Consider the following 57,671-nt stretch of genomic DNA (forward strand, 5'->3'; position numbering starts at 1 on the left):
TGGCCGGCGGCGTCGATCTCGATAACGAGCTTCCCGGTGGCGAGGTCGCCGCCGAAGGTCGCGACGCCGACGCTCATGCCGGGCCGGAGGGCGTCGTCGGCTTCGACGCGCCCGCCCCCCGCGACGCCCGATCCGGAGTAGTCACCGGCGAAGACGACCCGGGCGTTGCTCGGGACCGTGAAGTCGCCCCCCTCATCGACGAAGTGGCTGGCGAAGACAACGTGCGATTGGGGCGCCAGGTCGATCGAGCCCCCCGGCTTGAGCGTCGTGGCACCCGTGACCGAGCTCGGGGCGCTCGCGCCAATGACCACCGCGCCGCCATCGACCACCAAACCACCCTCGGTCTGCAGGGCGCCCTCATCGAGCGTGAGCGTCTGTCCGTCGCCGAGCACCAGCGCCGCGCCGATCAGGGCGACGTCCCCCCCGGCGGTGACGGAGATCGATTCAAGAAGACTAAAGTCCCGCGTCGCGCCGCCCCGTTCCGAAAACTCGCCGCCGACAACCGCGAGCGATTTTTTGACGCGGAGGCTGCTGTTGTTGTTGATCAACTTGCCCGTGCGGAGCACTTCGACCGCTTCGAGCGTCGCGTCGCCGCCGCTCGATAGCGCCAGCGTCGCCCGGCCTGTCGCGGCCTGCTCGGCGAAGCCAATCGTCGTCTTACCACCGGGGCTTTGGAGGAGCGTCGAGGCGACGACGTTCACCTCGGCCGTGAGCGCCGCCGCGCCGGCGCCGATGGCGAGATCGTCGACCGTCACCGACGATCCGCTGAAGAGCGTCAATTCGCTCCGGGCGGGGCCGGCGGCCTCGGCAATGGTGACGTCACCAAAAGCGGCGGTGGCGCCGTCGAAGAGAGTGACGCCCGTCGGGCTACTCGAGTCCGACGAGGTGGCGATCGACAGCGACCCGGTCGTGACATCGCCCGCTTCGATCAACCATTCCGAACTGGGGTCGACGCGCATCTGGCCATCGATCTGCAGGTCGAGGACCGTCCCGATGACGTCGGTGAGGCGGAGCGATGACGACGCCCCGATGAAGGCGTCGCCGGTGACACGCACCGCGGCGTTGGCGACGCCATCGGGCCGGAGGGTAATGTCGCCGAAGCCCGTTTCTAAACTGCCGATGGTCAGCAGCGGTTGGCCGCCGGGGATCGAGACCGCGAACGTGCCGAAACGCTTGAGCGTTGCCGACTCGGCTGCTGTGTCGGGGACGTTGGCCGATGACCATTTGGTCGCATCGGTCCACAGGCCGTTAACCGAATTCGTCCACTCCCGGAGTTGGGCCTCGGCGGCAGTCCCCGAGAGGGCGCCAATCCCCGAGAGGATGACGGCCAAGATCGCTACAAGTGGGTTTTTCTTGCTCATCACCATCGCTGCAATTGAAGGGAGAAGGCAGACGATGCCCCACCCTAATTACAGCGATAGCCGAATGACATATAGGTAAAATCACCTAGAGCGTGCTTCTTGTAAGCGTAGCGATTTGGTCGTCGGCGAGGCGAGCTGGGCGAGGCGACCGAAGCAGGCGAAGCGGTGCTTCGTCGATGCAGGTCAACGACGCCCAGCGAAGCCGCAGCCCGACCAAACGCGACCCTTACAAGAAGCACGCTCTAAATGGGACGGGGCCGTGGCCCTATCGCCCGTCGCATGAACGGCTCACGGCGCTTTGCCGAAGATCACCGTCGCGTTGTGCCCGCCGAAGCCGAAGCTGTTGCTCATCGCCACGCGGACGGGGCGTTCTTTCGGCGTATTCGGCGTGTAATCGAGGTCGCACGCCGGGTCGGGATTGTCGAGGTTGATCGTCGGCGGACAGAGGTCGTGCTTAATCGCCTTCAGCGAGATGACCGCCTCGACCCCGCCACTGGCGCCGAGCAGGTGGCCGAGTTGGCTCTTGGTGCTCGAGACGCTGAGCTTGTAGGCGTGGTCGCCGAAGACGCGTTTGATGGCGACCGTCTCAGCCTTGTCGCCCAAGGGGGTGCTGGTGCCGTGGGCGTTGATGTAGTCGATGGCGTCGGCGTTGAGGGCCGCGTCCTTGAGGGCTTCGGACATGGCCCGACCGGCGCCGATGCCGGCGGGATTGGGCTGGGTGATGTGGCCGCCGTCGCCCGAAGCGCCATAGCCGAGCACCTCGCCATAGATCGTCGCGCCGCGGGACTTGGCGTGCTCCAGCTCTTCGAAGACCAGTACGCCGGCGCCTTCTGACAGTACGAACCCATCGCGGTCGATGTCGAACGGCCGGCTCGCTTTGGTGGGGGCGTCGTTCCGCTCGCTGAGGGCGCGCATATTGGCGAAGCCCGCCAGTCCCATCCGCGAGCAAGCCGCCTCGGTGCCGCCGGTGACGACGATGTCGCTAGCGCCGCTCTGGATCAGCTTCAGGGCGCTCCCCATCGCGTTGGTCGCACTCGCACAGGCGGTAGCGACGGCGAAGTTCGGTCCCTTCAGCCCGTAATAGATCGAGACATGCCCGCTGGCCGCGTTGGGCATCAGCTTGGGGATCGTGAAGGCCGAGACCTTGTCGGGGCCCTTCTGCACAAGGCGCGTGACCTGGGCCTCGATCTCGTTGATGCCGCCAACGCCCGACCCGATCACCACGCCACAGCGGAACGGGTCCTCTTGCTCGAAGTCGAGCCCCGAGTCCTTCACCGCATCGACGGCGGCGACGACGGCGTACTGTGTGAACAGGTCGATGCGGCCGGCGTCTTTGCGGCTGATGTAGCCCTCGGTGCTCCAGTTTCCGATTTCCCCACCGAAGTGGACCTTCTGGTCGCTGGTGTCGATGTTGTTGAACGGCCCAATGCCGCTCCGGCCTTCGAGCAGCGCCGACCAGAGGGCGTCAACCTTCTGCTCAAGCGACGTAACGACGCCCAGACCCGTAACGACGACCCGACGACTCATTTTCGTGGTGCTCCTCTTTGAGGATCGCTGGGCCGTCGTCAGGACGGCGCGAGACCCTATTAGAGAAACCGCCCGCGTGCGGAGAGGCGCGCGGGCGGCGTGGTTTTAATAGCCCGATCGGCGCGATTACTCGCCGCCCTGGCCCTTCTCAATGAAATCAACGGCCTGTCCGACGGTCTGGATCTTCTCCGCCGCATCGTCCGGGATGTTGATGTCGAACTCTTCTTCGAGCTCCATGACTAGCTCGACCGTGTCGAGCGAGTCCGCGCCGAGGTCGGTCACGAAAGAGGTCTCGGGCGTGATCTTGTCTTTATCGACGCCGAGTTGCTCGGACACGATCTCCGTCACGCGTTCCAACACGCTTGCCACGGTCACTCTCCTTAAATACGCCTGGTTTATCGAACTTCCCCGAGCGAGGCGGCGGACGCCGCCGAACACGGTGGGGGAGGGGCTTCTTGGTAAGGGGCCTGCCCGGTGGGGGCAGGGTCCTCGGATTGCTGCTGTGCTGTCAAAGCCTTCGCACGCGTGCGAAGCGTCACAAAATAGAAGGTCTCCGCAAAGCGGGTCAAGGTGTCTGTGGGGGCTGACGCCCAGGGATAGGGGCTAGGGACGGGGGACGAGGGGAAGCAACTTGCTTCAATTTATTCCCTCGTCCCGCGTCCCTAATCCCTCGTCCCTGCCGCCGTCAGGCGACCTAGCAGGTCATTCCCCCGTCGATTACGAGGGTTTGGCCCGTGATGTAGGCGGCCGAGTCGCTGGCCAGGAAGAGCACCGCGTCGGCGATTTCCTCGGCCTCGCCTTGCCGCTGGAGGGGGACGGCGGCCTTGATCCGCTCCATCACAGCGTCCTCGCCGGCGGCCTCTTTCAGGGCGGCCGTCATGTCCGTGGCGATGAAACCGGGGCAAATCGCGTTGACGGTGATCTGACGCCGCTTGCTGGCCAGCTCACGGGCGACCGTCTGGGTGAAGCCGATCACGCCCGCCTTCGAAGCGGAGTAATTCGATTGGGCTTGGTTGCCGCGGAGGCCCGAGGTGCTCGAGATATTGATGATGCGGCCCTTCTTGGCCCGCATCATCGGGCCGGTGGCCGCCCGGGTGAACAGGAAGACGCTCCGCAGGTTGGTCGCAATGACCGAATCCCAGTCGTCGTCGCTCATCCGGGGGAGCAGCGTGTCGCGGGTGATGCCGGCGTTGTTGACCATCACGTCGACGCGGCCCCACTTCTCGGCGACCCCCTCGATCAGCTTCGTAGCCGCTTCCGAGTCCGCGACGTCGCAGGGGATGGCGTCGGCCGTCCCGCCGGCCGCTTCGATCTCGGCGACCGTCTCGGCCAGTTTGTCGGCGCTGCGGGCGACACAAGCGACCTTGGCCCCGGCGGCGGCGAGCCGCAGGGCGATCGCCTTACCGATGCCCCGCGAGGCGCCGGTGACGATGGCTACCTGGTCGGTGAGGTCGGCGTTGATGCGGCTGGAGGACATAGCGGGCTGTGTTGGAGACGGTTTTTTGAACGGAGTGTCGCGCAGTGTTGCTACTGGTCTAAGCCTCGACCCCTTCGCTGGGGAACTTCCTCTCGATCCGCTTGAGCAGGCCCCGCAAGACGCGGCCCGGGCCGATCTCATAGAAGCAATCGACGCCCCCCTGCATCAGCTGGCGGACGCTTTTCTCCCAGAGCACCGGGCTGACCACTTGCCGCACCAGCAGCGAGCGGATTTCGGCGGGGTCATTGTGGGCCCGCGCGTCGACGTTCGACACGACCGGCACGCGGGGCGTCACGAGTTCGATGTCTTCTAAGACCGCGGCGAGCCGCTCGACCGCCGGTTGCATCAGCGGCGTATGGAACGCGCCGGCGACCGCCAGGGGGATCACCCGCATCGCGCCGGCTTTCTCGGCCGCTTCGGCGATCCGCTCGCAGGCAGCGGTCGAACCAGAAACCACTGTATTTCCTGGGCAAAGCAGGTTGGCGACCTGCAGCGTCTCGCCGCCGCGGCATTGGTCACAGAGCTCTTCGACCTGGGGAACTTCGAGGCCGAGCACGCTGACCATGCCGCTCGAGACCGCCTCGGCGGCGTCCTGCATCGCGGCGCCCCGCTCGGCGACGACCCTCAGGCCATCCTCGAACGACAACGCCTCGGCAAAGCAGAGGGCCGTGTACTCGCCCAGGCTGAGGCCGGCCGTCGCGACACACGCCTCGACCACCGCCGGATCGTCTCGTTTGAGCTTCTCGAGCGCCGCCAGACTGGCGACGTAGAGGGCCGGCTGGCTGTTGACCGTGGCGTCGAGCTGCTCGGCGGGGCCCTCCATGCAGAGCTTCAGCAGGTCGAAACCCAGCTGTTGCCCAGCGCGGTCAAACAGTTCGCGGGCGGCGGGGACATCGTCACAGAGCGCGCCGGCCATGCCGACGCTTTGAGCGCCTTGGCCGGGGAATAAAAAGGCTGGCTGAGCCATCGGACCGCCTCGGAGGGGCCGTTCAGGGGGGCGGGACACGGCGCGCCGACGGCGGCCGTCATCGTCGGAGAGCGGCCGGGCTCGTGGCGGGGGGGTGCGCCGGCGTCCGCCAGCGGGGCCCGCCGCGTCGCCCTGGCGGAACGCTCGAAGAGCTAAAGCTGCGACCTCGGGATCACTCGGTCTCGACGACCGTCCGGCCCATGTAGTGGCCGCAGTTTTCGCACACGACGTGCGACGGCTTCATCGAGCCGCAACGCGGGCAGGCTTGCAGCTCGCGGGCCTTGAGCCCGTCGTGAGAGCGACGCTTGCCGGTGCGGGAGTTGGATTGCTTGCGCTTAGGTACGGCCATCGGATTCGCCCGGCGATTCGGGAGGGACCGCCACAGGGGGGGTCCCGAGCTACAGGAAAGGGGGGAGGTCGTCGGTCGCCGGAATCACCCCACGGTGGGGAGGCCGGCGGCCGCGAGCCCCATAAGGTACGGGGGAGGACGCCCCGGTGTCAACGACCCCTGTGGCGGCGCGTTGACGGTCGGTCCGGCGGTTCCCTACGATCGCGGTTGGCGGCCCGCCAGCGGGTCGCCTCTGCCAGTCCCCCCCCTGAGCCCCCACCGGAGCGGTGATCCGCCCATGCCTCTCTACGAAGTCGAGACCAAAGGCCACATCATGATCCTTTGGGCCGAGGACACCGACACGGCCCACTCGGTTGTCGCGGAGAGTTACCCCAACGAAGAGGTCCTGCGACTCATCAAGCGACCCCGCGACACGTGGGTCATTTCGAAGGCGGCGCTGGGCATCACCAGCGGCAGCCTCGATCCCTGCTCGACGGCCCGCGACTGCCTGGCTCGCGCCGAGGGGGACAAGCTCCACGCCATCCGGCTCTATATGAACGCGAAGGGCGTCGACCTCGATCAAGCCCGCAAGGTCATCGAGTCAAACATGGTCATGGGCTGGTGAGCCATTGAAGCGGGCTCTCCGTCCCACGCCGCTCCGCTACGGTCGCCGCGGTGGGCGGTGAATCAGTAGCGCGAGGCGGGTGTCGTCGCGGGCGGGGTCGAAGTCGATCCCTCGGGCCGGGTCGCGACGCTGACGGGCGACTGGTAGGTGCCTGTCCCGCCGGGGCGGTACTCGCCCGGCAGCGACGTCAGCCGAATCTCGGAGCCCGTGTTGCCGGTCGACGGCGCGGTCGTCGAAGCGGGCGTGACCGGGTTGATCGGCGTCGTGGCGGCGTAGGCCGAGCCGGCCGGCGGCAGCGTCCCGAGGGTCGACGGATAGCCGGTCGCGGCGGGCTGCGAACCGGTGGTCGGGTAGGGGCTCGCTGCGGGCGCCGCCGAGGCGACGCCGCTGGTGGACGGATAGGTCGGCGCGGAAGCGACCGCCGCCGTCGCCGCGGCAACCGCCTTAGCCGGCGCCGCGGAGGCCGTCGTCGTTGCGTTGTCGTACCAGTTCTGGGCAGAGGACGTCGCTTGCGCGCCGGTAGCGGCGTAGCGATCGGCCGCCTGTTGCGCCGTTTGCTGAACCGACTGCGTGGCCTGCGAGATGTTGCTCGATGCGGTCGAGGAGTAGCGGTCGGCCGTGCTAGCGGCGTCCTTGATCGCCGGCAAGCTGGGCAGCCCCGCCGCCGCGGTGGTGGCGGCGTAGCGGTCGCCGAGGCCGTAGCGGTCGGCCGACGGCGTGCTGGGCGTCGCCGCTACGACCTTCGGTTGGTAGCCATTGGGATCGTAGGGACCTGAGCCCGACGCGGCCGGAGCCGTCTTCGCAGCGGGGAGCGACGGGGTCGCTGTCGCGGCGATCTTGGACGGATCGGAGCTGGGCGAGGTCGGGTAGGCGCTCCAGTTCGGCCCCGAGGGGGCCGCTTTGTCGATGGTCGGGACCGCCGCGGCGACGGCGTCGAACTTCGGCGCGACGCCCATCATTGCCGGGGGCGTTTGCTGGGGCATGGCGACCGCTACAGCGGTCGAAGCGCCCGGCTTAGCGAGGGTCTCGACCTGTGGCGTAGCGCCGTCAGACGGCAGCTTCGGCGACGTTTCGGCGACGAGCTCGGCCTCGACGGCCGGCGACTTTTTCCACGGGTTCCACGCCCAGCGCGAACCGCCTCCCGACGACTGGCAGCCGGTGCTGACAACGGTGAGGGCGAGCAAGACGGCGCAGGCGGCGCCCGGCGTCGAGAGTTTGGTCTTAGTCATGGCTGGCGAGTGGTTACGGCCAGTTGGGTCGTGGCGGTCGCGCCAGATGCGCGGCTCGTTCCTGTTCTTCCTGTCGCACTCGGCAGTTGAAGCACTGCCGGTTGAGTCAAACCCGCCGTGGGGGCGAAATTGCGGGCAGACCCAGCGCGCGGCGGACCTTACGGAGAGCCCGCTGCTGGCGTCAATGGCAGAAGAGGGGCGGCCAGAGGCGTCGCTGGGCCGGGCACGAAAAAACCCGAACCTCGCGGCTCGCCGAGATCGCAAGAAAAAAAGAACGGGCGCCAGCCATGCCGGCGCCCGTTCCTCGTTATCGTCGGCTTTCAACCGTGGCTGACGAATCAGCCGGCGGGGTGAATCAGCCCTTCGCCGCCTTGTAGAGCTCGTCGACCTTCGCCCAATCGACCACGTTCCAGAACGCGGTGATGTAGTCGGGACGACGGTTTTGGTACTTCAGGTAGTAGGCGTGCTCCCAGACGTCGAGCCCCAGGATCGGCGTCATCCCTTCCATGTAGGGATTGTCTTGGTTGGGCGTGCTCGTGACGTGGAGCTTGCCTTTCTTGCAGACGCTCAGCCACGCCCAGCCGCTGCCGAAACGGTTGGCGCCGGCGTTGGCGAAGTCTTCCTTGAACTTCTCGAATCCGCCGAGCTCCCCGTCGATCGCCGCGGCCAAGTCGCCCGTCGGGGCGCCGCCGCCCGATCCGCTCATGGTGACCCAGAAGAGCGAGTGGTTGGCGTGACCACCGCCGTTGTTGCGGACCGCGCCGCGGATATTTTCGGGGACGCTGTCGAGGTTGCGGCAGAGGTCCTCAATCGACTGCTCGGCGACGCCCGCCCCTTCGAGGGCGGCGTTCAGCTTGGTGACGTAGGCGTTGTGGTGCTTGCCGTGATGGATCTCCATCGTCTGCGCGTCGATATGGGGCTCGAGCGCGTCGTTGGCGTAGGGCAGCGAGGGGAGTGCGTAAGCCATGATGGCGGGGCTCCTATGATCGGGATGGTTGCAAACCGACCACGCCGAGAGGGCGCCTGCCGGTTGGGGGCACGTTAGGAGGGTTCCCGAGCGGCGGGAGCCCTACGCCAACGAAATTACCGCAATCCCGATGCCAAGGACAGCCGCCGCCCTGTCCCGGAGGCTTGCCCCGATGAATTAGGCAAGGGACGCGGCGTGCCTTCCCGGCGATCGCCTTTAGGCCAAGTCGCTAAGAAGCTGCGCCAAGTGGCGTCGCTGGGCGTCGAGCGCCGTCAGCTGGTTGCGGAGCAACGCGGCGAGGTCCGGCGTCAGACCCTCCGATTCGGGCCCGCTCACGTGTCCCGTGTCGCGACGGAGGCCGTCCGAGGTGACCGCGGCAAACGCTTCATCAAGGGCGTCGGATGTCACGGCGGCCCGATCGACACGGCGCGGCAATCGAAGCTCGATGGGTTCGGTGGACAGGGCCATGTCGCGGCGCCGTGGTGAGAGGGTTAGACGGTGGTCGGTTCGGCGACGGCTTCCCGCGCCATCAAGTACGCCTGCAAACTGCTGAGCAACTTGCGGGCGCGGTCGACGATCTTGGCCTTCGACCGGTCACGATCGCGACGCGGCTGGATCTTCACGTCGACATACGTGTGGACGTACTTGCCCGCCGCGAGGCCGACGTTGTTGGTCCGTTCGATGTGGACCTGCGACAGATGGATATCGACGATGAAGCTGATCGGCTGGTCGGAGCCCCGCCGCGACCCGCTGCCGTCCGCCTCTTCGGTGATCAGGCGGATGTAGTTCTCGCTGGTCTTCACGATCTCGGCGTCGCGGTCGGCGATGAAGCCGCGGAGCTTCTCGACCGTCAGTTCGATCGGCACGTTGGTGACGAGTCGCGTCTGGACGATGGCGCCATTGCCGCCGCCGATCGAGCCGAGCAGCCATTTGCCGATGCCGCCCCAGCCGGCCTTGGGTTGATTCTCGGTCTGCATACCGCCACCCAATTGGACTACCTGATTGCGCCCCTGGTCCTTGGCCTGCAGCAAGGCCCTGTCGGAGCGGCGGAGAAGGGTTTCGGGCGTGTCGCCCGGCTGCAGTTCGGTGACGCCGAAGCTGGCGGTGATGGTCCTGCCGCCCAGGTTGGTGTGGGGCGTCTCGGAGAGTTTCTTGCGGATCGCGTCGGCCCGCTTCGCCGCGGTGGCGTTGTTGCAATCGGCGCAGAGGATCGCGAACTCTTCGCCGCCGTAGCGCGCCACGAGGTCGCCCGTCCGGCACATCGACTTCATGAGGCCGGCGAACGTCATGATCGCCTCGTCGCCCGCCTGGTGGCCGTAAGTGTCGTTGATGCTTTTGAAGCGGTCGATGTCGGCCATGATCAGGCTGCACCGCAATTCGGTGTCGAGGTGCGCCTCGACGAAGGCGGCCAGCATGCGGTCGAACTCGGCCCGGTTGGCGACCTGGGTCATCGGGTCTTTGATCATCTCGGCGTGCAGGGCTTGGCAGCGCTCTTCGAGCGTCGCCTCGCTCGACACGTCGTGCATCAGCACGGTCGCGCCGACGAAATGCCCCGGGCGGCCCGTGGCGCTCACCGGGATGACGTGCATGTCGACCGTGACGCTCTGGCCGTTGCGGCCCATGACGCTGACCCGCTCCAGGGCCTGCATCCCCTCGCCGAGCGATTTCTTGATGGGGCAAGCCGCTTCGTCGATGAGCTCGCCGGTGGCGGCGGCCATGTCAAGCAACGACGGCGTCATCTCTTTGCCGATCGCCGCGGTGGCGCCGACGCCGGTGAGCTTCTCGGCGCCCGAGTTCCACATGGTGATGATCCGCTGACTGTCGAGGAACATCACCGCGTCGTGCATGTTCTCAACAAGCCGCGTCGTGAACAGATCGGGCTCGCTGGGGGGCGTCGACCCTTCGGAGGCGGCTTCGGCCGGGCGGGGCGTCGCCTTCCAGGGGAGGCTGGTCGTGGTCGCCGAAGTGAGCCACCGGGCAGCGACGTCCGCTTCGAGCTGTCTCTGGTCGTGAGAGAACAACTCGCAATAGCTGCGAACCAGGTCGGGGTCGAACTGCGTGCCCGCCTGTTCGTAGAGCGTGGCGATCGCCTGATCCCGCGACCGGGCCGGTCGATAGACCTGGTCGGTCGTCATCGAGTCGAACGCGTCGACGATGGCGATCATCCGCGAAACAAACGGCGTTTGGTCGCCGGTCAGCGTGACGCTGCGGTGCGAACCGTCGAACCACGCCGAGGCCGAAACGACCCCGTCGATGATCTCGTCGGGAGCGCCGGAGGAATGCAGGATGTGCCGCGACGCCTCGCGGCTCGAGTCGATGATCTCGAGCTCGATGTCGCTGAGACGACCGGTCTTGTTGAGGATCGAGTCGGGGACGCCGATCTTGCCAACGTCGTGCAGCAGGGCGGCCGCTTCGAGCTGCGTCCGTAGCTTGTCGGGCATCTGCAGGGCGGCGGCCCAGGCGCTGCAGCCCAGCGCGACGCGGAGGCTGTGGTCGGCCGTCGGCGGGTGCTTGCAGCGCAGCGAAGTGAACAGGGCCGAGGCCATCCCGAGCCGCCCCGCCACCAACTGGTGCTGCTCGGCGGCGCCAGCGGCGCGCTGCTCGGGGCTGCTCTTCCCGCTGACGGCGGCCGCCGCGTCGACCGAACGCAGCAGGGCTCCGACATCCACTCCGGCCGTCGATGGCGCAGGGGGAGCGTCCCCCACGGTAGCGGGTGGGGAAGTCACGTCAGGAGAGGCGTTGACGGGCATATTCTTGGCGTGGCGCGCAGGGAGCGTGTCCCTCAAAGCTAGGTCACGCCGGCGCCCAACTCGGTAACTGGCTCGTAGACGCGCAAGTTGGTCGCGGTTCGCCGCAGGCAGGGTCCGCGTCACCCGCACAACCCGCCTAGCATGTCGCGTCTGGTGGGGGCGCCATCGGATCGCCTCACGATGACGCCGTCCACAGCCGAAAATCTTCCAAGGTCGGGCAGGGAGCCCGAACTTCCTATTCAGCCACGGCGACGCCCCGCGTCCGTCCCGTTGGCACGTTGCCGTCACGCGCGAGGGATCGCTCGAATGACCTCTTCGACCCGCACCGGTCGCCGCCGCCGCATGCTTCATGACGGCGCCGCGACGCCTTCCGCCCCCCTCGTCGATGACGAGAACTCCGGTGGCGCCAAGGTCCGTTACACCCCGCCGACCGACAGCGCCAGCTTTGCTGTCGGGTCGCGAGTCCTTCCCCGCTCGCCCCTCGCCTTGGGGGGCATGGTCGCCGGGCTGCTCGCGGTCACCGCTCTGCTCGGCTGGGCCGACGGGATCGGCGCTTCGGCCTCCGGCGTCGGGGCGTCCGCCGCTCAGCTCCTGCAGGTGAGCCGGCCCGGCTCCGTCGCCGCTTGGTGGGAGACCGGCCTGTGGCTCGCCGTGGGGGGCCAATGTGTGCTGCTGTTCGGCATGCGTCGGCATCGGACGAACGACCTGGGCGGCAGTTACCGCTGGTGGCTGTTCGCCGCGGCGACCGCCATCGGCATGAGCATCAGCTCCGCGACGCATGCGAATCAGGTCGTCGCGTCGGAACTCGCCGCTCTGACAGGCTTCTCACCGCTGGCGGGCGATCTCCTTTGGAGGATCGTCCCCGGCGGGCTGATCGTCGCCGCGGTCGCCGTGGTCGCCTTGCTTGAGGTCCGTGAGTGCTCCGCCGCGACGGCGTTCGCCGCCTCGGCTGGCGGCGCCACGGTGGTGTCGCTGGCCGCAACCGCCGGCGTCGTGCCGGCGGCCGCGCCGTGGCTGGCCCCGGGCGTGCTTGGACCGATCGCAACAACCGCCGCCGCGGTGCTCGCTTTGGCGTCGCTGATGGCTTATTCACGACGGATCGTCCGCGAGACGCTCGGCGAAGTAACCGCCCCGGTCGTCAAGAAGGCGGCCGCCCCGACAAGAAAGGTCGCCAACTCCCACGCCACCGAAGCCGACGACGCGGACGAGACAACCAAGAAGCAGAATCGAGCTGTTACCCTCTCGACGGAAACTGAGGACCCGGCGCCCGCCCCGAGTAGCGCCATGAAGAAAACCCAACGTGAAACGTCCCGCCCGAAATTGGCGGAGGAAACCACCGACTCGTCGCGCTGGGTTAGCGGCGCCGAGGGATACCACGAAGAGTACGACGACGAGGGGGGCCCCGAGGTCCGCAAGCGGACGAAGGCCGAGCGGAAGAAGCTCCGCCGCGAGAAAGAGCGCCGGGCCGCGTAGGGCCCTGGCGGGAGGTGGGTAGGACCGCAGGCGGGTAGCGGGGTACGTTGGGCGGTTTGCCGCTCTGCGACCCCCGTGCCCCTCTGCCTCGCGCCACGATGACCGTCCGCACCCGCTTCGCCCCCAGCCCGACCGGCTTCCTGCACATCGGCGGCGTCCGCACGGCGCTGTTCAATTGGCTGTACGCCCGTCAGCACGGCGGCCAGTTCTTGCTCCGGGTCGACGACACCGACCAGCAGCGGAACGTCGAAGAGGCGCTGGCGCCGATCCTGCACGGGTTCGAGTGGCTCGGCCTCGACTGGGACGAAGGCCCCGTCTCCTCGGTTGCTGAAGGTGCGGGCGACAAGCAATCGAAGGGGGACTTCGGTCCTTACTTCCAGTCGCAGCGCGGCGAGCACTATGCGGCAGCGGTTGACCAACTGCTCGCCAGCGGCGCCGCCTACCGCGACTACGCCCGCCCCGAAGAAGTGCAGGCCGAACGCGAGGCCGCCGAGAAGGCGAAGGAGTCGTTCGTCTACAGCCGCCAGTGGCGCGCCGAGACCGACGCCGACCGCGCCCGGTTCGAGGCCGAAGGCCGCGAGGCGGTCGTCCGGCTGCTGATGCCGCGCGAGGGGACGCTCGTCCTCAATGATCTGGTGCGCGGCGAGGTCCGCTTCGACTGGGCCCGCGAGCAGGACCACGTGATCCAGCGCGCCGACGGGTCGCCCATCTACCACCTCGCCACGGTGGTCGATGACGAGCTGATGAAGATCAGCCATGTGATCCGCGCCGAGGAACACCTCTCCAACACGCCGCGGCAGGTCTTTATCGCCGAGGCGTTGGGCTACACACCGCCGCAGTTCGCCCACCTGCCGTACGTCGCCGAACCGGGGAGCAAGAACAAGCTCAGCAAGCGGAAGCTCGACAAGTACCTGAAGAACCGCGACTTCGCCGCCCTCAACGAGAAGGGGCAACAGATCGCCGCCCGCCTCGGCCTCGAGACCTCGGCCGAGACGTTCAATCCGGTGATCGTCGATTTCTACGAGCAGGTTGGTTTCCTGCCCGAAGCGATCCTCAACTACTTGTTGCTGCTCGGCTGGTCGCTCGACGACTCGCGCGAGGAGTTCACGGTCCCCGAGATGATCGAGCACTTCTCGCTCGGACGGGTCAACAAGGCGCCCGCCAGCTTCGACCCGGCCAAGCTGCTCGCTTTCCAAGACCGCGCGATGCAACAGGTCCCGGCCAAGCAAAAGACGCCGCGCTGCCTCGAGATGCTCAAGGCGGCCGGCCTCGTGAGCGACCCGCCGGCGTGCGACACGGGCCCTGTCGTGGCGGGGATCGTCCAGGCCGCGAGCGACCGCCTCAAGGTCTACGGCGACATCCTCGATTACGACGACTTTTTTACCGCCGACGATCAACTCGCTTACGACGAGAAGACCTGGCAGAAGCGGATGGTCAAGCCCGACGACGCCGGGCCACTGCTCGCCAAGTACCGCGAAGTGCTGGCGAAGACCCCCGACGCCTCGGCCGAGGAACTCGAGGCGGGTCTCAAGGCCTTCTGCGAGAGCGAGGGGATTGGCATCGGCCAGATCATCCATGCCCTCCGTGTCGCGACCACCGGCAAGGGGGTCGGCTTCGGGATGTTTGAAACCCTCCAGCTGCTGGGCCACGAACGCCGTCTGGCGCGGATCGATCACGCCCTCGCACGTTTGTCCGGGTGACAGACATTTGTCACCCCGACTGGGGCCGCCAGTCCGTTTTTTCTGGAGAGCGTCGGATCGGCTGATTAGCGTGACTCGCGGAACAGGGCAGGGGAGACCGCGCCCCTTTTTCCCGCGAAGGCCGAGCGATGAACTCCGACCCCCCTCTCGACGACCCGTCCCTTCGCGGGGCGACGCCGGTGCGTCACGCGCTCAACGAAGCGCGTCGACGAGAGAAGCTCTCGCAAGCCGAGTGGCGGCGCCGCCGGGCCGAGGTCGCACGCCTCGTCGCCGCCGGCGAGGAAGCGGCCGCTCGGGCGCTGCTAGCCGAGATTGGCGTCGCATCGCCGGCCGACCTGTCGCCGGAGCCTGTCTTGAAATCGGCGCAGCCCGCGGCCGATCGGGCGCCCCATGCCGCCACGGCTCCGAAGCCGCAATCGGCGTCAGGAGACGCCCCCCAAAAAGAAGCTCGCCTTAAAAAGCAAACGCCCCACCCCGCGACCAAAGCGAAGCGCCCCCAAAGCAAAGCGAAGCGCCCCCAAAGCGAGCCCCCAGGCGTCAGCCGGGGGAGTGAACCACTCAAACGCCCGACCGCGCAACGCCGATCTCCCCCCCGTCGGGTTAAACGTCGGGCGCCGAGGACCTGGGCCGATTGGGCCCGCCAACGCCCGCCGTGGCTCACGAGCCTGGCGGCCCACGGCGTCTTGCTGACGCTCTTCGGGCTGCTCTCTTTCGCCACGTTCGGCGAGCCCGGCTTCTCGCTTACCGCGTCACTTAACGACAACGAGTCGTGGGACGACCTTCCCGCCGAGGTGACGCTGACCGACCTTGAAGTCGACTCCGAGGTTGATCTCGCCCACCCGATTGAATCGGTGGTCGACTTGGCGGCGGACCTCGAGTTGGCTTCGCTCGTCGAACCGGCCGACATGGCTGTGGTCGCCAACCTGGGGGACGTGCTTGCTGTCTCCGGCGGGAGCCTGATGGCGGCCGTCCCCGCGACGGGCGGCAGCAAGGGCGAGGGCGACGCCGCCGGCGGCAAGGCAGCGGGCGCCCCCGGCAAGGTGAGCTTCTTCGGCGCCGAAGCGAACGCCCATCGCGTCATCTTCGTCGTCGACAACTCCGGCAGCATGCAAGACGGCCGGATGGAAACGACGCTCGCCGAGCTGAACCAAGCCGTTCGCCGCCTCTCGGAGAGCCAGGAGTTCTACGTCGTCTTCTTCAGCGATCAGGCCTATCCACTGTTCTTTCCCGAGCCGGTCGCCGAGTCCTTGCCGGCGACGCAGGAGAACAAACGCCGGCTTACCGCTTGGCTGCGGCGGGTCGAAATGTGTGTCGGGGGCCGCATCCTCGACGCGATGGAGCTGGCCGCGAGCCTCGAGCCCGATGTGGTTTACCTGCTCACCGACGGCGATATCCGCAGCCCTTATGTGATCGAGCGGATGACGACGCCCGGCGCCTGGCCGTTCCTCGTTCACACCCTCGGCATGGGCGCCCGCACACCCGAGCACTTGGCGTTGCTGCAAGCGATCGCGGCCAACACCAACGGCGAGTACCGTCCGGTGGGGCCTAACCGCGTCGCCATCGCTCAAGCTCGCAACCGCCTCATCCCGTACCACCGCACGCCGGGCCCGGTCTGGGGCAGCGCGATCAAGCCGTGGAAATAGACCGCTCTAGAGCGCGCTACTTGTAAGCATCGCGGTTTGGTCGTCGGCGAGGCGAGCTGGGCGAGGCGACCGAAGCAGGCGAAGCGGTGCTTCGTCGATGCTGGTCAACGACGCCCAGCGAAGCCGCAGCCCGACCAAACGCGACGCTTACAAGAAGCACGCTCTAGCGTCGGCCCCGGCCCCGGTCGCCCCGGTCGCGGCGTCGATCGCCGCCGCCACGCTGGTCGCCACGATTCTCTGGCGGGGGCATGGTTCCCTGGGCCGTTAAGGCTCGGGCGAGGGCTTGGCGGACCTCATTGCTGGCGACGCCCCCCTCAAGCTGCATGACCTGGACGGTCGTCGTCGGCCGCGCTTGTTGGTCGATGTCTTCGATCGTTTCGAGCACGCTGTCGAAGACCTCGTTCCGCGCCGAAATCACGACAACATTCGCCGCGTCGTCCGAGCCGAGCGACAAGATGCCGCCGAAAGGGATCCCCGCCGGCTCGGTGGGGTCGCCGGCGCCGTGCTGGATACGTGTCAGGTAGCGCGTCGCGGCGCCCTTCGCCTTTTGCTCTTCGGTGTCGAACTCGCGGTCCCCCTTGCTGAGCAGATCGCGGTAGACGTCCTTCAGCGCCGACACAACGACCGACGCCTTCGCGTAGCGAAGCTTCACCGTCACGGTGCGGCGCGTGAGGATCCGATCGGCGACCGGTTGGCGGTCCCAGGCGTCGATCAGCCGTTGGATCTCGCGCAGCTGCGCTGACGTCGCGTTCGCGACCAGGATCGAGCTGCTCCAATCGTCCGCCAAGAACCGTAGCGGCATGCGCTTCGACAGCCGGACCGGTTCGTCGTCTTCCGACTTGACGCCGCGGATCCGGCCCCACCAATCGACGACTTGATCGTCGTCCTCGGCGAGGAAGTCTTTGAAGTAGATCTCAAGGTTGATGACGATGTCGTCGGGCGTGCGGTTCTTCACGTGGAAGACCTCGTACCGCGCCGGCGCTGGCGCCAATTCCGAGGCGAGTTCCTCGAGGCGATCGAGCGCCGCGGTGTCGTCCGAAGAGATAACGATCCGGCCACGGGGATCGACCTGCACCGTCACAGGGGCGCTGGTCGTGTCGTCCGCTCCGTCCATCGGGCCGGTCGTGTTCGCGAGCAAATGGAATGGCGAGCCGCCCCGGGTGACGGTCGCCACCTTGGCGGGCGCCGAGTCGGCGTCGGACTCTTCCTCCTCCTCGGGGGCCTTCTCCGCGGCGGGCGGGGGGACGATCAACTCGGTCTCGCCACCGACCGCTGGCCAGGCCTGTTTGAGTTGATCGATCAACCGCTCGGTCGCCTCCGGGTCGAGCGAGTCGAGCACCCGCACGCGGCGCCGGTCCTCGGCCTCACCGATGGGCTCGCCCAGTTTCACCAACAGGTCGCGCACCTCGTCGAGTTGCTGTGGCGTGCCGCGGACGATCAGCCGGTTGTTCTCGATGTCGGCGTCGACGCGGAGGATCGTCTCGGGCTCGTCGTCATCGTCGTTGTTATTGTTGCGGAAGCTGAAAAAGTACGGGTTGTCGTTGCTCTTCTTTTTCTTCTTCGGCTGATTGATGATGAGCGACTCGATCGAGCCGGCGACCGCCTCGGCGGGCAGACGGCGGAGCCAGAAGACCTCGACCAGGGTTTCCGCGCCGTCGAGCTGTTCGATGAGCGATGCGATCTTCTTGTGGTCGGCGTCGGTCGCGCGGGCGAAGATCGTCTTGCTCTCTTTGTCGCCACGGAGCTCGGCCAGTGGGCTGAGGTTGCCGATCTCCTCCAGCGCGCTGATGACCGCTTGCGGGTCGATTGTTTTCAGGCGGTACTGCTCTAGCGACCGGTCGACCGGACCGGCGGCCGCGTCGGCCGAGGCGGCGTTGGCTCCGCCGGCCGGGACGTCGAGCGACTCGATGGTCCGCTCGATGATCCGCATCTGCTCCGGCGGGGCGTTCGCCAGGACGCTGTTGCGCTGGCGGTTGTAGGCCAAGTAGACCGGCGGGCCGTCCTTCTGCAGCAGCCGCACGACGTCCTTGCCGCTCTGGGCGAGTTGCTGCATGAGCTGCATCTTCTGCTGCTGCATCTGCAGCTCCATCTGGCTCGGCCGGCTGTTGGGGTCGAGCCCCAACACGACGTAGAGCGTATCGATGACCGACGCCGCCTGGATGTAGCGCAGCACAAACTCACGCGGCACCTCGCGCCCTTCGGCGGCGAGCCGTTCGTTGTTGAGCAGCGCGCTGACCATCCGCAGGTTGGCGACGGTGTCGATCAGCAGCAGCCGCTTGGTCGCCGTCAGGGGCATGACCTTGGCGTGCGGGCTGAGCGCTTGCTTGACGTCCTCGGAGGCTTGTTTGACGTCGAGGTCGGGCGGCAGCTCGAGCGACAGCTTCACGAGGTCGTGCGGCTGGCGGTCGTAAAGCTCTTCCTCGGTGACGCGCGGCACGAGGCTCGGATCGACCGCGTCGAGCTTGATGACGCTCAGCACCTCACCGGACAGCAGCAGGGCGTAGCCGCGCGCCTGGAGGTGGCGGTTGATCAGGTCGCGGGCCTCGTCGATCGAGTAGGCGCGCTGCGTCGTCAGATTGAGATAGTCGCTGGGCAGCTCGCGCCAGTCGAGCGACAGGTTGCTGACGTTCGCCAGCCACTGCAACACGTCGGCCCACGCTTGGCCATTGAACGAAAACGTGATCCGCCCGCTCGCGTCGGGCTTGGCCTCGAGCTCGCGCGGATCGGGGGGCTTCGGCGGCTCGCTGGAGCGCTTCACCGGGCCGTCTTTTTTATCGTCGGCCTTGTCCTCCTTCTTTTCCTTGTCGTCTTCCTTCTTCTCCTCGGCTTTCTCGTCCTCTTTCTTTTCTTCCTGTGGGGCCGGGGAAGGGGCGCCGCGTTGGCGTCGCGCCGCTTCGATCTTGGCCCGGATCTCCGGCGGCACGCCTGCCGGGATGGCGTCGCCATACTGGCCGTACGCGGATTCGCTCGCCGTCACCCCGAAGAAAAGGGCGAACGTGAGGGCGACAGCAAGGTGGGCCTTAAGGGCTCGGGCGAACAAGACAACGCTCCGTCGGACGAGTGGCGGTCGCGGGCCTACGTCCGCGTCCCTCTACTGTACCCGCAACGGAGGCGCGACCCCAAACACGACGGGTCAAGAACGGGCGTCCCAAGGCGCCGTGAGGGCCGAGGCGCCGCCGGCCGTGACGCCGACGACAAAAACCCCGTCTTCGGGGGGGCCCTGGTCCAGCGCCGGCTTGAGATAGGGGAACGCATCGGCGAGATCGCTCTGCGCGTCGTCCCACCCGATCGCCCGGGCGAGGACGGTCGTTGGGTCGCTTTCACTAGGGGAATCGTCCCCCGCCGCCTGGGCCGCAATGGCGTCGTCGATGGCGTCCTCGCCCAGCCAGCCACGGGCGATCTCGCCGCCGAGTTCGTCCTCGCAGTCGAGCAGCACGATCATCGGGTGCGCGACCCCCGCCTCGACCGCCTCGTCGTACGCCTCGAAGACGAGCGGCAGGGCGCTCTCCACGAGCGACTGTTGGAGTTCGAGCGGATCGTCTTCGGGCGTCATGCAGCGAAAGAGAATCGACGCGCCGCTCGCTGGCAAGGGGACCGGCGCCGACGAGACGCTTTAGCGTGCGGTGAGAACGAGCCGTGACCGTCAGGGAGCGACCGAGCGACCGAGCGGCGTGGCGGCTTGTTGGGTCGCTCCCTGACGGTCGCGGCTCGTGTACCTTCCACCAAAAAAACGAAGCCCGACCTCGCCACGTTGGCGAGGCCGGGCTTTTTCTTTCATGCTTTGAGCACGCGCGGGGTGATCAGGTCCTTTGCGTGTCGAAGCAGGTGGTGGTCGCTGTCAGCGACCCGCCGGTCGCTTCAGGCCAGACCACCTGGCTGGCTAAGAAAACAGTCGGTCAAGGTACCACCTCCTTCATACTGAGTGCCGGCCGAGCGGGACGTGAATGCCAGAGACACTCCCGCGGGGCCCTTTCGTCCGTCACGCCGCGTCAGCGTGACCTCGACGCTCTTTAGTTTAATCGGCGCTCCTGACCAGAGCATCAGAGATTTCTTAGCAGGAAACGCCGATCCGCAATTTTTGACGCTTTCTCCACCCCGTTGGTTCGCGAAAAAGCCCAGGAAATCGGCGCCGGCTGCTTGCGTTTCTGGCGCCCGTGATTCTCAGTCCCGTCCCGAACCCCGTCCGCCGCCTCACAGTCCCTAGCCTTCCGACGACTCGCTATCATCCCGCTTGGTGATCCCATGAACCGCAAGCAACTCGAGAAACTTGGCGTCCCCCCGGCGTGCGTGCCGGCGGCGATCCGCTGTCTCTCGACCGCCGCCGAGAAGGGGACCGGCTTCGGCCTCAAGGGCAAGCGCTCCAAAGAGGCGATCACCGCTGCGCTCGCCGATCCCGCCGCGTTAGCGACCGATCCTGTCTGGGCCGATTTGGCGACGTCGCTCGTGGAGTACCGCGCCGAGCGATCCGCCGAGCCGGATAAAGTCCCCATCGACTACGCCGTCTGGGAGTGTTCGACGCCCGACGACACGATCGACCCCGCGGCTCACGCGCAGATGCGTCAAGCGTGCGCCGTGCCGTCGGCGATTGGCGCGGCGTTGATGCCCGACGCGCATGTCGGCTACGGCCTGCCGATCGGCGGCGTGCTCGCTTGCGAAAATGCGGTGATCCCGTACGCGGTCGGCGTCGACATCGCTTGCCGCATGAAGCTGTCGGTGCTCGACATGCCGATCGAGGCCATCAATTCACGTCGCAACGCGTTCCGCGAGGCGCTCGATAAGGGGACGCGCTTTGGCGTCGGCGTCGAGCACACGCCGCGTCAGCAGCACGACGTGATGGATCAAGACTGGTCGGTCACGCGCGTGACGCGCGAAAAGAAGGACAAGGCGTGGAAGCAGCTTGGCACGAGCGGCTCGGGCAACCACTTCGTGGAGTTTGGCGAACTGGTCGTCGACGAGCGGTCCGAAGACCTCGGTCTCGACGCGGGGCGCTACGTCGCGCTGCTCAGTCATAGCGGGAGCCGTGGCGCCGGGGCGGCGGTCTGCAGCACCTACAGCCAGATCGCGCAGCGGTTGCTGTCGAAACGGTATGCCGCGCTCGGTCGGCTGGCGTGGTTGTCGCTCGACTCCGAGGAGGGGCAGGCTTACTGGGCCGCGATGAACCTGATGGGCGACTACGCCGCCGCGAACCACGCCGTGATCCACCGCCTCGTAACCAAGCTGCTCGGCGCCCACGTCATTGCGGGCGTCGAGAACCACCACAACTTCGCCTGGAAAGAACGCCACGACCCCGACGGCCGCGGCGAGCGGGAGGTGATCGTCCACCGCAAAGGGGCGACCCCCGCCGCGGCGGGCGAGTTGGGGGTGATCCCCGGTTCGATGGGGACGCCGGCCTTCGTCGTCCGTGGTCGCGGCGTGGCGGCGAGCCTCGCCTCAGCGTCGCACGGCGCCGGGCGTCGGATGAGCCGTCGGCAAGCGAACGACACGTTCCGCTTCGGCGCCGAGCAGAAACGACTCGCCGAAGCGGGCGTCGAGGTCCTCGCCGCCGGCGCCGACGAGGTGCCGGGCGTCTACAAAGACATCCACGCCGTGATGGCGGCTCAGCAAGACCTAGTCGATACGCTGGCCCGCTTCGAGCCGCGTGTGGTCCGCATGTGCGGCGACGGCAGCCGAGCGGAGGATTAACGCCAAAGGCTCGCGACTAGTCCACCGGCTGCAGAAGCAACGAGTGCCAGCCGGTGCTGTAGGTCTCGAAGCCGGGCGCCTGGGCGTGGGAGACACAGGTCCGCCGGCCGGCGAGGTCGAGCATCTTGAAGGTCTTGGCCTCGGCGAACAGTTCTTGCTGGCCGGGCAGTTGGAGGCGGTCGTCCAGCTGCTTGCCCCACGAGTCGGCCAGCACGCGCCCGTCGTCGTCGCACAAGACGCAGCGGGTTGCTTGCCGTTCGCTCTCGGCGAGGGGGACGTTCTCAACGATCGTTTGGGCAAGTCCCTCCCAATTGAACAGGACGCCTAGTACGCCGAGCAACTTGCCGTCGCTCTGCCCGCCGGCGCGGACGCCGCACGAATAGACCAGCACGCTTTGATCGCCCACTAGCGAAGAGCGGTGGGCGGACTCGAAGCCATAGTCGTCGCCACTGTGGCTGTCGCGGGCTTGGCGATACCAATCGCTGTGCGCCGCCGACGAGCCGACCGACCTGTAGAGATCGGGTCGTCCGTTAGCGACAATCTGCCCGCGGTCGTCGCAGAGAACGAGATCGAAATAGACGGTGTACGCGCCCAGAATGACGCCCATCCGTTGTGAAGCGTGAGCAAGCGTCGGGGTCGTCGGATTGCTGAGGGCGTCGACGAGGCTGCTATCGGTCGCCCACCACCGGACGTCACAGGTCCGTTCGTAGAGGTTGCGGTCGACCAGATCGATGTTCACTAGCGCGAGGTCCGACAGCCGCGTGCCGCGGATGCTGGAGCCGATCAGTTCCATGAGCTGATCGATCGACCCGCGCGTCTTGTTGGCGAGCCCGTTCGCGACTTGCGAAGTCTTCGCGCCGAGCCCCTGCATCTCTTGGGCGACGACGCTGAAAGCGGCGCCCGATTGGCCCGCGCGGGCCGCCTCGATGCGGGCGTTGAGCGCCAGCAGTTTGGTGTCGGCGTTGATGTCGTTGATCTCGCCGATCGCGCTGGTCATCGTGTTCGAGAGGTCGGCGACGAATTGGGCGATCTCGGCGGCGCTGCCACGGTCGGTGGCCGGCGAAGTGGTTGTGGCGGAACTCATGAATAGGATCGCATTTGGAGTCGACGAAGGCGCGTAGGCCGACCCGCTGACGAGTCCTGTTCCGCCTAAAGAGCGGACTCGTGCAAATCGACCTAGTGAGCGAAAGGCTAGGCTGACAACCGATGTGGGCAACCGAAGTGAACTAAAAAATGTGCAGTTGGTTGTGACAGTCATAGCGGTCGAGGCTAGCGCCGCTGGGCGAACAACGCCGAGGCCCCTATGCTGCGGCCATGGAAGAAGAAGCCAGCTATGTCTGTGGCGAATGCGGCGAGGAGGTCGTCATCCCCGTTGATCTCTCGGCGGGCTCGTACCAGGAGTACGTCGAAGACTGCCCCGTCTGTTGCCGGGCGAACGTGATCCATGTCGAGATCGACCCCGAGGGGGGCGTCCGATCTTGGGGCGAACTAGAGTAGGGTAGCGAAGCGGCTAGGGGTCGGTGGCTGGGGCGATGGAATCGCCCGACCGCTGTTTACCCTAGCCACTAGCCACTAGCATCTTGCCTCTAGCCTCTCCTGATCCATGCCCAAGCCCGTCACCTTCAAGCCTGGTTCGAAGATCACGCTCGCCGACATCGACCCCCGCAAGGTCGAGGGCGATTGGGACAAGGAGTCGGCGAAGGAGCGGATCGACGAGAACACCGAGCGGTCTCGCGACCTGGCGTACCGGCTCTACGCCGAGAATCAGCGGGCGCTGCTCTTGGTGCTGCAGGGGATGGACACCGCCGGCAAGGACGGGACGATCCGGACCGTCATGACCGGCATCAACCCGCAGAGCTGTCAGATCACCTCGTTCAAGCAGCCGAGTCCCTTAGAACTCGACCACGACTTCCTCTGGCGGATCCACGCCGCCGCCCCGCGGCGCGGCGAGATCGGCATCTTCAACCGTTCGCACTACGAGGACGTGCTGGTGGTGCGGGTCCACGGGCTCGTCCCCGAGGCGGAGTGGAAGACCCGCTACGACCGGATCAACGACTTCGAGCGGCTGCTCATCGAAGGCCGCGTCAAGATCGTGAAGTGCTTCCTCCATGTCAGCAAGGACGAGCAACGCGAGCGTCTCCAGGCGCGGCTCGACAATCCCGACAAACGCTGGAAATTCAGCAAGGGGGACCTCGCTGAACGGAAGCTCTGGCCCGACTACCAAGACGCCTACGAGGACGCCCTCAACAAGTGCAACACCGAGCACGCCCCGTGGCACGTGATCCCCTCGGACCGCAAGTGGTACCGCAATCTCTTGGTGAGCGAGTTGCTGAAGGACACGCTTGAATCGATGGACCCTCGGGTCCCGCCAAGCGAGGAAGGGCTCGACGGCATCGTCGTCGAGTAAGAGAATGGCCGCGTAGGAGGCGTCTCCGACGCCGATGACGGCCTCCATCTCGAAACGGCGTGTTGCAAGAATCGGCGTCGGAGACGCCTCCTGCAATTATGCACGCCGGCATGGAGGGCGATCATGTCCCTTGTTGAAGACGCGATTCGCGCCGCCAAACGGCTGTCCAAGGCGGTTGACGCTTTGCGGTTCGACGAGCCGGTGACGCATGTCTACAACCCGCTCAAGTACGCCTGGGCCGCCCACGAGGCCTACCTACGGCGGATGAACCCCGACGGCGTCCGCGTGCTCTTCCTCGGGATGAACCCAGGGCCGTGGGGCATGGCGCAGACGGGGGTCCCTTTCGGCGAGGTGGCGGCGGCCCGCGACTGGATCGGGATCGAGGCCGCGGTGCGCCGACCAAAAGACGAACACCCCAAGCGGCCGATCGAGGGCTTCGCCTGCCAGCGGAGCGAGGTTTCGGGGCGGCGGCTCTGGGGCCTGTTCGCCGAGCGGTTTGGAACCGCCGACGCCTTTTTTGCCGAGCACTTTGTCGCCAATTACTGCCCGCTAGTCTTCATGACCGAGACCGGCAAGAACCACACGCCGGATAAATTGCCGCTTGACGAGCGCGAGCCGCTCGATGCGGCGTGCGATCAGCACCTGTCGCGGCTGCTCGACATCGCCCGCCCCGAATGGGCGGTGGGCGTGGGCAAGTACGCCGAGAAATGCCTGCTGAGAGTCGCGGGGGAGGGCGTGCGTGTGACGACCGTCTTGCACCCGAGCCCCGCGAGCCCCGCCGCCAATCGGGGTTGGGCCGAGGCCGCGACGCGGCAGCTGGAGGCGGCGGGCGTTTGGTGAGTGGAGATTAGTGGGGCTAGAGTCGTGCGTGGCGCTACTCCGGGCGCTGACGCTTCCGGCTCGCCAACTCTTTAACCCGGCTCGCCAACTCTTTAACGGAGAGCCGGAAGCGTCAGCGCCCGGAGTCTTGCGACGGTGGTTCGTACGACAGCGCCCCGCCGAGTTCGCGGTAGGCGCGATCAACGAGCGTAGTGAAATCGGCGCCCGCGTCGAGGAGCGGGTCGACGCCGACCCGTTCGACGAGCCGTCGCTCGGTATCGGAGTGCTCTTCGATGGCGCCGTCGGCGAGGAGGTGGCGCACCCGCCAGCCCTCGTTGGTGAGCACCCGCGCGATGAGCAAACCGCGGTGGCAGTCGAGCGGTTCGCGCTCGGCGCACATCAGGGCGATCGCGTGGTCCGAGGCGCCCCGCTCAAGACGCGTGATCCCCTCTCGGAAGGCCGGCAACTGGGCGACCAACTCGTAGTCGGCCCGACCCTCGACGTAGCACTCCGGTTCGTCACGCCGAGCGCCGAGCTCTTTGCCGAGCCACACGTAGGCGATCCCCTCGGCCCGCAGCGCCGGCGCGAGATTCTCTTGCCGGTACTGCGGCAGCCTCGCTTGCGGGTTCGAGCGGACATCCGCCAGCGCGGTGATCCCCGCCGCCCGCAGCAGTCGGAGAAAGTCGGGCCACTCGTGGGTCGAGTAGCCGACGGTATAGATCGTCGATCGACTCATCCGTCTAAATGCTGAATATCGCGCGATCCGTGAAGAACACGGACCAATTCAACTGCGTCCTTCGACGTTCGGAAGAAGATCAGGTACGGACCGGTGGTAATCCGACGCACGCCGGGCCCCAAGTGATCGACTGCCTCGCCAATAGACGGAAACACAGCGACAAGTCGCATGGTGTCGTCGATCGCCTCTAGCAACCGCCACGCGGCGAGGGGGCTTTGCTCACCGATATGCAGCGAAATCGCATCGAGATCGCGTTCCGCCCGTGGCGAGTGGAATACAGGCAGCATCGTCTAGCTCTGCCGAAGCCGATCGGCCAGCCGGCGTTTGAAAGCATCGACGTTCCAGGGAATGCCCTCACCCCGATCGAGTTCCACAAGCCCTTCCAAAACCTTCTCTCGTAGATAATCGTCGCTGTGGATCGTTGAGGGGTCTTGTTGAATTAGGGTGTAGCGTTGGCGAGTTGTTGGGTCTTCGGCATAGACAATCCCATTCGCCGCGGCAACCGCGGCGACTTGTTCGGGCGTCAAGGCTAGGTAAGTGTCCTGCATCATGCCCCCAATTTATTGCGCCGCGTAACCAACTGCAAAGAAGTTCGTCGCTCAGTTCGCCCCGGCGGGGGGCTTGCCGCCGTTGAGGTGGCGTCGCAGGTAGCTGGCGCGCTCGATGTTGCGGTCGGACTGGTCGAGTTCCATGCCGGCCAGCTTCTGCAGGTGGGCCGGCTGCGTGTGGACGAACAGTTTGTTCACAGTCGGGATCGCCACGTCGCCGATCAGGCCGAGATTGACCCCCATCCGGACGCTCGAGAGCAGGTGGAGCGTCTCCTCGCTGCTGATCGTCTGCGCCGTGCGCAAGATGCCGAAGGCGCGGCTCACCCGGTCGTGGAGGGTTTCTTGGCTCTCGCGGATCAAGAAGTCGCGCGCCTGGCGTTCGTACTCCAAGAGGACAGGCACGACGTCGGCGACCTTCTTCAGGAGCTCCTCCTCGGGCATGCCGAGGGTGACCTGATTGCTGATTTGGTAGAAGTCGCCCATCGCCTGCGAGCCCTCGCCGTAGAGGCCACGCACCGCGAGGTTGATCTTCTGCAGACTGCGGAAGACCTTGTCGATCTGCCGCGTGATGACCAGCGCCGGCAGGTGGAGCATCACGCTGACCCGGATGCCGGTGCCGACATTGGTGGGGCACGCCGTCAGGTAGCCGAGGCGGTCGTTATAGGCGTAGTTGACTTGTTCTTCGAGCAGATCATCGATCTGGTTGATCTCTTTCCAGGCGGTCTCAAGATCGAGGCCCGAGTGCATCACCTGGATGCGGAGATGGTCCTCCTCGTTGATCATCACACTGAAGCGCTCGCCACCATCAATGACGACGGCGCGGGCGCCCTCGGCCTCGGCGTGCTCACGGCTGATGAGCTGGCGTTCGACCAGGAACTGCCGGTCGACCTCCGACAGCTTGCCGACGTTGATGTAATGGAGTTCGCCGCCGGGGGTCGCGGCGGGGAGTTTGCCGGCGGCCTGGAGGGCCTCGATCCGGGCGTGCAGGATCTGCTCGATCTGTTCGCGGTCCGACTCACTCGCCCGGGCGATGAACGGGAAGTCGGTCAGGTTCCGCGCGAGCCGTACGCGGCTGCTGATCACGATGTCCGACTCGGGGCCCGAGGCGCGGAGCCACTCCCCGCAGTCGTGGGCCATCGTTTCGAAATCGAGAGACATAGGGAGTCGCTAGGCGCTAGAAAGTGGGGTGACCGCTCGGATCTCCGGTTGCTGACGCTGTGCGCCATGCAATCCGTTCCGCGTCAGCTGGCTTGTTCGATCGAGCGGATTTCGTCGCGGATCTCCGAGGCGCGTTCGTAGTTCTCTTTGGTGACGGCCTCTTTCATTTCGCGCCGCAAGCGGATGAGCTGCGTCTGCTGTTCGGCGTTGGCGCCGCCACGCCGGGGCGTTTTGCCGACGTGTTGCGTCTCGCCATGGATGTTGACCAGCAGCGGCTCTAGTTCCTTGGCGAAGTGCACGTAGTCGTGCGGGCAGCCGAGGCGTCCCTGCTTGCGGAACTCGAGGAAGCTGATCCCACAGACGGGGCAGACGCGCTGGTCGAGCTCGGCCAGCTCTTCGGCGGTCTGGCCGATCGCGAGCTGTTGGGCCAACAGGCCGGCCATCTCCGGCATCGCCGAGTCGGAGTCTTGGGTGATCGGCGCCAAGAAGTCCTTCGCGCAGACCTCGCACAGATGGACTTCTTTCGGCTCCCCATCGACCAAGTCGGTGATGTGGAAGGTCGCCGGTTTGTCGCACTTCTGGCACTTCATCGGCGGACGGGGTGGCTGGCGGTCGGGAGGACGGCGTAAGCGAGCGGCTTTAGGGGAGTCTATCGGTCCCCCGATTTAGCGGCAAGAACACCGCGGCGGGGGCCGACGTGGCATAAGTTGTTAGCTGAGATCAGGATACAGCACGCGGACCGTCGCGTTGTGGCCGCTGGGGGCCGTTGTTAGAGTGGCCGCGAACCCCGGCGGGTCGTCATCGGTCTGCCGTCCGTCATCTTTGTGGGCGGGGTCGTCGCCAGATTTGTGGGAGGCGTCTCCAGACGCCGATTACGCGCACCATGCCGATTCGGAATGGATGCCGTAATCGGCGTCTGGAGACCCCTCCCACAAGACGGCTGGAGACTCCCACAAGACGGCCTGGAGATCCCTTCCGCAGTTTCGTTTGTTGCCAAAGCCTGGTTCGGAGCTAACTCGTGTCAGCGTCATCGCCCCACCGTCCTACGTTCGCCGAGTTCGCCGAGTTGGCGAAAACCGCGGATCGCGTGCCGGTTTGGCGGCGGCTGGTGAGCGATTCTCTCACCCCCGTTTCGGCTTTCCACCGGCTCGAGGCGACCGGCGATAGCCCGGTGGCGTGCCTGTTTGAGAGCGTCATCGGCGGCGAGAAGGTGGGGCGGTACAGCTTCCTGGCGACCGACCCCTACTTGCTGCTCGAGGCCCACGGGACACGGATCACCCGGACCGAGTTCGGCGCCGGCGCCGGCAAGCCCGAATCATTCGACGCCGCGAACCCCCTCGAAACGCTCCGCGCCGAGGTCGGCAAGGTCCGCGTCGCCAAGCCGCCGGGGCTGCCGCCGTTCGTTGGCGGCGCCATCGGCTACGCCGGCTACGACACGGTCCGCTACGTCGAGAAGCTGCCGGACGCCCCCGAGGACGACCGCGAGCTCCCCGACCTTGCGTTCGGCTTCTTCGACCACCTCTTGGTGTTCGACAACGTCGACAAGACGCTCACGGTGATCGTGCTAGCGGACATTCATCAGCGAGATGATCTACGCGACCCCTATTGGTATGCTTGCGAACGAGTGGATGAGCTCGTCAAGCGAGTCTCGTCGCCGATCGACGAACTCAAACCCACCGACATCGACACCGCCGGCGGGGTCTCGCTGGACTTCGAATCGAACTTCACCCAAGCGGGCTTCGAGTCGGCCGTCGAGAAGTGCGTCGAGTACATCCGCGCCGGCGACATCTTTCAGGTGGTGCTCAGCCAACGCCTTTCGACGCCGTGGGAGCACGACCCGCTCGAACTGTACCGCACGCTGCGGGTCGTGAACCCGAGCCCGTTCATGTTCTTCGTGCGGATGCCCGGCTGCACGCTGGTCGGCAGTTCGCCGGAGATTATGGTCCGCGTCGTCGACGGCCACGTGACCGTCAGGCCGCTGGCCGGCACGCGGAAGCGCGGCAAGGACGAGGCCGAGGACAACGCCCTGGCCGACGAGCTCCTCGCCGACCCGAAGGAACGGGCCGAGCACGTGATGCTGGTCGACTTGGGCCGCAACGACGTGGGGCGCGTGGCGAAGTACGGCTCGGTCGAGCTGTCGGACGTGATGGTGATCGAGCGTTACAGCCACGTGATGCACATCACCTCGAACGTGACAGGTCAGCTGACCGACGACCGCGACGCCTTCGACGCCCTGGCCGCCTGCCTGCCGGCGGGGACGGTGAGCGGCGCCCCGAAGGTCCGGGCGATGCAGATCATCGACGAGCTCGAACCCCACCGCCGCGGCCCCTACGCGGGCGCCGTGGGCTACCTCGACTTCGCCGGCGACATGGACACCTGCATCGCGCTGCGGACGGTTGTCGTCGCCGGCGGCAAGGCCTACGTCCAAGCGGGCGCCGGGATCGTCGCCGACAGCGACGCCACGAGCGAGTACGAGGAGACGCTGAACAAGGCTCGCGGTTTGCTCAAGGCGATCGAGATCACGAAGGAGCGGCTAGGGGGATAGAAGCTAGAGGCTAGAAGATTGCGGCTTTGCAACGGATGATAGTAGTCGATATCCCTAGTCTCTTACCCCTAGCGTCTAGCCTCTCCCCTCCTTTGTCCCTCTCCGGCCAACTCCTTGTCGCGTCGCGGAAGCTTCGGGACCCGAACTTCCAGCGGACCATCGTGCTTCTCCTTGAGCACAACGACGATGGTGCGCTCGGCGTGGTGCTCAACCGGCAGGTGGACCGGACCATCGAGCAGGTTTGGGATACGGTCGAGTTCGACCCTTGCGACTGCCAGCAGCAGCTCAACCAAGGGGGCCCGGTGCCGGGGCCGTTGATCGCACTGCACACGTCGAAGGAGTTGAGCGAGAAACGCATCCTGCCGGGGCTCTACATGTCGATGCAGAAGCAGACGGTCGACCCCCTGGTGCGTCAAGACAAGCACCCGTTCCGTCTCTACACCGGCAACAGCGGCTGGGGCGGCGGCCAGCTCGAGGGCGAGCTCACGCAGGGGGGCTGGCTCACGACTCCGGCGGCTGTGTCGGATGTCTTCGCCGACCCCGACGAGATTTGGGAGGAAGTCGTCAACCGGATCGCGTTGGGCGTGCTCCTCCCAGGCCGCAATCCGGCGACGGTGCCTGATGACCCCTCGCTGAATTGAAGGCAGGTCGGCACAAGTCGGCTGTGGGAGGGGTCTCCAGACCCCGATCACGGTCTCTTCGCCGCTAACGGTATGGTGCGCGTCATCGGCGTCAGGAGACGCCTCCCACAATCCCGGCGGCCTGCCGAAGTTCCTGCGAGGGATCCGCCGTAGCGGGTATTCCTACCAATACTATCCAGCGACCTCCTCCCGTTGCTCTTAGCGGTTCATCTTCCAGTAGCTAGCTTTTCGACCTATTCTAATGGTAGCCGCGGCGTTTCCGCTTTGGCTTGCCCGCTGGTCTTGCGGCCCCGCTGTCGCCGAATGCCCGAGAAACGCCTCCGCCCCCGCAGCCGCCTCGGCAAATACGTCATCGAGAAGCGGCTCGCCGAGGGGGGCTTCGCCACCGTCTACCAGGCCCGCGACACGATCGAGGGGGTCCGCGTCGCTATCAAGGCGCCGCACACCCACCTGATGGACGATTCGGCGACCGAGCAGTTCCGCCGCGAGGTGCGGCTGATCGCGTCGCTCGACCATCCCAATGTCTTGCCGCTCAAGTCGGCCGACGTTATCGACGGCGTCTTTGTGATTGTTACGTCGCTAGCGGCAGAGTCGCTCGGCGACCGGCTTGAGCGTCGCCTCGCGACCAAGACGGCGTTGACGTACGCCGATCAGATGCTCGCCGGTCTCGCCTACGCCCACGAGCTGTCGATCGCTCATTGCGATGTGAAGCCCGATAACTTCCTGCTGTTCACCGGCGGACGGGTGCGGTTGGGCGACTTCGGCATCGCCCGGATCGCCCAGCGGACGCTCCGCGGATCGGGGGCGGGGACCGTCGGTTACGTCGCCCCGGAGCAGGCGCTCGGCGCCCCCTCGGTGCGGTCGGATGTCTTCTCGATGGGGCTCACCCTCTGGCGGATGCTCTCGGGGCAGCTGCCGGCGTGGCCTTACCGCTGGCCCCTCGAGGGGCATGACCGACTCAAGCGGCTCGTCAAAGAAGAGGCGATCGACGTGCTCCGGCGCGCTATCGAGCTCGAGCCCAACGACCGCTACGCCAACGCCGCGGCGATGCGATCGGCTTGGAAGCGGATCGGCGCCAAGGCGCTCTCCGACGCCAGCGCGGCGAGCGGCCGCCGCCGGCGCACGGTGGTCTCGACTCAGAACTGGCGGACCATTCAGCGGAGCGAATTCAAGCGTCGTTTTGGCGCTCAGCTCGAGACCCGACTGACCTGCCACAAATGTGAGGGGCCCGTCTCCGAGGCGATGGCTTTCTGTCCCTGGTGCCGGGCCGAACGGGCGCGTCTGCAGGAAGAGACCAAGTTTCCCCAAGCGTGCCCCCGTTGCCACCGCGGCATGAAGCTCGACTGGAGCTACTGCCCCTGGTGCTATGGCCCTGGGTTCGAACTCAGCTCTCCGCGCGAGTACACCGACAAGCGTTACACGGCCAAGTGCGGCAACGGCGACTGCGACCGCAAGCTGCTGATGCCATGGATGCGGTACTGCCCCTGGTGCCACGTGAAGGTTAAGCGGAACTGGAAGATCGAAGGGGTCGCCGACCGCTGCAACGGGTGCGGCTGGGGTGTGGTCGGTGAGTTCTGGAGCAGCTGCCCCTGGTGTGGGAAAGGGCTCCGTAGTTTGACCGGGGCGTAGCTTGACCGGTGTGTAAATAGACGGGTGTGTCGTTATTCCAAGCGAGACGGGCGATGCAGGCGACCTGCCTTTACGAATCCGAGATGACGGCGCCGACCGAGGTGGGTCGGCTGGGTCGTCGTACGGTCGTCGCCTTCTCGACCCGTTCACCCGGCAAAGAGACTTCCAACGAGGACTCGGCCGCGTTCCTGCCGTGGGACGACCATTCCGCCGTGCTCGTGGTCGCCGACGGGCTCGGCGGGGCGTCGCTTGGCGAGCTCGCGTCGCGTCGAGCGATCGAAGCCCTTTCGACCGCGCTGCAGCTTGCCGACCGCGAGACCTACCAGCTCCGCACCGCGATCATCGACGGCATCGAGGCGGCCAACCAAGCGGTCCTCTCGATCGGCGCCGGGGCGGCGACGACCCTCGCCGTGGTCGAGCTCTCGTTCGGCGGCCCCGAAGGTGAGTTAGCCCGCACCTACCACGTTGGCGATGCCGGCGTTTTGATCTGTGGCGGACGGGGCCGACTCAAGCTGCTGACGACGGCCCACGCCCCGGTTGCCTACGGCGTCGAGGCGGGGCTGATCAACGACGACGAGGCGATGCACCACGAGGACCGGCACGTCGTTTCAAACGTCGTGGGCGCCGCCGACTCACGGCTCGAGATCGGGCCGGCGATCACCCTCTCGCAGCTCGACACCGTGCTAGTCGCCAGCGACGGCCTATTCGACAACCTCACGACCGATGAACTGGTGCAGCTAAGCCGCCGCGGCACGGCGATGGACGCCGCTCGCCGCCTCGCCGACGCCGCCCGCGAGCGGATGGCCTCGATCCTGCCGGGGGTCCCCTCCAAACCCGACGATCTGACGTTGCTTGTGATGCGGTAGGGGGGCTTTCGGCAAGCGTTTTGGTGGTTCACTCCCGGCGCTGGCGCTTAGGGCTCCCGAACCACACGAGAGGTTAGCTAGCAACGGGGCGGGAGCCCTAAGCGCCAGCGCCGGGAGTTACGCCCCGAGAATCACTACACCCACCCCCCCCAGACCGCCGAAGACTGCTACGGCGAGTTGATCCCCGGTCGCGGTAAGCCTACGATTCGCGCTATGAGCAAGCACCGTCTTAACGTCCCCGGCTGCGTGTGTAGCGGGCCCGCCCAGTCCTGAGCAGGAACTGGCGCGGGACTCCGACCGCGTGCGTCGCCGCCAGCCCCGCTAGCAATTCCGCGGTGGCCTTCGACGCGAAACCCCCGCTTGCCCGCCGCCCGCCCGCGAATCACCAGGCGTGCGGCCCCTCTGACGGAAGCCTCCGATGGCCACCGATCCCCGCGTCAAAGACGCCGATCTGCCCCGACTGACCGACCGCATCGTCGCCACGTACGACAGCGTCGGCACGCTGCACCACCTCGATCACTGCCCGCTGCCCAAGTACTGCGACGTCGTCTCGGCGGTGCAGGACTTGATGGAAATCCTCTATCCGGGCTATCGCCAGCGAGAGGGGCTACACCGTGGAAACATCGGCTACTACGTCGGCGACCTGCTCGACCGCTTGCACGACAAGCTGACCAAGCAGATCGGCCGCGCGCTGCAGCACGAAGCACAGCGTCTTTTTGAAGAAGGGGGCGACGGCGTCGTCGGCCCCTGCGAGTCGCGTGAGGACTACGAGGCCCTCGGCCAAGCCAAGACGATGCTGTTTCTCGACCGGCTCCCCGAGCTGCGTGAGACGCTCGCCACCGACGTCGAGGCCGCCTTCGCAGGCGACCCGGCCTGCAAGGGCGCGGACGAGGTGATCTTTTGCTACCCGGGCCTCGAGGCGGTGACGGTCCAGCGGCTCGCCCACCTGCTGTACGAGCTCAATATCCCGTTCATCCCGCGGATGATGACCGAGTGGGCCCACGGCCGCACCGGCATCGACATCCACCCGGGGGCGACGATCGGACCGTACTTCTTCATCGACCACGGCACGGGCGTCGTGATCGGCGAGACGTGCGTCATCGGCTCGCACGTCAAGCTCTACCAGGGCGTCACACTCGGCGCGCTGTCATTCCCAACCGACGACGAAGGGAACCTCGTCCGCAACACCAAGCGGCACCCGACCATCGAAGACCGCGTGGTGGTCTACGCCAACGCGACGATCCTCGGCGGCGACACGACGGTCGGGCACGACTCGGTGATCGGCTCAAGCGTCTGGCTCACCAAGAGCGTCGGCGCCCACTCGACGATCGTGATCGAGAAGCCAAAGCTCCGCGTCCGCTCGGACGACACGGCAGCGAGCGCGTAGTCCAGAGTCATTGCACTTCTGTGGGAGGCGTCTCCCGACGCCGATAACGGTCTCTTGGCCGCAAAGGGCATGGTGCGCGTAATCGGCGTCGGGAGACGCGTCCCACATTTTTCGGCGCCTCGTCGGTGTGCTACAGTGCGGCGATCTGCTAACCGCCGACCGCTCACTGCCGACTGCCAATGCCCCTCGGTCCCGTCTTTCGCCACGAGATGCTCGCCGCCGGTCGGAAGCGCCGGTACTTTGCGGTCCGGGTTTTGATCGGGCTGGGGATGCTCGCCTTGCTCGCGGTTGGGTACCAGACGGTCTACCAACAGCTGCGGTACCAGCAGGGCGCCCTGACCGGGGACTACGGAGCTACTGTCACGCTTTCGATCTCGGGCGTCGCGCAGCTGACGGCGACCTTCTACACGCTCTTTGCCTGGGCGACGATGATCGGCGTCCTGGCCGTGACGCCCGCGGTGGCGGCGGGGGCGATCGCCTCGGAACGCGAACGCCGGACCATCGAGTACCTCTTCGCCACCGACCTGTCGAACTCGGAGATCGTCCTTGACAAGCTGGCCGCCCGGCTGCTGACGGTCGGCAAGCTCGTGCTGGCGACGCTCCCGGTCTTGGCCATCTTCCGCCTCCTCGGCGGCGTGCCGGGGTCGCTCTTGCTGACGCACTTCGCGATGCTCGCCAGCACGGCGACCCTGACCGCGGCAATCGCCCTGACAGTCGGCGTCTGGTGCGAGCGGGCGCGCGACGCGGTCCCCCGGGCTCTGGCGGCGGTCTTCCTTTGGCTAATCGCCCTGCCGCTCGGCTTCATCGCTTTGTGGCAGCTCGGCTTGTACGGGGTCCCTTGGGCCGAATGGCTGCAGGATCGGGTGGTCATGCCGCTGGTCACGGCCATGTCGGCCGTGCATCCGGTGATGATGCTCGCCACGTCGGCCGGCATTAGCGGCGGCGTCCTCGGCGTGGATGTCGATCGGGGGGCGATCGCCCTCATGGTGGGGTTCCAGCTGCTGGCAGCCGCGGCGCTGCTCGGCCTGACGGTCGCGGTTGTGCGGCGAGTCCACCTTAACGCGGCGTCGTCGCCCGGCGTCCGCCAGAAAGCCGCCGCCGGCGCGCCCGACTCGCGATCTCCGTACGAGCGGCGCCCGATGCTCTGGAAGGAGATGTTTGCCGCCTCGGTCAAGAAGCAGACGTCGAAATGGGCGATGCGGATCGGCGTGACTTTGCTCGTCATTGTGGTAGGAACGCCGCTCGTCACGCTGCTCGTCGGCGGCCTCGCCCGCTACCGTTCGATCGACTTTGAAGACTACATGCAGTTGGCGACCGGCATGGTCGGCACCTGCGGATCGATCCTGGTCCTGCTGATGGGGAGCCGCGCCGCCGGGCTCATTACGTATGAGCATGAACGCGACACCTGGCTGTCGCTGCTGACGACGCCGCTACCCGCGGGGGAGATCGTCACCGCCAAAACGCTCGGCAACCTCTACGCCTTCCGCTGGCCACTCATCGGCGTGGTGCTGATGCCACTGCTGGGAACGCTGCTCGACATCAGTGCGGTCCTGGCGACGCTTGGCGTTGCAGCGACGCTTGGCTGTCTTAGTTGGACCGCCACGGCGATCGGCTTGGCGGTCTCGCTACGGATGAAGAGCTCGATCAAGGCGATTGGCGTCACGGTGTTCGTGCTGCTCTCGATCGGCGCCTTTTACTCGGGACTGGCCGGGACGTTCGCCGGCCTCTCGGGGGCTAGTGAAGAGTCGCTATCGCTGCTGATTTTCCCGCCGCTAGCGCCCTTCTTGCTAATCGTACCGGTGATCGCGGTCTTCGATTCGACGCCCGACTACATCATGGCGTCGTACTTCGTCGGGCTGATCCTCTACGGAGCCGTGGGTTTTTTCGTCACGTTGGGGAACACGGCTAGGTTCGACCAGCTCTGTGGTCGGAGCGTTGGATACTGGCGACCCGTCCCAGGGACGACAACCCCGCAGCGGGGCCCGCTCGCCAAGCCGAGCCCCGACGCGTCGCTGTAACCGCCTACCAGCGGTTGGCGTCCCAGGCGATCTCTTGTTGGTAGACCGCATCGACCGGGCCCAGCTCTTGCTCCCGCGACAGCGGGCGATCGTCGGTGGCGCCGACGGGCGTCAGCGGCCGCCGCGGCGCCGCCGCCAACGGCGGCAGGTACGCCTCCGACGCCGACACCGTCGCGAAGTCGCCCGGCCGCTCGAGCCGCGGGTAGCTGACGCCCGCGACGGGCGTCGGCTTGCGGGCTAGGCCTCCCTCGGGGGCGCGTAGCACCATCCCGATCGGCAGCACATCGGGGTGTTCGAGCCGGTCGTTGTTCAGCTCGAACAGTTCGGCGGCGCGCGAGGCGTCGCCCAGGTACCGCTCCGCGAGGGCCGGCAGCGTGTCGCCGTCGGTCACGATGTGCTGCACGTACGAGTTGGCGACGGGCTGACGTTCAATCGGCTCGAAACTCTGCCGCTGCGAGGCGTCGTAACGCAGCGGGTTGGCGCCCGAGTCAAAGTGGCTCGAGGTCGCGTCGTACCGCGGTCGTTCGCCGTAGGGGCTTTCATTGAGCGCCGGTTTGGAATTGAGCGCCGGCTTCGCCGCCGTCACCTCCTGACCGAAGGCGGGGGGGGCTCCGAAGTCGGCGAAGGGGGCCTCGGCCGAAGGCGGCAGCGGGGCGCGGAGTTCGGGCCATTCAGCCGGGGCCATGGCTGCCGGCGCCGTCTCAGCCGGGGCGGCGACAGCCGGCGCCACGGCGGCGGGCGACTCGGCCGGTTCGGTAACGCCGCTGCGAGGGACCGGCGTCAACGGACGCATCGCGGTGAAAGAGTCATGACTCGGCTCCGCGGCAGGCGTCGCGGCTTGCGTCACGCCCGGCGGATTGAGGCTCGCGCCCGTGAACCAGTCGTCCGATGACGGCGGCGTCGCGAACGAAGCGGCGTCGGCCCCGCCCCACGGCGAATTGGACGTCGCGGAATGGGGCGTCGCGGGCGCCGCGGGAGTCTCCGCCGGCCACGATCCCGGAGGGACCATCGCCGCGACCGAAGCCACCTGGTTGGTCGGCGGCACGGACGGACCGCTGGCGGACGGCAGGGCGGGCCAGCTCTCGGCGCCAATCGGGGCGGAATTCGACGCCAGCGGACGCAATCCGGCGGCGTCGCTCGGGCCCGTTGGACGCAGGTAGTGCGACAGCCGCTCGATCACCTCGGGCGGACCGACCAGCGAGGCGGCAAGAAAGCCCGCGCCTAATAGAATAACGGAAGAGATCAGCTTGCTCAGTTCGTTCACGGTGTACCTCAGCCCCGACGTCTCCGTGCGGGCCCGTAGGCTCACCGGCGCGTCGTGTGGGAAAGAAAGGCTCGTCCGTGAACACCTGAAAGCGGCCCAGAGTCATCCAGTCCAGGCTCGCATCGGTCTCCGTACCCCAAGTATCGGCTCTGGGGCGGCAGCACTGCTGGCGGCCCCTGCAAAAGCGGGCGGCGCCGATCAGCGAAACCCTGCGGGCGCTCGAGCCCGAAGCCGAGAGGCCGCAGCGATCACCACTACGCAGCGGGCGGCTCGCGGTTCAAAAGTCTCGCGCAGAGACGCAGAGAGCCAAGACGGCGAGCCGGCGACGTAAGTCGTCGGTGGAATCAGGCAAAAACGCGAAGACGCCAAGAAGGTTGCTTGTGAACCTCCTCGGCGTCTCCGCGTCTCTGCGCGAAACTTTAGCGATTAGGCGGCGGCGCGGGGCGAGTCGCTCTTGGCGCCCGAGTTCGGATCGTCGGTGCCGGCCATCCAGAGCAGGGCGGGCGTTGCGATGAACACCGTGCTGTAGGTGCCGACGACGACGCCCACCACCAGGGCGAAGGCGAAGGCGTGGATGCCCGCTCCACCGAAGAAGTAGAGGATCACCACCACGATCAACGTGGTCAACGACGTCAGCAACGTCCGGCTGAGCGTCTGGTTGATGCTCTTGTTGACCATGTCGGTCGTCAGGCGGGGGCTCTTGCCCTTCACCTCGCGGATGCGGTCGAAGATGACGATCGTGTCGTTCAGCGAGTAGCCGATGATCGTGATGAACGCCGCGAGGATCGTCAGGCTGATCTGGAACGAGTCGATCTGCAGCGCCGTCGCCAGGGCGGGGACGCTCTGCACCAGCCAAGCCGACAGGGCGATCGCGCCGAGCGTGACGAGCACGTCGTGGATCAACGCGACGACCGCCGCCAAGCCGTAGGCGACGTTCTGGAAGCGGAACCAGAGGTAGGCGATGATGCCCAGCAGGCTGAGCAGGACGGCGGAGATCGCCTTGACCTGGAGGTCGCCGGCGACGCGGCCGCCAATCTTGCTGGTGAGCGGGAAGAGCGGCTCATCGGCCAGTTGCGCCTTCAAGGCTTCGGCGACGGCGACCGTTTCGTCCTTCGACAGACCGCCCAGGCGGAGCGTCCACTCCTTGAAGCGTTGGCTGCTGCCGGCCAAGTAGTCGTCGTTCTCGATCTGCGGCAATACGCCGGTGTGGCCCTGTTCCGTGACGACTTGCTTCAAGCGATCGACCAGCGCCTCGTGCGCGAGGCCGTCGTTGTCGCCAAAGCCCTCGTCTTGGTTGAACAGCAGCGGCAGCAGCGTGCCGGTCGAGCCGCCCGGCTCCTCGTAAGACTCCGGCTCGCCGATCTCGACCTCGTAGGTCTTCAGCTTGTCGCCGAACGTCTTGGCGATAATGGCCTCGACCTCTTCAACGCTGTCGATGTTCGTGCTGATGGAGTAGCGGGTCTTCGTCGCCTCGTCGGCGTCGAGCGAATCGCTCCGCTCAACGACCAACAGGTTGTTGTCACCGAGTTCCGGCTCGAGCGAGGTGCGGATCTCGGCGATCGGCATCGCCGCGTCGCCGTCGAGCACCATCGTGACGCTCGATCCGCCCGTGAAGTCGATGTCGAGGAGGTTCGAGCCGCGGCCGACAACGCCCACCAAACCGGCGGCGATCACCAGCAGCGAGAGGACAATCGCGACGTAGCGCTTGCCGAGGAAGTCGAAGTTCGTCTCGCCCAAGACCGACGCGAACGACAGGCCCTTGATCCAGCGGCGCCGCTCGGCGATGTCGAAGATCGTCCGGCTACAGAAGATGGCCGTGAACATCGACATGACGATGCCGAGGAAGAGCGTCACGCCGAAGCCCTTGATCGGACCCGTGCCGACCGAGTAGAGGACCACGGCCGCGATGAGCGTCGTGACGTTGGCGTCGACGATTGTGGTGGTCGCCTTCTCGAAGCCGTTGCGGATGGCCATCCGCAGGCCGGCGCCCTTCTTGAGTTCTTCGCGAATCCGCTCGTAGATCAGCACGTTGGCGTCGACCGCCATGCCGATTGTCAGCACGAGGCCCGCCAAGCCGGGGAGCGTGAAGGCGGCCTGGATGATGACCATTGCCGCGAGGACCAGCAGGAGCGTCCCCCCAAGGGCGAAACACGCTACGACTCCGGCGAAGCGGTAGAAGAACAGCATGAATAGCAGCACGCAAATGAGCGACGCGATGATGGCGATCTTGCCCTTCTCGATCGTCGTGGCGCCGAGGGTGGGGCTGATCGTCTCTTCGCTGATCGGCGTCTTGTTGAGGGCCGCCGGCAGGCTGCCCGCGTTGAGGATGCTGACGACGAAGTCGACTTCCTTCTCCGCGTCGGCGCCGCCGATCGTGATCTGGCCGCTGTTGGTGATGCGGTCGTTGAGCGTTGGCGCCGAGATCAGCCGCTTGTCGAGCAGGATGCCGAGGAACCGCTTCACGCCCGTCGAGGGATTCTCCAGGTTCTCGCCGGTGAAGCGGCCGAACTTGCGCGAGCCGATCGAATTGAAGTTGAAAATGACGATCGGCGAGCCGATCTCGTCGTAGCTCTTGGCGGCGTTCTTGAGGTACTCGCCGGTGACGTTCCAGCGGTCGAGCAGCACGAGGGCTTCCTGGCGGCTGCCGGCGGTGCGCTGGATCAGGCGGCCGTCGTCCTCGCCGAACTCACGCTCGTCGTAGAGGACCCACTCGGCGCGGGGCTTGTCGCCGATCATGACGACCTTCTCGCTCGGTCCGAGCTGCTGGGCCTTCTCGATGACGGCCCGGTCTTCGCTCCAACGCGGGTCGGCGACGATGCGGAACTCCAGCTGTCCCAGGTCGGTGATGCGCCGCTTGATGTACTCGAGGTCGTCGTTGCCCGCCTTCGGGATGATGATCTCGATGGCGCCGCCGTAGTTGCGGATCGAGACTTCTTTAGTGCCGGTCGGGTCGACGCGCTGGCCGAGGGCGTCGATCAGCCGATCGATGTCGACCTTGGGCCGGGCCTCGTCGGTGGCTTCCGAATCGTCGACTCCGTCGGCCGTCGTGTCCTCGGCGCCGCCCACGGTGGGGGTCAGGCCGGTGGCGTCGGCGAGTTCGTAGACCAGGGTGATGCCGCCCGACAAGTCGGGGCCGCCCTTGAATTGTCCGGTCGCGACGCAGAGGCCGGCGATCGAGAAGGCCGCAAGGATGGTGCTGATCCGCCAAGCTTGTTCCGGCATCCGCCACTTCTTGGCGAGCCAATTGCCCAGCAAGATCGGCAGGACAATCGCCGCCAGCGTGCCAAGAACGCCGGCGATCTTGCCGCCGGTATCCGAGGCTTCGGTCGCGGCGACGGTTCCGGTGGTCGATGTCTCGGCGGCCGGGTCGTCCGTAGAAGGTTCGTCCGTGGCGGGGGCCTCAGCCGGATCGGTGGCGTCGGCATCCGAGGCCGCCTCAACGTCGGCGCCTTCGTCCGCGGCCGCGTCATCGGCCGCCGGGGCGTCATCCACGACCGGCGCGGCGTCGTCCTGGGCAGCAGCGTCGTCCTGGGCGGCATCGTCGTCCTGGGCGGCATCGTCCTGCGCGGCGGCAGCGGCGGGCGCCGTGGCGGCTTCCTGGGCGACGGCCGGCGCAGCGGCGTGGGCCAGCAGCGTCAGCGAGGCGAGAAGCCATCCGAGCGACCGGGTCCGTCCGATCGTGGCGTCAGTGGGGGTCGACATCGGTCGAAAGACCCTTGCTAGTGGTTTGGTCGAGCGCCGGCGCCTCAGGCGTCGGCGGGGGGGTTCGTTATTTTTCTTCGTTGACGACGCTGTCGATCGCCCACATCGAGACGCGGACCTTGGCGCCCGTCGACTCGTCGATGCGAAGCGTCAGGCGTCCCACGTCGCGTTGGACGTTGGTGACGACCCCGTGGATGCCGCCGGTGGTGACGACGCGGTCGTTCTCTTTCAGGCCGTCCAGCATCTGCTGGAAATTCCTCTGTTTCGTCTTCTGGGGGACGATCAGCAGGAAGTAAGCCAGCAGACCCATCGCCAGGATCGGCAGGAAGCTGAGCAGCGACGGCCCGCCGCCCGCTTGGCCTTGGGCCAGCAACCAGACAGCGCTGAGCCCCCCCGAGTCGGGGAGGGCGGTTAGCAAGACGAGCGGCGTTATGAGCGGCGACACAGAACCTCGCAGCGCCGCAAATCGGGTTGCGGGCGCCCCTGCCTAGCGGTGGCGATTGAATGGAAACCGCGAATGGTAAAGCCTTACGGGAAAAGGGGAAAGGGGAGCGCGCCCCGTCTGTGACGAGAAACCGCCCCCCACCCCGCGCCAGCCAACAGGCGGAGAGCCCACAACGTGGGATGGGAGCCCCAAGCGCCAGCGCCGGGAGCCGCCCCACAAGACGCCCGCATCGCAGCCAAGAACTCCCCGCGCTGACGCTTAGGGCTCTTGCGAAGGTGGTTTCGCCCAGGCGCCTTGCCGTTCTCGCTTAAACTCCGCAAAGCGCCCCGTCTCGATCGCCCCCCGTACGTCGGCCATCAGCCGCTGATAGAACGTCAGGTTGTGGATCGAGAGGAGAATCCCGCCCAGCATCTCGCCCGCCTTGAAGAGGTGCCGCAGGTAGCCCCGGCTGTGCCGCCGGCACGCGACGCAGGGGCAGTCCTCTTCCAGGGGCCGTTGGTCGTTCAGGTGACAGGCGTTCTTCACCCGCAGCGGGCCTGCGGCGGTGTACGCCAGCCCGTTGCGGCCGTTGCGGGTCGGCATCACGCAGTCGAACATGTCGACCCCCCGCTCGACCGATTCCAGCAAATCGTCCGGCGTGCCGACCCCCATCAGGTAGCGCGGCTTGTCGGGGGGCAGGTGCGGCGCCGTCGCCTCGATCGTGCGGTACATGTCGGCCGCCGGCTCGCCGACGCTGAGGCCGCCAATCGCGTAGCCCGCCATGTCGAGAGCCACGAGCCCCTCGGCCGATAACCGCCGCAGCTCCGGGTCGAGCCCCCCCTGGACGATGCCGAACAGCGACTGGTCGCTCCGCGTGGCGGCGGCGAGGCAGCGCTCGGCCCAGCGGACGCTACGCTCCATCGCCGAGTGGACCGCCTCGGGGGGCGACGGCAACTGGACCACCTCGTCGAGCTGCATCGCCACGTCGGCGCCGAGCTGCTCTTGGATCTGGATAGAGCGTTCGGGAGTCAGGTCGATCACGTCACCGTTGACGTGCGACTTGAAGCGGACCCCTCGTTCGTCGATCTTCCGGGTGTCGGCGAGGCTGAAGACCTGGAAACCGCCCGAATCGGTGAGCATCGGGCCTCGCCACCCCGAGAGGGCGTGCAGGCCGCCGAGCCGCTCGACCGTGTCGCCACCGGGCCGCAGGGCGAGGTGGTAGGTGTTACCCAGCACCATCTGGGCGCCGGTCCCCTCAAGCCGCTCGACATCGACGCACTTGACGCCGCCAACCGTACCGACCGGCATGAAGGTCGGCAGCTCGACCGTCCCGTGCGGCGTGTGGAGCCGCCCGCGCCGCGCGCCGGTGGGGTCGACGGCGAGGGGCTCGTAGCGGACGGAATGCATCGACGGCTCGTCATCGATTGGGCGGCGAGCCGGCGACGTCAGTCGTCGGTGGGGATACCGGCATACGCTTGCCAACCGATCCCCCGACTGACGTCGAGGACTGGCCAGCGGACGGCCGTGTGCCGGCTTATTAAGCCTCGCCGCGGAGCTTCAGGCCCTGGGCGGTCAGCTTCTCGCGGACCTCGTTGAGGCTCGTGACGCCGAAGTTTTTGCACTCCAGCAGGTCGTCCGGCGTGCGGCGGACCAGCTCGCCGACGGTGGTCAGGCCGAGGCGGACCATGCACTTGCGGGCACGGACCGAGAGGCTGAGGTCCGAGATCGGGCGATCGAGCAAGGCCCGCTCTTCCGTCGACATGTTCTCGGGGTTGTAGGGCAGGTCCTGTTCGCGCTTCTGGTGGGCGAACTGGCCGAGCTCCAGACCCTTCGAGTTGAGCATCTCGCGGATTTCGATCAGCGAGGTCTCGCCGAAGTTCTTGCTGGAGAGCAGCTCTTGCTCGGTCGTCTCGGTGAGGTCGCCAAGCGTCATCACGCCCATCCGCTGCAGGCAGTTGCGGCTGCGGACGGAGAGTTCGAAGTCGGTGACCGGGATCGACAGCACCTGCGAGAGGCGGTCCTGCTGACGGCGGGCCTCCTCGTCGTAGAACATGTCGCGGCTGCCGTCGGCGTCCTTGTAGAACAGCCGGGCGCGCTCGTGGCCGGGGTAAATGTCGAGGATCCGCTGGTAGCAGCCCTTAGCCCGCTCGTACTGCTCGACGTCTTCGTAAAGGATGCCGAGGTTCAGCAGCGTGCCGACGTGGGCCGGGAACTGCTGGGCGGCTTTCTCGTACAGGTTGCGGGCGTAGTCGTCGTTGCCGCGACGGTCGTTCTCGAGGGCGAGGCCGAACAGCGAGCCGGCGTGGCCGGGATCGGCGGCGACCGCCCGCTCCAGCAGGGCGATGACCTCTTCCGGGTTGCCGCTCAGGGCCTGGACCGTGGCCGACCGCTGATAGAGGTACTCGGCGGTCTGTTCGACGGCGCCGGACAGCGAATCGAGCACCCCGAGAGCGCCCTGCGGGTCGCCCGAGTAACGGAGCGCCTCGGCCTTGGCCAGGTTGACGATCCCTTTGTCGTAGCCCGCCTTGCCGGCCGACTCGTAGGCGGCCACCGCCTCTTCGTACTTGTCGAGGGCGAGTTTCGCCTTGCCGAGGTAGAAGTGGGTCAGGGCGCCGCCGTCGGCCTTGGTGAGGACCTCGATCGCTTGCGTGTAACGGCCGAGCATGTAGAGGCACACGCCAAGCTTGGCCGAAGCGGCCGGGGTGCGGCTGGGCTGGGCCTCAAGCTCTTGGACCGCTTCTTTCAGTTCGCCGTACTTGCTGTAGTTGGCGGCGATCGAGGCGGTGATTTGCTCGATTTCGCGGGGCCCGAAGGCGGCGGTCGAGACGATCGCCTGCTTGATATCCGTGTCGAGAGCCGTCATGTAAGGCGGTGGGCAGAGGGGCAGTAGGCAGTGGTAAGGAAAGGGGACAATTCGGTCTTTGCGGGCAGAACTGCCGTCTGCTCGCTGCCTGCTGTCCTCTCACTCAAAAGCCGGTGGTCGGAGTCGAACCGACAACCCCCGCATTACGAATGCGGTGCTCTGCCAATTGAAGCTACACCGGCGTCCCGCCCGAGAGCCGAAGGCCCTCGGGACGGTAGCCCCGCAGTTTAGCGGCGAAAGGGGCGGCTGCCAAGACGCGAGAAAGCCGGCGAATTTGAAGGAATCTGCGTGCTCAGTTCCGTTCCCCTTCGTTCTCAGGGGGGAGAGGGACGGGGGCGTCTCTCCGCGGGAGAATCCCATCCGCCCCCCAGGCAAGGCGGCATGTTGTTCGGCGTTATTGCCGCTTTGCTTCCCGGGAGTTCACCCGTTCGTCCTCGACTTCCAGCTTCCATCTCTAACGAACCAGGAGACTGCCGTGCCAACGATCGCCGAGGTACTTGCTCAGCTTTGCGAAAATATCCGTTCCGCCTGCAATAGCGAGGACATCAAGAATCTAGCCGGCGTGAGCTCCGACACGGTCGCTGTCATTGGATTCGCAATCGCTTTGGCAGGCATCATTTATGTCGCCCGGGACTACAAAAGAGAACGAACGCATGACAAACGTGAGCGGGAATACGGCACCTTCCACGACTTAGATGAGAAGTACGTCCAGTTCATGTATTCTTGCGCGCAGCACCCCGATCTCGACTTGCTCTCCGAGCCGATGCCGATCGATCGACGTCCGACTGACGAGCAGGTCCGCTCCGAGCGGGCGCACTACGCGGTCCTTATCTCCATCTTCGAGCGCGCCACGGTGATGTTCGAGAAACGGTCCCGCGGGGGCTGGCGTCGGCGCGACCCCGAGTTGGAAGAGGCTCGATGCACCCAGTGGCCTGGATGGAAGGAGTGCATGCGGATGTACTGCGATAGGCCTTCCTTCCTCCTGGAATGGAGGGCAATCGGCGGCCAGTTTGACGGCGACTTTGTCCGGCAGATGAACGACATCGTGAGAGAGCGGCTTATCGCTCGTAGCAGGGCGGAGGAGATAGACCGATGGCTAGCTGAGCCCGCAGCGTCTGGCGATTCGGAATCGCTGGCCGACTCACTCGGCACGTCGTATCGGCGGTTTCGTCTTCTGGGTCTGAGCATTGTTCATCACACTCGACGCTACCTTTCTCGGCGAAAAGAAGCGCCTGGATCGGCGTGACCGAAGGTCGCAAGATGCGGTTTGGCGCTGGGCTTAACCTTGCCGGTCGTGAATAATGTGGGATTGCTGAAGCGTTTTTTGCGACCACCCCGCCACTGTCTTTGATTTGCGACTGTTTCCCTATGCCGCTCGAAGCCGCTGCTGACCAGACCGAACTGCTCCAGTCCCTGATGGCCGAGCGGGTGCTGCTGCTCGACGGCGCCACGGGAACCCAGACCCAGGCCCTGGGGATCGGCGAGGCCGAAGTCCGGGGGGAGCGGTTCGCGGATCACCACAAGGACCTCAAGAACTTCGGGGATTTGCTCTGCCTGACCCGTCCCGAGGCGGTCCTGACGATCCACCGGCGGTATTTGGAGGCCGGGTCCGACATCGTCGAGACCAACACCTTCGGCGCCAGCCCCGTCGGCATGCTCGACTTCGAGTTCGCCGAGGCGGGGCACGACCCCCTAGCGCTCTGCCGCGAGATCAACACCGCGGCGATCCGTCTGGCGAAGCAGGCGTGCGCCGAGTTTACGGAGAAAGACCCGAGCAAGCCGCGGTTTGTCGCCGGCTCCATCGGACCCACATCGAAGCAGATGGCGATCTCGACCAGCGTCGATGACCCCAGCTTCCGCGGCACGACGTTCCATACAATGGCCGACTCGTACTACGAGCAGGTCAAGGCGATGGTCGAGGCGGGCGTCGATATCCTCCTCGCCGAGACGGCGATCGACACGCTGAACCTCAAGGCGTGCCTGTTCGGCATGCAGCGGTACTTCGACGACTCCGGCCTGCGCGTGCCGGTGATGGTCTCCGGGTCGTTCGACAAGGCGGGCGGCACGTTCGTGTCGGGCCAGTCGGTCGAGGCGTTCTGGAACGCGTTGTCGCACTTCCCGATGCTTTCGATCGGGATGAACTGCGCGCTCGGGCCCGACGTGATGCGGCCCCACTTGGAGGAGCTGCAGCGGGTCGCGACGGCGCCGATCAGCTGCCACCCCAACGCCGGTTTGCCGAACGAGATGGGTCAGTTCGACCTGAGCCCCGCGGCGATGGCCAAGATGGTGGGCGAGTTCGCCGACGAGGGCTGGGTGAACATCGTCGGCGGCTGCTGTGGCTCCGGCCCCGAGCACATCGCGGCGATCGCCGACCGCCTCAAAGACGCCAAGCCGCATCGGCGGACCGAGGCGCCCGCGCGGCTCCGGCTCAGCGGCACGCAGCCGATGGAGCTGCGCCCCGACGCGCCGTTCCTGATGATCGGCGAACGGACCAACGTCACCGGCAGCCGTAAGTTCGCCCGCCTTATCAAAGAAGAGCAGTACGAGGAGGCGATCGAGGTCGCCCGCGAGCAGGTCGCCAATGGCGCCAACATCATCGACGTCAACATGGACGAGGGGCTCCTCGACTCCGAGACGGTAATGACGAAGTTCCTCCGCCTGATCGCGGGCGAGGGCGACATCGCCGCTGTGCCGGTGATGATCGACAGCAGCAAGTGGTCGGTCCTCGAGGCGGGCCTGCAGGCGGTGCAAGGCAAGTCGATCGTCAACTCGATCAGCCTCAAAGACGGCGAAGAAGAGTTCCTCCGCCGCGCCCGCCTGTGCCGCGCCTACGGCGCCGCGGCGGTGGTGATGGCGTTTGACGAAGAGGGGCAGGCGGCCGACGAGGACAGCAAGGTCCGCATCTGCAAGCGCGCCTACGACTTGCTCATCAAGCCGGTCGAAGATGGGGGCGCCGGCTTCCCGCCCGACGACATCATCTTTGACCCCAACATCCTCACCGTCGCCACCGGCATCGACGAGCACAACAACTACGCGGTCGACTTCATCAACGCCACCCGCCGTATCAAGCAAGAGTGCCCCGGGGTAAAGGTCTCGGGCGGCGTCTCGAACATCAGCTTCTCGTTCCGCGGCAACGACGCGGTGCGCGAGGCGATGCACTCGGCGTTCCTGTACCACGCCATCCGGGCGGGCCTCGACATGGGGATCGTCAACGCCGGCCAATTGGCGGTGTACGACGAGATCGACCCGAAGCTCAAGGAACTCGTCGAGGACGTGCTCCTCAACCGCCAGCCCCGTACGGAGGGCGAGTCCGCGACCGAGCGGCTGGTCACCTTCGCCGAGACGGTCAAAGGGCAGGGGGGCGCGAAAGCGGTCGAGGACGAGGCCTGGCGCGAGGGGACCGTCGAGGAACGCCTCAAGCACGCCCTCATCAAGGGAATCGTCAAGTACGTCGAGGAAGACACCGAAGAAGCCCGCCAGAAGTACCCGAAGTGCCTGCGCGTGATCGAGGGGCCGCTCATGGACGGGATGAGCGTCGTCGGCGACCTGTTCGGCGCGGGGAAGATGTTCCTCCCGCAGGTCGTAAAGTCGGCCCGCGTGATGAAGAAGTCGGTCGCCTACTTGCTGCCGTTCATGGAGGAAGAGAAGGAGGAGGGGGACAGCTCGAGCAGCACCCGCGGCACGGTCTTGATGGCGACGGTGAAGGGGGACGTCCACGACATCGGCAAAAACATTGTCGGCGTGGTCCTCGGGTGTAACAACTTCAAGGTGATCGACCTCGGCGTCATGTGCTCGGCGGAGAAGATCCTTGAGACCGCGCAGACCGAGGGGGTCGACGTCATCGGCCTGTCGGGCCTGATCACGCCGAGCCTCGACGAGATGGTCCATGTCGCCCGCGAGATGAAGCGGCTGGGGATGTCGGTCCCGTTGCTGATCGGCGGCGCCACGACCAGCGCGAAGCACACGGCGGTGAAGATCGCCCCGCATTACGACAGCGAGAAAGGCTCGGGGGGCGTGACGCACGTGCTCGACGCGTCGCGTTCGGTTGGTGTCGTCGAGAAGCTGCTCAGCGCCGAGGCGCGTGAGGAGTTCGAGTCGCAGAACCGCAAGCTACAAGCCGACTTGGTCGCCAGCTACAACAAGCGGCAGTCGGTGACGCTCAAGCCGTACGCCGAAGCGAAGGCCGCACGGTTCGCCACCGACTGGCAGACCGTCGACATCCCGACGCCGGAGTTCACCGGGGTGCGGGTGCTCGAGAAGTTCCCGCTCGCCACGCTGCGCGAGTTCATTGACTGGAGCCCGTTCTTCCAGACGTGGGAGCTGCGCGGCAAGTATCCCAAGATTTTCGAGGACGCGACCGTTGGCGCCGAAGCGAAGAAGCTCTTTGCCGACGCGAACGCGCTGCTCGACCAGATCATCGCGGAGGACTTGCTCGAGGCGCGGGCCGTCTACGGCTTTTTCCCCGCGGCGGCAGACGGCGAGGACATCATTGTCTACTCCGACGACACCCGCACGGCGGAGCGCTGCCGGTTCCATTGCCTGCGCCAGCAGTGGGAACGCAAGGGGCAGAAGGAGTTCCGCTCGTTGGTTGACTACGTAGCGCCGGTGGAGTCGGGCAGGGAGGACTACGTTGGAGGCTTCGCCGTGACGGCCGGCCTCGGCTGCTCGGAGCTCGCCGCCAAGTACGACGCCGACCACGACGACTACAACTCGATCATGGTGAAGGCCCTGGCCGACCGCCTCGCCGAGGCGTTCGCCGAGTGCCTGCACAAGAAGGTCCGCGGCGAATGGGGCTACGGCAAGGACGAGGACCTGACGAACGAGGACCTCATCAAGGAGAGTTACCGCGGCATCCGCCCGGCGCCCGGCTACCCGTCGCAGCCGGACCACACCGAGAAGCGGACGCTCTTCGACCTGCTCGGCGCGGAAGAGGCGGCCGGCGTCACGCTGACCGAGTCGTTCGCGATGCAGCCGGCGGCGAGTGTGAGCGGCCTCTACTTCGCCCACCCCGACGTGCGGTATTTCTCCGTCGACCGGATCTCCAAGGAGCAGGTCGAGGACTATGCGAAGCGGAAGGGAATGTCAGTAGCACAAGTCGAACGCTGGCTTGCGCCGAACCTCGGTTACGAGGCCAGTTGAGCCTAGAACTTTATGAGACCTGAGCACCTTGTGGGACTTGAGAACCTTGTGGGACTTGAGAACCTTGCAGGAGGCGTCTCCGACGCCGATTCGCCACGGCATGCTGTGCGTCATCGCGTTGTCGGGCAACGCGCGGCGCCCGATCGCCAAAGGCGATCCAAGGTGAGCCGTCGGCGCTAGCCGCGGGTGAATCACCCGTGGGGCCACCCGCGGCTAGCGCCGACGGCTCACCGAGAGGCGGACGCCCGCGTCCGCACGCTCAACCCCAACCTTCGGTCTTGACAGAGCTCTCGAGATTTCTTCGCGGCATTCACGGCTCGATAGACGGCGCAGCCTCCTCGACTCTCGCAGGCTGCTTAGCGGGCACAAAACGCATGGCCGCCGAGTTCATGCAGTAGCGCAGCCCGGTCGGCGCGGGGCCGTCGTCGAAGACATGGCCCAGGTGGGCGCCGCAGCGGGCGCAGCGCGTTTCGGTCCGGGTCATCATCAGGCCACGGTCCTCGTGCTCCGTGATCGCCTTCTCGTCGGCCGGCTTGAAGAAGCTCGGCCAACCGCACCCCGCGTCGTACTTCGTGTCGGAGGTGTAGAGGAGCAAGCCGCAGTTGACGCAGCGATACTCGCCAGCCTGCCTGTTGTCCCAAAACTCATTCTGGAAAGGCCTCTCGGTGCCGGCCTGGCGCGTGACGCGGAACTGTTCGGGGGTGAGCCGCGCGGCCCAGTCGACCTTCTTCCAATCGGTGTTAGGTGGCAGCGGCTTATCGGCGCCCGCCTTCGCGTCCCTCGGCGTGGCGGTGGCTTCTTTGGCGTCAGAGCTTGCGGGGGAAGCGACGGCGGTAGCGCCGCCTTCGTCCGCCGCTGGCGTCTTGGCGAATACCGCGACGACGGCGAACGCCACGGCGGCGACGCCCGCCATCATCAAGAGGTACTTCATGACTTGGGACTTCATCAAGGCGGTCTCCATCACGGCGGTCTCCATCACGGCTTGAGTTTGTCGGCGAACGCCTTGCGGTACTTCTCTAGCTTGGGGGCGACCACCGCGCGGCAGTACCCCTGCGTCGGGTTCTTGGCGAAGTAGTCCTGGTGGTACGGCTCGGCGGCGTAGAACGTTTCGAGCGGCGCGATCTCGGTGACGATCGGCCCAGAGAAGGCGCCTGCTTTGTCGAGCGCCGCCTTCACCTCTTCGGCAACCTGCCGCTGTTCGTCGTCGTGGTAGAAGATCGCCGAGCGGTACTGGGTGCCGACGTCGGCGCCCTGGCGGTTGAGCGTCGTCGGGTCGTGCGTGCGGAAGAAGATCTGCAGCAAGTCCTTATACGAGACGACGGCTGGGTCGTAGGCGACTTGGATCACCTCGGCGTGCCCCGTCTGCCCGGTGCAGACCGCCTCGTAAGTCGGGTTGATCGTCTGGCCGCCGGCGTAGCCCGAGACGGCCGAGTCGACCCCGGCGGTCGCCTCGTAGACCGCTTCGGTGCACCAGAAGCAGCCGCCGCCGAAGGTGGCGAGTTCGTGGCCCTCCGCCGGTGCGGCGGGAAAGTCTTCGGTGGGGGCTTCGCGGGAGTCGCGGTCTTGGGCGTCGGCGGACATCAGCGGGAGGGCTCCAAGGGTCGTGAGGGTGGCCGCGGCGGCCAGCAGCAGGATAGGGCGGGCGGTCATAGGCGGAAGAGGTGTGGGGAGGGCGGTTCGAGGAGAGGGGGCAGCCATAGTTTAGGCCGTTCGTCGCCAACGGCGAACACAGGCGGCTTTCTGCTTGCGTTCGGACGCCATCGAGCCGATACTCCCAACATGCTTACGTGGCGCAACGACTACCGGTTTACCTGCTTCTTTGGCTTCTTTTACGGGAGCCAAAGGCCCGGGGGTCGTGCGTAACGCCGCGTAATGCGAGCTAGATCACACGAGTGAGTAAAAAACTCAGCCCCGAGGCCCCAGCGGCCGCGGGGCTTTTTTCGTAGTCATTTTTCAATTTCGGCGCCCGCCCAACCCCTCACGCCCCTTCACTGAAATGATCGTTGTCATGAAAACCTCGGCCACCGAGGACCAGCTAAAGCACCTGGTCAAGCATGTCGAGTCCCTCGGGCTCAAAGCCAATGTCCTCCGCGGCACCGAACGGACCGTCGTCGCGGCGATCGGCGACGAGCGGGTCATCGGCGTTACGGCGCTGGAGAGTATTCCCGGTGTCGACAACGTGATGCGGGTCCTGGCCCCCTACAAGCTGGCTAGCCGCGAGGCCCATACCGAGACCTCGACGATCCGCGCCGGCTCGTTCGAGGTCGGCGGCAAGGCGATCGGCGTCATCGCCGGGCCGTGTAGCGTCGAGAGCGAAGAACAGATCGTCGCCACCGCCAAGGCGGTCAAGGCCGCCGGCGCGACGGCCCTCCGCGGCGGCGCGTTCAAGCCCCGCACCAGCCCCTACAGCTTCCAGGGAATGAAAGAGGACGGCCTCAAGCTGCTGGCGACCGCCCGCGACGAGACCGGCCTCGCCATCGTCACCGAGGTGGTTTCCCCCGAAGACGTCGACCTTGTCGCCGGTTACGCCGAGGTGCTGCAGATCGGCGCCCGCAACATGCAGAACTACCGCCTGCTCGAGGCGTGCGGCCGGGCCGACGCGGCGGTGCTGCTCAAGCGCGGCCCGAGCGCCACGATGGACGAACTGCTGCTCGCGGCCGAGTACATCCTCGACGGCGGCAACTCGCGCGTGATGCTTTGCGAGCGCGGCATCCGCACGTTCGAGGCGCACACCCGCTTCACGCTGCCGCTGGCGAGCGTTCCCTACCTACAGCAGAAGACGCACCTGCCGGTAGTGATCGACCCCAGCCACGGCACGGGGCACACCTACATGGTGTCGTCGCTGGCGAAGGCCGCGATTGCCGCCGGCGCCGACGGCGTGATCGTCGAGGTCCATCCCGATCCGGAGAACGCCAAGAGCGACGGCTACCAGACCCTCAGCTGCGAGGCGTTCGCTACGATGATGGCCGAGTGCCGCCGCATCGCCGAGGCGGTCGACCGGACGCTTTAGTCGCCGGCTTTGTCGGTGAGCTCTGACGCAATCGATCGCTGCTGGTTGATGGCGTCGGCTCGGACGACGAGCACGCCGGAGGCGGCGTCGTAGGCCGCGTTACCGGGTGACGCGGCGATGACCGACGCCGCTTCCGAGGCGGGGAGTGCGTAAAACTCGGTGGTCGCGGGCTGTTCGACGGCGTCGGGGGTCGTCAGCCAAAGCGTCTGCTTATCGAAGGCGCCCCACGTCAGCCCAATCCCGCCGAGCACGCCGTCGAGGGCGGTGCGCCACGGGCGGTTGGTGGCGCTGCACTCGAGAGTCGTCCGCGGCCCGATCCCCGCGTCGGCTAGCGCACGCCAATCGACGAGGATCGACAGGCCCGTGACGCGACGCCAGTAATTGATGACCTCGGACAGTGGCGTCGGCTCGACAAAGCTGAACGTCGTGCGGCGGTCGAGCGTGGGGGCAAGCGTCACGAGCGACGGCTCGACCGACAGCAGTGACCGCGGGTATTTCGTCGCCGTCGGCAGGCCCCGGGCGATCCGCAGCCGTTCGCAAAGGACGACAAGCTCGTACTGCGTCGCCATCGGCGCCGTGAGAGTCAGCCCGCCATCGGCGTCGATGACAGCGTCTTCTGGAAGGGGCGCCACTCGCTGGAGCAATTCGACGAGTCCCTCGGCGTTCGCACCCGCGAGGTCTTTCATCTGGTGCGTGATCGTGCGTACGGTCTCGGCTCCCCGGCGACCGACGGTGACGTGCGGTCCGTCGGTGGCGTAGGACAAACGCAGCGGCTTGAGCGCCAACTCCAGCAGCTCGGCGAGCGTAACGTTTTCGCCAACCAAATTGACCGGTTTCGTCGCGGCGACGCCCGCCTGGCGCAGGGCGGCGGGGTCGATCGTGACCGGCGCGCCCGCCAAGTCGCCAACCAGTCGCAAAGCTTCGTCGAGCGGCACGTCACGAAGATCGACAGACGGAAGGAGGTAGGCGAGCGCCCCCTGCGCGGAACCGACGGCGGGGCCGGTGGTCGCGTCGCTCGGGCCGAGCTGGACGAAGACGCCCGCGTGCTGCGCCGCGGCGGCGAGCCGCTGGTCGAGCGACGGCTCGGCCTCTTGCTCCTCTTCGGCCGCAAGCGAGTTGGGCGTAGCGACGCTAGGCGAAGTGGCTGACGCCGCGCCCTTGCGGAGGACCACTTCGACTTCGCCCGGATCGAAGCCGAGCGGATCGATTTCGGCCAACGGCTTGTCGGGCTCGATCACGTTGGGAAGCTCCGGCTGGCTGGCGTAGGCGACCCGCTCGATCGGTGGCTCGGTCGCTTGCTCAATCGGCTCGGGGGTTTCCGGCAGGGGGTCTAGCTGTCTCGGTTCGGGCGCTGTCTCGACAAAGAGTTCGGGCTCGACAAAGAGTTCGGGCTCGATCGCTTCGGTTTGGGAGAGCGGCGCCGCGTCGTCGACGGCCTCCGATTCGTCCGGCGTCGATTCCGCCGCCAAACTCGCTGGCGGGGACTCTGGCGGAGCAGCCGCGCTCTCAACGGTCGGGGCGGCCGGCGCGCCGATCTGGCTGGGATCGCTCGATCCCTTCACTAACCACACCGATAGGACGAGACCCGACGCCAACGCGACGCCAGCCATTGTCAGCCATGGCATCGAGAGGGTCGCGGAGGGGGCGACCGGCGCCTCGGCCGCGGGTGTCTCACTGGCGGTGGACGCGGAGGTCGCTTCGGCAAACTCACCTTGATCGGCTTCTTCGAGCGTCGCGTTCATCGCCAGGACAACGGGCGCCGTTGCGGCGGCGTTGTTCGACGACTCGAACGCCTCGCGCGTGATGAGGACCATGCTGCCGCACTTCGGGCACGCATGCACCTCGCCGATGAACCCGGCGTCGCGCACCTTCAGCCAGGACTGGCAGGTCTCGCATTGGACGCGGAAGGTGTTCAAGGCAGCGCTGAGTAATTACGAGAAGCAAGGAACACGGATCAACACGGAGTCGATGGATGGTCGCGGATGGCTTCTTGCGCCGAAAATCCGCGTTCTATTCGTCGTGAAGAGCTATTCCGATTGAAAGACGGTTGGCAATTCGTCGCCGTGACGGGCGGCGGCGGCTCGGGTGGTGATCGCGACGCCGTCGTCCGTGACCACGTAAACGAGTTTTTGTCGGGGGTCGGCGGGGCCGGTTGCGAGTGGGTCGGGGTTCGCTTTGCGGAGCACATCGACCAGCGCCTCGACGGCGGGTTTCTCCATTACGTCGAGCGCGATCATCTGGTTGCGAGTGATCCCCTCTAACTGTAGGTCGCGTCCACGGATCTCGATGGCGGTGGCGAGCGTGTCCGACAAAATCGCTACAGCCGTTTCAAGCGATTCCCGGCGGAACTGGATCGTAACGGGGGTCTGCAAACGCTCGGCGATCGGGATCGCGGCGAGCGACGGCGCCGTTGTCGATGCGGGGGTGATGACTGGGGGCGCGGCTAGCTCCGCAACGATCCTCTCCGCAGCGAGCGCGAGCTGGTGGGCGGCCCCGGGTGGGGCGTAGCCGTTGACCACCGCCTGCCGACCATCCACCCCGCGGCGGGCGTAGTCGCCGACGACCGCTAGCATCCGGGGCGAACGCTCGACGACCGCCGCGCTGTAAGAAGCCCAATTCCGGGATTTGACTACGGCGGCGAGGTCGCTCGACCAGCCTTCGGCCCGCTGCAGCACCGCCGCCGCGGTGCGGGTCTCCGGCTCGGCGACGTTGGCGAGCACCCGCAGCTCCCAGTAGAGCCGTTCGGCCTCGTCGAGGTGGAGGCTGATCGCGACCGCGGCCCATTCGTCGCGGGCCTGGGCCAGCAACAGCTCACGCAGCGGCGCCCACGGCCCCGCCAGCAGCGAGCCGCCGTCTCCCAGCAAGAATCGGGGCGAGAAGATCAGCGTCACGTGCTGGTCGCGGTCGGTCGTCTCGAGCAACTGCTCGATCTCACGCGGCAGCAGGGGCAGACGGTCGGTCGGTTCCGGATCGATGGCGACAGTGGTCGTCACGGACTCGTACGACGCGCCCGGGCCGACGCCGACGGTGAGGGTCTTGATCGCCGCTAGCGGGCCGGACTCCTCCAGCAGAACGCCAAGGTCTGCCGCGGGGCCCAACGCCTTCCAGACGCGGCGTCCCTCTGCGCTGCTGAGCAACGCGGCGGGCCTCAGATGCAGGAAGAGGCCGCTCCCCTCGGGGCAGAGCGACGGGTCAATTGGCCCGCCCCGTGTCGGCGACGCCCAGAGCGTTTTGCCGTCGTCCGGGATAAATCCATCGCCCGGCTTCTCGACGGCCGGCGTTTTGACAACCGACGTTTCGACAACGGCGGGCGTCGCGGTGGGGACAGAAGGCGGCGGCGGGTTTTGTCCACAACCAATCGCCACACCCAGCGTAAGAGAGAGCAAGCGGTGCATCGATCGGCGGGGCATCCCTCCAGTCTAAGGCCCCGCTACAGACGCCGCTATTCGGGCCTATCCTCGGAGAGAATTCGGGGCGGCAGGGAGCCAACCGGTGAGGCCGAAAACGGCGGCGATTTTTCGTCTCGCTTCTCCGGGAAAGAACGCTCCCTGGGTCGGGAGACGCCGATTTCGCGATTCCCCCGCCGCTGGTATGGTGCGCCCCAGGGGGGGCGACGACCCCGCCGCCTGAATCCGATCGCCCGGCTGCTCCTCCTCCCTCTGACCGAGCCCACGCATGAAAGCCTTCGAAGCCGTCCAGCACTACTTCCATAAGGCGGCCCACGAGCTCGGGATGGCGTCCCCGATGCGCAAGTTGCTAATCACCCCAGAACGCGAGCTCACGGTGCAGATCCCACTGCGGCGGGACGACGGCACGCTCGAAACGCTCGTCGGCTATCGGGTGCAACACAACTCGTCCCGCGGACCGATGAAGGGGGGGCTCCGCTACCACCACGAGGTCGATCTCGACGAGGTCCGCGGCCTCGCCTCGCTGATGACCTGGAAGACGGCCGTCGTCAACATCCCCTACGGCGGCGCCAAGGGGGGCGTCACGGTCAACTCACGCAATCTCAGCAAGGACGAGAAGGAGCGGATCACCCGCAAACTCATCGACTCGATCCATCAGGTGATCGGCCCCGACCTCGACATCCCGGCCCCCGACATGGGGACCAGCCACGAGGAGATGGCTTGGATCATGAATCAGTACGCCAAGTACAACGGCTTCAACCCGGGCGTCGTCACGGGCAAACCGGTCGAGTTCTATGGCATCCCCGGCCGTGAGGAGGCGACCGGCCGCGGCGTCGGCCTGCTGACGCTCAAGACGTTGGCGCGCCTCGGCCGCAAGGCGCCGGGGACCTCGGTCGCGATCCAGGGTTTCGGCAACGTCGGCTCGCACACCGCCAAGTTCCTCAGCGAAGCCGACTGCAAGATCGTCGCCATCGCCGACCGCACCGGCGCTTGGTACGACCCGGACGGCATCGACGTCCGGGCGGCGCTCAAATACGTCTGTGACAATGAGGGACAGCTCGATGGCTTCGAGGGGGGCAAGCGAATCCCCGGCGAAGAACTGCTCGAGCTCGAGGTCGATGTGCTCATCCCGGCGGCGCTCGGCGGCGTCATCCACGAGGGGAACGTCGAGAAAGTAAAGGCGCCGATCATCATCGAAGCGGCCAACGCCCCGATCACGCCCGAAGCAGACGACCGACTCCACGAGCGGGGCGTCGTTGTGCTGCCCGACATCCTCGCCAACGCCGGCGGCGTGACGGTCAGCTACTTCGAGTGGGCGCAGAACCGCCAGTTCTATAAATGGACACTCGACCGAGTCCGCGGCGAACTCGACCGCACCC

The 57,671-nt window shown here is 66.5% G+C and carries 45 protein-coding genes and 1 tRNA gene (2 of these 46 running past the window's edge); 18 read left to right on the top strand and 28 right to left on the bottom strand.

Translation table 11 applies throughout. The annotated features are described in order from the left end of the window. The 6 genes from Pla108_RS00430 to rpmF form a co-directional block, all read right to left on the bottom strand. A protein-coding gene (locus tag Pla108_RS00430) for a hypothetical protein (RefSeq protein WP_146441395.1) crosses the window boundary here: on the bottom strand, positions 1-1,361 show its 5' portion. Its footprint begins 514 nt before the window's first position; the window shows 1,361 of its 1,875 coding nt (coding positions 1-1,361); the start codon lies at positions 1,359-1,361; its stop codon lies off the left edge, out of view. Positions 1,362-1,649: 288 nt separating this feature from the next. Then, positions 1,650-2,888, bottom strand: a complete 1,239-nt coding sequence (gene fabF, locus Pla108_RS00435; protein WP_146441397.1) for a beta-ketoacyl-ACP synthase II — start codon at positions 2,886-2,888, stop codon at positions 1,650-1,652. Positions 2,889-3,014: 126 nt separating this feature from the next. Further along, complete coding sequence (gene acpP / locus Pla108_RS00440) at positions 3,015-3,257, bottom strand: acyl carrier protein (RefSeq protein WP_146441400.1); 243 nt, start codon at positions 3,255-3,257, stop codon at positions 3,015-3,017. Between the two features lie 325 nt (positions 3,258-3,582). After that, positions 3,583-4,365 carry a 3-oxoacyl-[acyl-carrier-protein] reductase gene (fabG, locus tag Pla108_RS00445; protein ID WP_146441402.1) on the bottom strand — a complete coding sequence of 261 codons (783 nt, stop codon included), beginning with the start codon at positions 4,363-4,365 and terminating at the stop codon, positions 3,583-3,585. Positions 4,366-4,423: 58 nt separating this feature from the next. Next, positions 4,424-5,332: an ACP S-malonyltransferase gene (fabD, locus tag Pla108_RS00450; RefSeq protein WP_146441404.1), complete on the bottom strand. Its 909-nt coding sequence runs from the start codon at positions 5,330-5,332 to the stop codon at positions 4,424-4,426. Positions 5,333-5,504: 172 nt separating this feature from the next. Beyond that, positions 5,505-5,681 (bottom strand): 50S ribosomal protein L32, encoded by a 177-nt coding sequence (gene rpmF / locus Pla108_RS00455; protein ID WP_146441407.1) that lies wholly within the window; start codon positions 5,679-5,681, stop codon positions 5,505-5,507. A gap of 277 nt (positions 5,682-5,958) precedes the next feature. Here rpmF and Pla108_RS00460 point away from each other — a divergent pair, with 277 nt between their 5' ends. Continuing rightward, positions 5,959-6,285, top strand: coding sequence for a DUF6793 family protein (locus Pla108_RS00460; RefSeq protein ID WP_146441409.1), 327 nt, complete (start codon positions 5,959-5,961; stop codon positions 6,283-6,285). A 62-nt stretch (positions 6,286-6,347) separates the two neighbouring features. Here the strand turns inward: Pla108_RS00460 and Pla108_RS00465 are convergent, their stop codons facing one another. The 4 genes from Pla108_RS00465 to Pla108_RS00480 all read right to left on the bottom strand — a co-directional run bounded on the left by Pla108_RS00465 (position 6,348) and on the right by Pla108_RS00480 (position 11,150). Continuing rightward, positions 6,348-7,514, bottom strand: coding sequence for a hypothetical protein (locus Pla108_RS00465; RefSeq protein WP_146441411.1), 1,167 nt, complete (start codon positions 7,512-7,514; stop codon positions 6,348-6,350). Positions 7,515-7,869: 355 nt separating this feature from the next. Further along, positions 7,870-8,481 (bottom strand): superoxide dismutase, encoded by a 612-nt coding sequence (locus tag Pla108_RS00470; RefSeq protein ID WP_146441413.1) that lies wholly within the window; start codon positions 8,479-8,481, stop codon positions 7,870-7,872. A gap of 216 nt (positions 8,482-8,697) precedes the next feature. After that, the gene (locus tag Pla108_RS00475; RefSeq protein ID WP_146441415.1) at positions 8,698-8,949 is read right to left on the bottom strand and encodes a hypothetical protein; all 252 of its coding nucleotides are present in this window, start codon (positions 8,947-8,949) and stop codon (positions 8,698-8,700) included. 23 nt (positions 8,950-8,972) lie between these two features. Then, positions 8,973-11,150 (bottom strand): diguanylate cyclase domain-containing protein, encoded by a 2,178-nt coding sequence (locus Pla108_RS00480; RefSeq protein ID WP_197526107.1) that lies wholly within the window; start codon positions 11,148-11,150, stop codon positions 8,973-8,975. A gap of 387 nt (positions 11,151-11,537) precedes the next feature. On the opposite strand from Pla108_RS00480, the gene Pla108_RS00485 reads away from it, so the two are divergent. The 3 genes from Pla108_RS00485 (at position 11,538) to Pla108_RS00495 (ending at position 16,047) form a co-directional block, all read left to right on the top strand. Then, positions 11,538-12,704 (top strand): hypothetical protein, encoded by a 1,167-nt coding sequence (locus tag Pla108_RS00485; RefSeq protein ID WP_146441419.1) that lies wholly within the window; start codon positions 11,538-11,540, stop codon positions 12,702-12,704. A gap of 98 nt (positions 12,705-12,802) precedes the next feature. Then, on the top strand, positions 12,803-14,404 hold the full coding sequence (gltX, locus tag Pla108_RS00490; RefSeq protein WP_146441421.1) for a glutamate--tRNA ligase: 1,602 nt from the start codon (positions 12,803-12,805) through the stop codon (positions 14,402-14,404). A gap of 128 nt (positions 14,405-14,532) precedes the next feature. After that, entirely contained in the window at positions 14,533-16,047 is a 1,515-nt protein-coding gene (locus tag Pla108_RS00495; RefSeq protein ID WP_146441423.1) for a VWA domain-containing protein, read from the top strand. A gap of 163 nt (positions 16,048-16,210) precedes the next feature. On the opposite strand, the gene Pla108_RS00500 is transcribed toward Pla108_RS00495, so the two are convergent. After that, a complete protein-coding gene (locus Pla108_RS00500) occupies positions 16,211-19,087 on the bottom strand; it encodes a secretin N-terminal domain-containing protein (protein WP_146441426.1) in 2,877 nt (958 codons plus the stop codon). Positions 19,088-19,180: 93 nt separating this feature from the next. Next, positions 19,181-19,600 carry a hypothetical protein gene (locus Pla108_RS00505; protein WP_146441428.1) on the bottom strand — a complete coding sequence of 140 codons (420 nt, stop codon included), beginning with the start codon at positions 19,598-19,600 and terminating at the stop codon, positions 19,181-19,183. Positions 19,601-20,289: 689 nt separating this feature from the next. Between Pla108_RS00505 and Pla108_RS00510 the strand changes: the two genes are divergently transcribed. After that, on the top strand, positions 20,290-21,729 hold the full coding sequence (locus Pla108_RS00510) for an RtcB family protein (protein ID WP_146441430.1): 1,440 nt from the start codon (positions 20,290-20,292) through the stop codon (positions 21,727-21,729). A gap of 16 nt (positions 21,730-21,745) precedes the next feature. Here the strand turns inward: Pla108_RS00510 and Pla108_RS00515 are convergent, their stop codons facing one another. Beyond that, the gene (locus tag Pla108_RS00515) at positions 21,746-22,813 is read right to left on the bottom strand and encodes a methyl-accepting chemotaxis protein (RefSeq protein ID WP_231934224.1); all 1,068 of its coding nucleotides are present in this window, start codon (positions 22,811-22,813) and stop codon (positions 21,746-21,748) included. Positions 22,814-23,043: 230 nt separating this feature from the next. On the opposite strand from Pla108_RS00515, the gene Pla108_RS00520 reads away from it, so the two are divergent. The 3 genes from Pla108_RS00520 (at position 23,044) to Pla108_RS00530 (ending at position 24,976) form a co-directional block, all read left to right on the top strand. Further along, entirely contained in the window at positions 23,044-23,226 is a 183-nt protein-coding gene (locus tag Pla108_RS00520; protein WP_146441434.1) for a CPXCG motif-containing cysteine-rich protein, read from the top strand. A gap of 106 nt (positions 23,227-23,332) precedes the next feature. After that, positions 23,333-24,136, top strand: coding sequence for a polyphosphate kinase 2 family protein (locus tag Pla108_RS00525; protein ID WP_146441436.1), 804 nt, complete (start codon positions 23,333-23,335; stop codon positions 24,134-24,136). A gap of 123 nt (positions 24,137-24,259) precedes the next feature. After that, positions 24,260-24,976, top strand: a complete 717-nt coding sequence (locus tag Pla108_RS00530) for a uracil-DNA glycosylase family protein (protein WP_146441438.1) — start codon at positions 24,260-24,262, stop codon at positions 24,974-24,976. A 112-nt stretch (positions 24,977-25,088) separates the two neighbouring features. Here Pla108_RS00530 and Pla108_RS00535 read toward each other — a convergent pair whose 3' ends face one another. The 5 genes from Pla108_RS00535 to Pla108_RS00555 all read right to left on the bottom strand — a co-directional run bounded on the left by Pla108_RS00535 (position 25,089) and on the right by Pla108_RS00555 (position 27,987). Further along, positions 25,089-25,691: a DUF488 domain-containing protein gene (locus Pla108_RS00535; protein ID WP_146441440.1), complete on the bottom strand. Its 603-nt coding sequence runs from the start codon at positions 25,689-25,691 to the stop codon at positions 25,089-25,091. Next, the gene (locus Pla108_RS00540; RefSeq protein ID WP_146441442.1) at positions 25,688-25,978 is read right to left on the bottom strand and encodes a type II toxin-antitoxin system RelE/ParE family toxin; all 291 of its coding nucleotides are present in this window, start codon (positions 25,976-25,978) and stop codon (positions 25,688-25,690) included. The genes Pla108_RS00535 and Pla108_RS00540 overlap by 4 nt, the downstream gene beginning before the upstream one ends. Before the next feature lie 3 nt (positions 25,979-25,981). After that, complete coding sequence (locus tag Pla108_RS00545) at positions 25,982-26,242, bottom strand: hypothetical protein (protein ID WP_146441444.1); 261 nt, start codon at positions 26,240-26,242, stop codon at positions 25,982-25,984. A 48-nt stretch (positions 26,243-26,290) separates the two neighbouring features. Then, positions 26,291-27,397 carry a protein arginine kinase gene (locus Pla108_RS00550; RefSeq protein WP_146441446.1) on the bottom strand — a complete coding sequence of 369 codons (1,107 nt, stop codon included), beginning with the start codon at positions 27,395-27,397 and terminating at the stop codon, positions 26,291-26,293. An 83-nt stretch (positions 27,398-27,480) separates the two neighbouring features. Next, complete coding sequence (locus tag Pla108_RS00555) at positions 27,481-27,987, bottom strand: UvrB/UvrC motif-containing protein (RefSeq protein ID WP_146441448.1); 507 nt, start codon at positions 27,985-27,987, stop codon at positions 27,481-27,483. 428 nt (positions 27,988-28,415) lie between these two features. Here Pla108_RS00555 and trpE point away from each other — a divergent pair, with 428 nt between their 5' ends. From trpE to Pla108_RS00585, 6 genes are all read left to right on the top strand, one after another. After that, positions 28,416-29,942 (top strand): anthranilate synthase component I, encoded by a 1,527-nt coding sequence (gene trpE, locus Pla108_RS00560; protein WP_146441450.1) that lies wholly within the window; start codon positions 28,416-28,418, stop codon positions 29,940-29,942. A gap of 92 nt (positions 29,943-30,034) precedes the next feature. Next, the gene (locus tag Pla108_RS00565; protein ID WP_197526108.1) at positions 30,035-30,583 is read left to right on the top strand and encodes a YqgE/AlgH family protein; all 549 of its coding nucleotides are present in this window, start codon (positions 30,035-30,037) and stop codon (positions 30,581-30,583) included. 303 nt (positions 30,584-30,886) lie between these two features. Then, positions 30,887-32,212: a serine/threonine-protein kinase gene (locus Pla108_RS20695; RefSeq protein ID WP_197526109.1), complete on the top strand. Its 1,326-nt coding sequence runs from the start codon at positions 30,887-30,889 to the stop codon at positions 32,210-32,212. Positions 32,213-32,265: 53 nt separating this feature from the next. Beyond that, the gene (locus Pla108_RS00575; protein ID WP_146441454.1) at positions 32,266-33,078 is read left to right on the top strand and encodes a PP2C family protein-serine/threonine phosphatase; all 813 of its coding nucleotides are present in this window, start codon (positions 32,266-32,268) and stop codon (positions 33,076-33,078) included. A 418-nt stretch (positions 33,079-33,496) separates the two neighbouring features. Continuing rightward, the gene (locus Pla108_RS00580) at positions 33,497-34,465 is read left to right on the top strand and encodes a serine O-acetyltransferase (RefSeq protein WP_146441456.1); all 969 of its coding nucleotides are present in this window, start codon (positions 33,497-33,499) and stop codon (positions 34,463-34,465) included. A gap of 179 nt (positions 34,466-34,644) precedes the next feature. Beyond that, the gene (locus Pla108_RS00585) at positions 34,645-36,483 is read left to right on the top strand and encodes an ABC transporter permease subunit (protein ID WP_146441458.1); all 1,839 of its coding nucleotides are present in this window, start codon (positions 34,645-34,647) and stop codon (positions 36,481-36,483) included. 4 nt (positions 36,484-36,487) lie between these two features. On the opposite strand, the gene Pla108_RS00590 is transcribed toward Pla108_RS00585, so the two are convergent. The 6 genes from Pla108_RS00590 to Pla108_RS00615 form a co-directional block, all read right to left on the bottom strand. Further along, on the bottom strand, positions 36,488-37,747 hold the full coding sequence (locus Pla108_RS00590) for a LysM peptidoglycan-binding domain-containing protein (protein ID WP_146441461.1): 1,260 nt from the start codon (positions 37,745-37,747) through the stop codon (positions 36,488-36,490). 426 nt (positions 37,748-38,173) lie between these two features. Beyond that, on the bottom strand, positions 38,174-41,449 hold the full coding sequence (gene secD, locus Pla108_RS00595; RefSeq protein WP_146441463.1) for a protein translocase subunit SecD: 3,276 nt from the start codon (positions 41,447-41,449) through the stop codon (positions 38,174-38,176). Positions 41,450-41,516: 67 nt separating this feature from the next. Beyond that, complete coding sequence (gene yajC, locus Pla108_RS00600; protein ID WP_146441465.1) at positions 41,517-41,894, bottom strand: preprotein translocase subunit YajC; 378 nt, start codon at positions 41,892-41,894, stop codon at positions 41,517-41,519. 258 nt (positions 41,895-42,152) lie between these two features. Continuing rightward, a complete protein-coding gene (gene tgt / locus Pla108_RS00605; RefSeq protein WP_146441467.1) occupies positions 42,153-43,280 on the bottom strand; it encodes a tRNA guanosine(34) transglycosylase Tgt in 1,128 nt (375 codons plus the stop codon). Between the two features lie 130 nt (positions 43,281-43,410). Beyond that, positions 43,411-44,736 carry a DNA-directed RNA polymerase subunit alpha C-terminal domain-containing protein gene (locus Pla108_RS00610; protein WP_146441469.1) on the bottom strand — a complete coding sequence of 442 codons (1,326 nt, stop codon included), beginning with the start codon at positions 44,734-44,736 and terminating at the stop codon, positions 43,411-43,413. A 108-nt stretch (positions 44,737-44,844) separates the two neighbouring features. Next, positions 44,845-44,918 (bottom strand) — tRNA-Thr (locus Pla108_RS00615). A gap of 293 nt (positions 44,919-45,211) precedes the next feature. Between Pla108_RS00615 and Pla108_RS00620 the strand changes: the two genes are divergently transcribed. Both Pla108_RS00620 and metH read left to right on the top strand, forming a co-directional pair. Next, positions 45,212-45,982 carry a hypothetical protein gene (locus Pla108_RS00620; protein WP_146441471.1) on the top strand — a complete coding sequence of 257 codons (771 nt, stop codon included), beginning with the start codon at positions 45,212-45,214 and terminating at the stop codon, positions 45,980-45,982. A 122-nt stretch (positions 45,983-46,104) separates the two neighbouring features. Then, positions 46,105-49,875 (top strand): methionine synthase, encoded by a 3,771-nt coding sequence (gene metH, locus Pla108_RS00625; RefSeq protein ID WP_146441473.1) that lies wholly within the window; start codon positions 46,105-46,107, stop codon positions 49,873-49,875. Positions 49,876-50,185: 310 nt separating this feature from the next. On the opposite strand, the gene msrB is transcribed toward metH, so the two are convergent. Both msrB and msrA read right to left on the bottom strand, forming a co-directional pair. Next, positions 50,186-50,821: a peptide-methionine (R)-S-oxide reductase MsrB gene (gene msrB, locus Pla108_RS00630; protein WP_231934226.1), complete on the bottom strand. Its 636-nt coding sequence runs from the start codon at positions 50,819-50,821 to the stop codon at positions 50,186-50,188. 29 nt (positions 50,822-50,850) lie between these two features. After that, positions 50,851-51,525, bottom strand: a complete 675-nt coding sequence (gene msrA / locus Pla108_RS00635; protein ID WP_146441475.1) for a peptide-methionine (S)-S-oxide reductase MsrA — start codon at positions 51,523-51,525, stop codon at positions 50,851-50,853. A gap of 358 nt (positions 51,526-51,883) precedes the next feature. On the opposite strand from msrA, the gene aroF reads away from it, so the two are divergent. Beyond that, on the top strand, positions 51,884-52,885 hold the full coding sequence (gene aroF, locus Pla108_RS00640) for a 3-deoxy-7-phosphoheptulonate synthase (RefSeq protein WP_231934228.1): 1,002 nt from the start codon (positions 51,884-51,886) through the stop codon (positions 52,883-52,885). Here aroF and Pla108_RS00645 read toward each other — a convergent pair. Together Pla108_RS00645 and Pla108_RS00650 are read right to left on the bottom strand one after the other, a co-directional pair. Next, positions 52,882-54,801, bottom strand: coding sequence for a hypothetical protein (locus tag Pla108_RS00645; RefSeq protein ID WP_146441479.1), 1,920 nt, complete (start codon positions 54,799-54,801; stop codon positions 52,882-52,884). The two genes, aroF and Pla108_RS00645, sit on opposite strands and share 4 nt — an antisense overlap. A gap of 111 nt (positions 54,802-54,912) precedes the next feature. Then, a complete protein-coding gene (locus Pla108_RS00650) occupies positions 54,913-56,295 on the bottom strand; it encodes a hypothetical protein (RefSeq protein WP_146441481.1) in 1,383 nt (460 codons plus the stop codon). Between the two features lie 265 nt (positions 56,296-56,560). Here Pla108_RS00650 and Pla108_RS00655 point away from each other — a divergent pair, with 265 nt between their 5' ends. Further along, positions 56,561-57,671, top strand: partial view of a Glu/Leu/Phe/Val family dehydrogenase gene (locus tag Pla108_RS00655; RefSeq protein ID WP_146441483.1) — the 5' portion only. The gene runs 125 nt beyond the window's last position; 1,111 of the gene's 1,236 nt are visible here — the first part of the coding sequence; its start codon is at positions 56,561-56,563; its stop codon lies off the right edge, out of view.

This window comes from Botrimarina colliarenosi (assembly GCF_007859955.1).
Lineage (GTDB): Bacteria > Planctomycetota > Planctomycetia > Pirellulales > Lacipirellulaceae > Botrimarina > Botrimarina colliarenosi.

Excerpts from the sequence above, each read along its gene's own strand:
- Pla108_RS00525 (WP_146441436.1), top strand. The coding sequence starts at position 23,333 with ATGCCCAAGCCCGTCACCTTCAAGCCTGGTTCGAAGATCACGCTCGCC.
- Pla108_RS00550 (WP_146441446.1), bottom strand. The coding sequence starts at position 27,397 with ATGTCTCTCGATTTCGAAACGATGGCCCACGACTGCGGGGAGTGGCTC.
- Pla108_RS00545 (WP_146441444.1), bottom strand. The coding sequence starts at position 26,242 with ATGATGCAGGACACTTACCTAGCCTTGACGCCCGAACAAGTCGCCGCG.
- Pla108_RS00495 (WP_146441423.1), top strand. The coding sequence starts at position 14,533 with ATGAACTCCGACCCCCCTCTCGACGACCCGTCCCTTCGCGGGGCGACG.
- Pla108_RS00485 (WP_146441419.1), top strand. The coding sequence starts at position 11,538 with ATGACCTCTTCGACCCGCACCGGTCGCCGCCGCCGCATGCTTCATGAC.
- Pla108_RS00530 (WP_146441438.1), top strand. The coding sequence starts at position 24,260 with ATGTCCCTTGTTGAAGACGCGATTCGCGCCGCCAAACGGCTGTCCAAG.
- Pla108_RS00465 (WP_146441411.1), bottom strand. The coding sequence starts at position 7,514 with ATGACTAAGACCAAACTCTCGACGCCGGGCGCCGCCTGCGCCGTCTTG.
- Pla108_RS00460 (WP_146441409.1), top strand. The coding sequence starts at position 5,959 with ATGCCTCTCTACGAAGTCGAGACCAAAGGCCACATCATGATCCTTTGG.
- Pla108_RS00505 (WP_146441428.1), bottom strand. The coding sequence starts at position 19,600 with ATGACGCCCGAAGACGATCCGCTCGAACTCCAACAGTCGCTCGTGGAG.
- Pla108_RS00585 (WP_146441458.1), top strand. The coding sequence starts at position 34,645 with ATGCCCCTCGGTCCCGTCTTTCGCCACGAGATGCTCGCCGCCGGTCGG.
- Pla108_RS00580 (WP_146441456.1), top strand. The coding sequence starts at position 33,497 with ATGGCCACCGATCCCCGCGTCAAAGACGCCGATCTGCCCCGACTGACC.
- Pla108_RS00520 (WP_146441434.1), top strand. The coding sequence starts at position 23,044 with ATGGAAGAAGAAGCCAGCTATGTCTGTGGCGAATGCGGCGAGGAGGTC.
- Pla108_RS20695 (WP_197526109.1), top strand. The coding sequence starts at position 30,887 with ATGCCCGAGAAACGCCTCCGCCCCCGCAGCCGCCTCGGCAAATACGTC.
- Pla108_RS00510 (WP_146441430.1), top strand. The coding sequence starts at position 20,290 with ATGAACCGCAAGCAACTCGAGAAACTTGGCGTCCCCCCGGCGTGCGTG.
- fabF (WP_146441397.1), bottom strand. The coding sequence starts at position 2,888 with ATGAGTCGTCGGGTCGTCGTTACGGGTCTGGGCGTCGTTACGTCGCTT.
- Pla108_RS00540 (WP_146441442.1), bottom strand. The coding sequence starts at position 25,978 with ATGCTGCCTGTATTCCACTCGCCACGGGCGGAACGCGATCTCGATGCG.
- Pla108_RS00515 (WP_231934224.1), bottom strand. The coding sequence starts at position 22,813 with ATGAGTTCCGCCACAACCACTTCGCCGGCCACCGACCGTGGCAGCGCC.
- fabG (WP_146441402.1), bottom strand. The coding sequence starts at position 4,365 with ATGTCCTCCAGCCGCATCAACGCCGACCTCACCGACCAGGTAGCCATC.
- rpmF (WP_146441407.1), bottom strand. The coding sequence starts at position 5,681 with ATGGCCGTACCTAAGCGCAAGCAATCCAACTCCCGCACCGGCAAGCGT.
- Pla108_RS00575 (WP_146441454.1), top strand. The coding sequence starts at position 32,266 with ATGCAGGCGACCTGCCTTTACGAATCCGAGATGACGGCGCCGACCGAG.
- Pla108_RS00475 (WP_146441415.1), bottom strand. The coding sequence starts at position 8,949 with ATGGCCCTGTCCACCGAACCCATCGAGCTTCGATTGCCGCGCCGTGTC.
- Pla108_RS00610 (WP_146441469.1), bottom strand. The coding sequence starts at position 44,736 with ATGACGGCTCTCGACACGGATATCAAGCAGGCGATCGTCTCGACCGCC.
- msrB (WP_231934226.1), bottom strand. The coding sequence starts at position 50,821 with ATGAAGTCCCAAGTCATGAAGTACCTCTTGATGATGGCGGGCGTCGCC.
- Pla108_RS00535 (WP_146441440.1), bottom strand. The coding sequence starts at position 25,691 with ATGAGTCGATCGACGATCTATACCGTCGGCTACTCGACCCACGAGTGG.
- secD (WP_146441463.1), bottom strand. The coding sequence starts at position 41,449 with ATGTCGACCCCCACTGACGCCACGATCGGACGGACCCGGTCGCTCGGA.
- metH (WP_146441473.1), top strand. The coding sequence starts at position 46,105 with ATGCCGCTCGAAGCCGCTGCTGACCAGACCGAACTGCTCCAGTCCCTG.
- tgt (WP_146441467.1), bottom strand. The coding sequence starts at position 43,280 with ATGCATTCCGTCCGCTACGAGCCCCTCGCCGTCGACCCCACCGGCGCG.
- fabD (WP_146441404.1), bottom strand. The coding sequence starts at position 5,332 with ATGGCTCAGCCAGCCTTTTTATTCCCCGGCCAAGGCGCTCAAAGCGTC.
- Pla108_RS00470 (WP_146441413.1), bottom strand. The coding sequence starts at position 8,481 with ATGGCTTACGCACTCCCCTCGCTGCCCTACGCCAACGACGCGCTCGAG.
- Pla108_RS00555 (WP_146441448.1), bottom strand. The coding sequence starts at position 27,987 with ATGAAGTGCCAGAAGTGCGACAAACCGGCGACCTTCCACATCACCGAC.
- msrA (WP_146441475.1), bottom strand. The coding sequence starts at position 51,525 with ATGACCGCCCGCCCTATCCTGCTGCTGGCCGCCGCGGCCACCCTCACG.
- Pla108_RS00650 (WP_146441481.1), bottom strand. The coding sequence starts at position 56,295 with ATGCCCCGCCGATCGATGCACCGCTTGCTCTCTCTTACGCTGGGTGTG.
- gltX (WP_146441421.1), top strand. The coding sequence starts at position 12,803 with ATGACCGTCCGCACCCGCTTCGCCCCCAGCCCGACCGGCTTCCTGCAC.
- aroF (WP_231934228.1), top strand. The coding sequence starts at position 51,884 with ATGAAAACCTCGGCCACCGAGGACCAGCTAAAGCACCTGGTCAAGCAT.